Origin of the sequence: Microbacterium sp. CGR1, assembly GCF_051062835.1 — a bacterium.
Lineage (GTDB): Bacteria > Actinomycetota > Actinomycetes > Actinomycetales > Microbacteriaceae > Microbacterium.
This window is the reverse complement of the sequence record NZ_JAOTPG010000002.1, coordinates 285,977-342,650: the sequence shown is the minus strand read 5'-3', so window position 1 is coordinate 342,650 and position 56,674 is coordinate 285,977. Positions and strand designations below refer to the sequence as shown.

55 protein-coding genes and 3 tRNA genes (2 of these 58 cut by a window edge) are annotated in these 56,674 nt (G+C 67.6%); 44 read left to right on the top strand and 14 right to left on the bottom strand.

Features of this window, described 5'->3' with window-relative positions; all coding sequences use genetic code 11:
• Nucleotides 1-947, bottom strand: partial view of an MMPL family transporter gene (locus OD997_RS16575; RefSeq protein WP_434332665.1) — the 5' portion only. The gene continues 1,843 nt to the left of window position 1, outside the view; 947 of the gene's 2,790 nt are visible here — the first part of the coding sequence; its start codon is at nt 945-947; its stop codon lies off the left edge, out of view.
• A 121-nt stretch (nt 948-1,068) separates the two neighbouring features.
• Here OD997_RS16575 and OD997_RS16570 point away from each other — a divergent pair, with 121 nt between their 5' ends.
• Nucleotides 1,069-1,692 (top strand): TetR/AcrR family transcriptional regulator, encoded by a 624-nt coding sequence (locus OD997_RS16570; RefSeq protein ID WP_056515859.1) that lies wholly within the window; start codon nt 1,069-1,071, stop codon nt 1,690-1,692.
• Between the two features lie 7 nt (nt 1,693-1,699).
• On the opposite strand, the gene OD997_RS16565 is transcribed toward OD997_RS16570, so the two are convergent.
• Together OD997_RS16565 and OD997_RS16560 are read right to left on the bottom strand one after the other, a co-directional pair.
• Nucleotides 1,700-2,677 carry an o-succinylbenzoate synthase gene (locus OD997_RS16565; protein ID WP_434332664.1) on the bottom strand — a complete coding sequence of 326 codons (978 nt, stop codon included), beginning with the start codon at nt 2,675-2,677 and terminating at the stop codon, nt 1,700-1,702.
• A gap of 59 nt (nt 2,678-2,736) precedes the next feature.
• Nucleotides 2,737-3,756: a GNAT family N-acetyltransferase gene (locus OD997_RS16560; protein WP_434332663.1), complete on the bottom strand. Its 1,020-nt coding sequence runs from the start codon at nt 3,754-3,756 to the stop codon at nt 2,737-2,739.
• 89 nt (nt 3,757-3,845) lie between these two features.
• Here OD997_RS16560 and OD997_RS16555 point away from each other — a divergent pair, with 89 nt between their 5' ends.
• The 11 genes from OD997_RS16555 to OD997_RS16505 all read left to right on the top strand — a co-directional run bounded on the left by OD997_RS16555 (nt 3,846) and on the right by OD997_RS16505 (nt 13,684).
• Complete coding sequence (locus tag OD997_RS16555) at nt 3,846-4,178, top strand: PadR family transcriptional regulator (protein ID WP_056515870.1); 333 nt, start codon at nt 3,846-3,848, stop codon at nt 4,176-4,178.
• 1 nt (nt 4,179) lies between these two features.
• A complete protein-coding gene (locus tag OD997_RS16550) occupies nt 4,180-5,139 on the top strand; it encodes a permease prefix domain 1-containing protein (protein WP_434332662.1) in 960 nt (319 codons plus the stop codon).
• An 80-nt stretch (nt 5,140-5,219) separates the two neighbouring features.
• The gene (locus OD997_RS16545; RefSeq protein ID WP_056515875.1) at nt 5,220-6,131 is read left to right on the top strand and encodes a 1,4-dihydroxy-2-naphthoyl-CoA synthase; all 912 of its coding nucleotides are present in this window, start codon (nt 5,220-5,222) and stop codon (nt 6,129-6,131) included.
• A gap of 31 nt (nt 6,132-6,162) precedes the next feature.
• Nucleotides 6,163-7,323 carry an AMP-binding protein gene (locus OD997_RS16540; RefSeq protein ID WP_434332661.1) on the top strand — a complete coding sequence of 387 codons (1,161 nt, stop codon included), beginning with the start codon at nt 6,163-6,165 and terminating at the stop codon, nt 7,321-7,323.
• A 43-nt stretch (nt 7,324-7,366) separates the two neighbouring features.
• Nucleotides 7,367-8,158, top strand: coding sequence for a class I SAM-dependent methyltransferase (locus tag OD997_RS16535; RefSeq protein ID WP_434332660.1), 792 nt, complete (start codon nt 7,367-7,369; stop codon nt 8,156-8,158).
• 64 nt (nt 8,159-8,222) lie between these two features.
• Entirely contained in the window at nt 8,223-9,398 is a 1,176-nt protein-coding gene (locus tag OD997_RS16530) for a sensor histidine kinase (protein ID WP_434332659.1), read from the top strand.
• Nucleotides 9,395-10,030, top strand: a complete 636-nt coding sequence (locus OD997_RS16525; protein WP_434332658.1) for a response regulator — start codon at nt 9,395-9,397, stop codon at nt 10,028-10,030. The genes OD997_RS16530 and OD997_RS16525 overlap by 4 nt, the downstream gene beginning before the upstream one ends.
• 92 nt (nt 10,031-10,122) lie before the next feature.
• Nucleotides 10,123-10,884, top strand: coding sequence for an ABC transporter ATP-binding protein (locus tag OD997_RS16520; RefSeq protein WP_434332657.1), 762 nt, complete (start codon nt 10,123-10,125; stop codon nt 10,882-10,884).
• Nucleotides 10,881-12,353, top strand: coding sequence for an FtsX-like permease family protein (locus tag OD997_RS16515; protein ID WP_434332656.1), 1,473 nt, complete (start codon nt 10,881-10,883; stop codon nt 12,351-12,353). Before OD997_RS16520 ends, OD997_RS16515 begins: the two co-directional genes overlap by 4 nt.
• 96 nt (nt 12,354-12,449) lie before the next feature.
• On the top strand, nt 12,450-13,106 hold the full coding sequence (locus tag OD997_RS16510) for a 2-phosphosulfolactate phosphatase (RefSeq protein ID WP_434332655.1): 657 nt from the start codon (nt 12,450-12,452) through the stop codon (nt 13,104-13,106).
• Nucleotides 13,107-13,177: 71 nt separating this feature from the next.
• Nucleotides 13,178-13,684 carry a DUF3054 domain-containing protein gene (locus OD997_RS16505; RefSeq protein ID WP_434332654.1) on the top strand — a complete coding sequence of 169 codons (507 nt, stop codon included), beginning with the start codon at nt 13,178-13,180 and terminating at the stop codon, nt 13,682-13,684.
• A gap of 27 nt (nt 13,685-13,711) precedes the next feature.
• On the opposite strand, the gene OD997_RS16500 is transcribed toward OD997_RS16505, so the two are convergent.
• From OD997_RS16500 to OD997_RS16485, 4 genes are all read right to left on the bottom strand, one after another.
• Nucleotides 13,712-14,200, bottom strand: a complete 489-nt coding sequence (locus OD997_RS16500; RefSeq protein ID WP_434332653.1) for a SprT-like domain-containing protein — start codon at nt 14,198-14,200, stop codon at nt 13,712-13,714.
• Between the two features lie 46 nt (nt 14,201-14,246).
• Nucleotides 14,247-14,774 carry a hypothetical protein gene (locus OD997_RS16495; RefSeq protein WP_434332652.1) on the bottom strand — a complete coding sequence of 176 codons (528 nt, stop codon included), beginning with the start codon at nt 14,772-14,774 and terminating at the stop codon, nt 14,247-14,249.
• A gap of 102 nt (nt 14,775-14,876) precedes the next feature.
• Entirely contained in the window at nt 14,877-15,737 is an 861-nt protein-coding gene (locus OD997_RS16490; RefSeq protein WP_434332651.1) for a spermidine synthase, read from the bottom strand.
• A 17-nt stretch (nt 15,738-15,754) separates the two neighbouring features.
• Nucleotides 15,755-17,014 (bottom strand): LCP family protein, encoded by a 1,260-nt coding sequence (locus tag OD997_RS16485; RefSeq protein ID WP_434332650.1) that lies wholly within the window; start codon nt 17,012-17,014, stop codon nt 15,755-15,757.
• 144 nt (nt 17,015-17,158) lie between these two features.
• On the opposite strand from OD997_RS16485, the gene OD997_RS16480 reads away from it, so the two are divergent.
• The 5 genes from OD997_RS16480 to OD997_RS16460 are packed head-to-tail and all read left to right on the top strand — an operon-like array spanning nt 17,159 to nt 22,665.
• Nucleotides 17,159-18,451, top strand: a complete 1,293-nt coding sequence (locus tag OD997_RS16480; protein ID WP_434332649.1) for a sugar ABC transporter substrate-binding protein — start codon at nt 17,159-17,161, stop codon at nt 18,449-18,451.
• Nucleotides 18,452-18,465: 14 nt separating this feature from the next.
• Nucleotides 18,466-19,443 (top strand): carbohydrate ABC transporter permease, encoded by a 978-nt coding sequence (locus tag OD997_RS16475; RefSeq protein WP_056515921.1) that lies wholly within the window; start codon nt 18,466-18,468, stop codon nt 19,441-19,443.
• A complete protein-coding gene (locus OD997_RS16470) occupies nt 19,440-20,273 on the top strand; it encodes a carbohydrate ABC transporter permease (RefSeq protein WP_056515922.1) in 834 nt (277 codons plus the stop codon). The genes OD997_RS16475 and OD997_RS16470 overlap by 4 nt, the downstream gene beginning before the upstream one ends.
• Nucleotides 20,270-21,784: a glycoside hydrolase family 3 protein gene (locus tag OD997_RS16465; RefSeq protein WP_434332648.1), complete on the top strand. Its 1,515-nt coding sequence runs from the start codon at nt 20,270-20,272 to the stop codon at nt 21,782-21,784. The genes OD997_RS16470 and OD997_RS16465 overlap by 4 nt, the downstream gene beginning before the upstream one ends.
• A gap of 14 nt (nt 21,785-21,798) precedes the next feature.
• The gene (locus OD997_RS16460; RefSeq protein WP_434332647.1) at nt 21,799-22,665 is read left to right on the top strand and encodes a MurR/RpiR family transcriptional regulator; all 867 of its coding nucleotides are present in this window, start codon (nt 21,799-21,801) and stop codon (nt 22,663-22,665) included.
• Nucleotides 22,666-22,702: 37 nt separating this feature from the next.
• Here the strand turns inward: OD997_RS16460 and OD997_RS16455 are convergent, their stop codons facing one another.
• A complete protein-coding gene (locus OD997_RS16455) occupies nt 22,703-23,623 on the bottom strand; it encodes a sugar kinase (RefSeq protein ID WP_434332646.1) in 921 nt (306 codons plus the stop codon).
• A 169-nt stretch (nt 23,624-23,792) separates the two neighbouring features.
• Here OD997_RS16455 and OD997_RS16450 point away from each other — a divergent pair, with 169 nt between their 5' ends.
• From OD997_RS16450 to rpoC, 6 genes are all read left to right on the top strand, one after another.
• Complete coding sequence (locus OD997_RS16450) at nt 23,793-25,466, top strand: ABC transporter substrate-binding protein (RefSeq protein WP_434332645.1); 1,674 nt, start codon at nt 23,793-23,795, stop codon at nt 25,464-25,466.
• Between the two features lie 86 nt (nt 25,467-25,552).
• Nucleotides 25,553-26,557, top strand: a complete 1,005-nt coding sequence (locus OD997_RS16445) for an ABC transporter permease (RefSeq protein ID WP_434332644.1) — start codon at nt 25,553-25,555, stop codon at nt 26,555-26,557.
• Nucleotides 26,558-26,591: 34 nt separating this feature from the next.
• Entirely contained in the window at nt 26,592-27,557 is a 966-nt protein-coding gene (locus OD997_RS16440) for an ABC transporter permease (protein ID WP_434332643.1), read from the top strand.
• Nucleotides 27,554-29,263 carry an ABC transporter ATP-binding protein gene (locus OD997_RS16435; RefSeq protein ID WP_434332642.1) on the top strand — a complete coding sequence of 570 codons (1,710 nt, stop codon included), beginning with the start codon at nt 27,554-27,556 and terminating at the stop codon, nt 29,261-29,263. Before OD997_RS16440 ends, OD997_RS16435 begins: the two co-directional genes overlap by 4 nt.
• A gap of 231 nt (nt 29,264-29,494) precedes the next feature.
• On the top strand, nt 29,495-32,998 hold the full coding sequence (locus OD997_RS16430) for a DNA-directed RNA polymerase subunit beta (protein WP_056309351.1): 3,504 nt from the start codon (nt 29,495-29,497) through the stop codon (nt 32,996-32,998).
• Between the two features lie 85 nt (nt 32,999-33,083).
• Nucleotides 33,084-36,959: a DNA-directed RNA polymerase subunit beta' gene (gene rpoC / locus OD997_RS16425; RefSeq protein WP_056515946.1), complete on the top strand. Its 3,876-nt coding sequence runs from the start codon at nt 33,084-33,086 to the stop codon at nt 36,957-36,959.
• A 113-nt stretch (nt 36,960-37,072) separates the two neighbouring features.
• Here the strand turns inward: rpoC and OD997_RS16420 are convergent, their stop codons facing one another.
• Nucleotides 37,073-37,669, bottom strand: coding sequence for a hypothetical protein (locus OD997_RS16420; RefSeq protein WP_434332641.1), 597 nt, complete (start codon nt 37,667-37,669; stop codon nt 37,073-37,075).
• Nucleotides 37,670-37,755: 86 nt separating this feature from the next.
• Between OD997_RS16420 and OD997_RS16415 the strand changes: the two genes are divergently transcribed.
• From OD997_RS16415 to OD997_RS16390, 6 genes are all read left to right on the top strand, one after another.
• Complete coding sequence (locus tag OD997_RS16415) at nt 37,756-38,685, top strand: PfkB family carbohydrate kinase (protein ID WP_434332640.1); 930 nt, start codon at nt 37,756-37,758, stop codon at nt 38,683-38,685.
• A gap of 86 nt (nt 38,686-38,771) precedes the next feature.
• Nucleotides 38,772-38,856, top strand: a tRNA-Tyr gene (locus OD997_RS16410).
• Nucleotides 38,857-38,955: 99 nt separating this feature from the next.
• On the top strand, nt 38,956-39,339 hold the full coding sequence (locus OD997_RS16405) for a hypothetical protein (protein WP_434332639.1): 384 nt from the start codon (nt 38,956-38,958) through the stop codon (nt 39,337-39,339).
• Nucleotides 39,340-39,386: 47 nt separating this feature from the next.
• Nucleotides 39,387-39,863, top strand: coding sequence for a heme-binding protein (locus OD997_RS16400; protein WP_434332638.1), 477 nt, complete (start codon nt 39,387-39,389; stop codon nt 39,861-39,863).
• A gap of 158 nt (nt 39,864-40,021) precedes the next feature.
• Nucleotides 40,022-40,288 carry a hypothetical protein gene (locus OD997_RS16395; protein WP_434332637.1) on the top strand — a complete coding sequence of 89 codons (267 nt, stop codon included), beginning with the start codon at nt 40,022-40,024 and terminating at the stop codon, nt 40,286-40,288.
• Between the two features lie 15 nt (nt 40,289-40,303).
• The gene (locus tag OD997_RS16390; RefSeq protein WP_434332636.1) at nt 40,304-41,167 is read left to right on the top strand and encodes a hypothetical protein; all 864 of its coding nucleotides are present in this window, start codon (nt 40,304-40,306) and stop codon (nt 41,165-41,167) included.
• A 22-nt stretch (nt 41,168-41,189) separates the two neighbouring features.
• On the opposite strand, the gene OD997_RS16385 is transcribed toward OD997_RS16390, so the two are convergent.
• Together OD997_RS16385 and OD997_RS16380 are read right to left on the bottom strand one after the other, a co-directional pair.
• Nucleotides 41,190-41,708: a gluconokinase gene (locus OD997_RS16385; RefSeq protein WP_434332635.1), complete on the bottom strand. Its 519-nt coding sequence runs from the start codon at nt 41,706-41,708 to the stop codon at nt 41,190-41,192.
• A gap of 7 nt (nt 41,709-41,715) precedes the next feature.
• A complete protein-coding gene (locus OD997_RS16380) occupies nt 41,716-43,125 on the bottom strand; it encodes a GntP family permease (protein WP_434332634.1) in 1,410 nt (469 codons plus the stop codon).
• A 137-nt stretch (nt 43,126-43,262) separates the two neighbouring features.
• Here OD997_RS16380 and OD997_RS16375 point away from each other — a divergent pair, with 137 nt between their 5' ends.
• From OD997_RS16375 to OD997_RS16335, 9 genes are all read left to right on the top strand, one after another.
• Nucleotides 43,263-43,970: a FadR/GntR family transcriptional regulator gene (locus OD997_RS16375; RefSeq protein ID WP_434332633.1), complete on the top strand. Its 708-nt coding sequence runs from the start codon at nt 43,263-43,265 to the stop codon at nt 43,968-43,970.
• A 49-nt stretch (nt 43,971-44,019) separates the two neighbouring features.
• Complete coding sequence (locus OD997_RS16370; RefSeq protein WP_434332632.1) at nt 44,020-44,511, top strand: FBP domain-containing protein; 492 nt, start codon at nt 44,020-44,022, stop codon at nt 44,509-44,511.
• Nucleotides 44,512-44,557: 46 nt separating this feature from the next.
• Nucleotides 44,558-45,355 carry an enoyl-CoA hydratase/isomerase family protein gene (locus OD997_RS16365; protein WP_434332631.1) on the top strand — a complete coding sequence of 266 codons (798 nt, stop codon included), beginning with the start codon at nt 44,558-44,560 and terminating at the stop codon, nt 45,353-45,355.
• Nucleotides 45,356-45,440: 85 nt separating this feature from the next.
• Entirely contained in the window at nt 45,441-46,439 is a 999-nt protein-coding gene (locus tag OD997_RS16360) for a hypothetical protein (protein WP_434332630.1), read from the top strand.
• Nucleotides 46,436-47,230, top strand: a complete 795-nt coding sequence (locus OD997_RS16355) for an inositol monophosphatase family protein (RefSeq protein WP_434332629.1) — start codon at nt 46,436-46,438, stop codon at nt 47,228-47,230. The genes OD997_RS16360 and OD997_RS16355 overlap by 4 nt, the downstream gene beginning before the upstream one ends.
• Nucleotides 47,231-47,442: 212 nt before the next feature.
• Nucleotides 47,443-48,594 (top strand): M23 family metallopeptidase, encoded by a 1,152-nt coding sequence (locus OD997_RS16350; protein ID WP_434332628.1) that lies wholly within the window; start codon nt 47,443-47,445, stop codon nt 48,592-48,594.
• 69 nt (nt 48,595-48,663) lie between these two features.
• Nucleotides 48,664-48,735 (top strand) — tRNA-Thr (locus tag OD997_RS16345).
• Nucleotides 48,736-48,769: 34 nt separating this feature from the next.
• Nucleotides 48,770-48,843, top strand: a tRNA-Met gene (locus OD997_RS16340).
• A 178-nt stretch (nt 48,844-49,021) separates the two neighbouring features.
• Nucleotides 49,022-49,186: a hypothetical protein gene (locus OD997_RS16335; protein ID WP_434332627.1), complete on the top strand. Its 165-nt coding sequence runs from the start codon at nt 49,022-49,024 to the stop codon at nt 49,184-49,186.
• Nucleotides 49,187-49,267: 81 nt separating this feature from the next.
• Here OD997_RS16335 and OD997_RS16330 read toward each other — a convergent pair whose 3' ends face one another.
• Entirely contained in the window at nt 49,268-50,947 is a 1,680-nt protein-coding gene (locus OD997_RS16330) for an MDR family MFS transporter (protein ID WP_434332626.1), read from the bottom strand.
• Nucleotides 50,948-51,559 carry a TetR/AcrR family transcriptional regulator gene (locus tag OD997_RS16325; protein ID WP_434332625.1) on the bottom strand — a complete coding sequence of 204 codons (612 nt, stop codon included), beginning with the start codon at nt 51,557-51,559 and terminating at the stop codon, nt 50,948-50,950. It abuts the gene before it with no gap.
• Between the two features lie 154 nt (nt 51,560-51,713).
• On the opposite strand from OD997_RS16325, the gene OD997_RS16320 reads away from it, so the two are divergent.
• From OD997_RS16320 to OD997_RS16305, 4 genes are all read left to right on the top strand, one after another.
• Entirely contained in the window at nt 51,714-52,178 is a 465-nt protein-coding gene (locus OD997_RS16320) for an Asp23/Gls24 family envelope stress response protein (protein WP_434332624.1), read from the top strand.
• A gap of 123 nt (nt 52,179-52,301) precedes the next feature.
• Entirely contained in the window at nt 52,302-52,868 is a 567-nt protein-coding gene (locus tag OD997_RS16315) for an RNA polymerase sigma factor (RefSeq protein WP_434332623.1), read from the top strand.
• On the top strand, nt 52,865-53,488 hold the full coding sequence (locus OD997_RS16310; protein ID WP_434332622.1) for a hypothetical protein: 624 nt from the start codon (nt 52,865-52,867) through the stop codon (nt 53,486-53,488). Before OD997_RS16315 ends, OD997_RS16310 begins: the two co-directional genes overlap by 4 nt.
• On the top strand, nt 53,485-53,841 hold the full coding sequence (locus tag OD997_RS16305; RefSeq protein WP_434332621.1) for a hypothetical protein: 357 nt from the start codon (nt 53,485-53,487) through the stop codon (nt 53,839-53,841). The genes OD997_RS16310 and OD997_RS16305 overlap by 4 nt, the downstream gene beginning before the upstream one ends.
• A gap of 84 nt (nt 53,842-53,925) precedes the next feature.
• On the opposite strand, the gene OD997_RS16300 is transcribed toward OD997_RS16305, so the two are convergent.
• Nucleotides 53,926-54,771 (bottom strand): SDR family oxidoreductase, encoded by an 846-nt coding sequence (locus OD997_RS16300; protein WP_434332620.1) that lies wholly within the window; start codon nt 54,769-54,771, stop codon nt 53,926-53,928.
• A gap of 94 nt (nt 54,772-54,865) precedes the next feature.
• Between OD997_RS16300 and OD997_RS16295 the strand changes: the two genes are divergently transcribed.
• Both OD997_RS16295 and OD997_RS16290 read left to right on the top strand, forming a co-directional pair.
• A complete protein-coding gene (locus tag OD997_RS16295) occupies nt 54,866-55,231 on the top strand; it encodes a winged helix-turn-helix transcriptional regulator (RefSeq protein WP_434332619.1) in 366 nt (121 codons plus the stop codon).
• A gap of 99 nt (nt 55,232-55,330) precedes the next feature.
• Nucleotides 55,331-56,674: the 5' portion of an APC family permease gene (locus OD997_RS16290; RefSeq protein ID WP_434332618.1), read on the top strand. The gene runs 198 nt beyond the window's last position; only the first 1,344 of its 1,542 coding nucleotides appear in the window; its start codon is at nt 55,331-55,333; the stop codon falls past the right edge of the window.

Genomic DNA, 56,674 nt, shown 5'->3' with positions numbered 1-56,674 from the left:
GCGGCGGATGCGGCGATGCCCATCGTCGTGAGGAACGGGATGCCGGCGAAGCCGAGTCCGATCAGCGCGATCAGCACCGTGACTCCGGCGAACACCACGGCGGAGCCGGCGGTGCCCACCGCGCGGGCCGTCGACTCCTCGGGGTCGACGCCCTCGCGGACCTGGTCCTGGTGCCTTGCCATGATGAACAGCGCATAGTCGATGCCGACAGCGAGTCCGAGCATGAGGGCGAGCAGGGGAGTGGTCGATGAGACCGTGGCGAAGGCGGTGGCGGCGAAGATGCCCGCCATCGAGATGCCCACGCCGAGGATGGCCGTGAGGAGCGGCAGCCCCGCGACGACGAACGAGCGGAACGTGACGATCAGCACCAGCAGGGCGATCAGCAGCCCGACCGCCTCGGTGAGGGTCACGCCGGGGATGGACGTCGCGAAGAGGTCGCCGCCGAGCGCGGTCTGGGAGCCGGCCGGGAGCTCGCCTGCGAGGTCGGCGACGACGGCTCGGAGGTCGTCCTGCGTCGCGTCCGAGACGTCGCTCGCCTGGCCGTCGAACTGCAGGCGGATGATCCCGGCGGTCTCGTCGTCGTTGATCATGCCGCTGACCATCTCGTCGAACGGCGAGGTGGCCGAGAGCACGGAGTCGTCGAGATCGGCGAGTTCGGCGACGGCATCCTCGATGTCATCCCGATACGTGTCGTCGGTGATCGAGTCGCCGTCGGCCGCGACCACGATGATCTGCGCGCTGGTTCCGCTGACTGCCGGGAACGAGCGGTTGAGCTGCTCGAGACCCGCCTGCGACTCGGTTCCGGGGATCGAGAAGGAGTTGTCGGTGCCCGCTCCGAGAACGAGTGCTCCCGCACCGGCGATGCCGAGCGCGAGGAGCCAGGAGACGAGGACACGCCACGGGTGCCGGTAGGACCAGCGGCCGAGCGAGGACAGGAGTGTGGACACGAAGCACCTCAGAGGATCCGGGTTGGATACACAGGTGTATCCGATACATAGATGTATCGTAAGGTGATCCGAGCCCCGGAGTCTGTGTGCGGGGTGTGAGAATGAGAGGCAGGAGGATTCGATGACGACACCCGCCACCCGTAGTCGCGAGAACACGCGAGCCAGGCTTCTGGATGCCGCAGCGCAGGTCTTCGCCGAGGTCGGCCTCGATGGTGCATCCGTCGAGGCGGTCTGCGACCGTGCCGGATTCACGCGCGGCGCGTTCTACTCGAACTTCGAGTCGAAGGACGAGCTGTTCCTGATGCTCGCCGGAAGCGTCGCCGAGCAGCGCGTCAGCGCCGTGCGCGCCCGCGTCGAGGAGATCGCCGCAGAGGGCGGCCTCTCAGAGGGGTGCGATCCGGTCGAGCTCGTCCAGCGCATCATGGATGCGGGCGGCGACGACCGCCTCGGCGTGATGCTGATGAGCGAGATCCGCATCCGTGCACTGCGGGACGCGCAGTTCGGTGCCGCCTACCTCGTGCAGGAGCGCGAGATGGTCTCGAGCATCGCCGTCATCATCACCGACATCGTCTCGGTGAGTGCACTCGAACTGAAGATCCCGGCCGACGAAGCGGCGCGCATGCTCATGATCATCTGGGAGGGCATGACCGTTCGCGGCGCGATGGCCGGTCAGGACTCCGACCAGCTGCGCCACTCGGGCAGTGAGGAACTCGGAAGGCTCGTGCAGCTGCTCCTCGCCGAGTGAGCGTCGGTCAGCGGCCGTCGAGCACGGCGTAGCACCGCGCGAGGCGATCGAGCCACCAGTCGCGACGGTCGCCCGAGGCTGCGAGACGCGTGAGCGCCGCTGCATCCGGGGTGACGCGCGCGGCGGGGATCGAGCCGTCGACGGGGCGGAGGTCGGCGACGTCGTCGAGGAAGAGCGACGCGGTGCCGAGACCGCAGTCGTAGTCGAGGGTCGGGAGTGCCGCAGCGAGAGCCGCACCCTGAGAGAGACCGACTGCGGTGTCGAGTGCGCTGGAGACGACGACCGGCAAGCCGGCGGCCGTGATGATCTGCAGCGCGTGCGTGATGCCGCCGAGCGGCTGGGCCTTGATCACGAGCAGATCGGCGGCCTTCTCGCGAGCGACCGCGAGCGGGTCGGATGACTTGCGGATGCTCTCGTCGGCGGCGACCGGGATGCCCATGTACTTCACGCGGGTGCGCAGCTCGGCGAGCTCGGGCACAGTGGCGCACGGCTGCTCGACGTACTCCAGATCGAACTCGTTGAGGGCATGCACCGCGTGCTCGGCCTCGTCGACGTTCCACAGGCCGTTGGCGTCGACGCGGATGCGTCCCTCAGGGCCCATGGCCTCGCGTACGGCTCGCACGCGTGCGATGTCGTCGGCGAGAGTCTGGCCGGGCTCAGCGACCTTGACCTTGGCGGTGCGGCATCCGGCGAATCGCGCCAGCACCTCCGCCACCTGTGCGGCTTCGATCGCCGGGATCGTGGCGTTGACTCCGATCCGCTCGCGCAGCGGCTCTGGCTGCGTCCTCCAGGCGAAATCGATCGCGGCCGCGAGCCAGGTCGCAGCCTCTGCATCCTCGTACTCGAGGAACGGGGAGAACTCCGCCCATCCCTGCGGTCCTTCGAAGAGCAGCGCCTCCCTGGTGTCTACACCGCGGAATCGGGTGTGCATCGGCAGTGCGACGATCCGGGCCGAGCTGAGCAGGTCTGCGAGCGGTGGGAGCATGTGCTCATTCTGCTCTGTGCCCGCGCTCCGACGGCATCCGCCGTGCCGAAGGCGGTGGGTCAGGTCAGTCGCTTCTGCAGCTCGCCGAGTCGCTCGCTCGGCCGGAAGCCGAGCAGCGTGTTGACGGCGAGCATGTGCGCGTTGGACTCGGCGTTGTAGGTGTAGACCGCTGTCGTGCGGGGTGCCTCTCGGTGCAGCATCCGCAGATTGGCGACCTTCACGGCGATGCCGAGACGATGCCCGCGGTCGGCTGTGCGCACAAGGGTTCCCCACTGGTACGCGTTCCCGTCATCGGCGGAGACGACCAGCTGGGAGTATGCGGCCGCAGCGCCGTCCGGGGCGAGGGCGATGGTCCCGAACGAGAGGCGCCGTTGTCGGTCGATCAGATCCTCGCTCTCGCGGATGCTGTCGACGTCGGGCTTCTGCGGTTCGATGTCGAGGTCGCCGGTCGGTGCCTCGGTCTCGAGCGTGGCGTCGAGGATCGTCCAGCGTTCCACGACATCGTCAGGGATCCGGCCGACCCAGCTGCGGATCTCATAGCCGTCGGTGGAGCCGGCGATCTCGGCCTCGATACGGTCGAGCAGCGAGGGGGTGACGGGCAGGACGAGTCTGCTCTGCACGTCGCCGAGGGCGAGAGCGTATCCACGGGCTCGGGCGAACTCGCGCCCGGGCGACCCGGTCCCCTCCGAACCGCGCTCGTAGGGCCAGGAGGTCGAGCCGTGCGCGGTGGTGCGGCCGGATGCCACGGCTTCGCCCTCGAGGAACGCCAGCGCGGCGGACCCGATCCCGCGCCGTCGATGGCGCGGAGGAACGCTGACCGCGAGGTGGGCTGTGTGCGTGTTGTCCTTGAGTGGCAGCGCGAGGCTGGCGGAACCCACCACCTCGTCGCCGTCGCGCAGCAGGTACGCGCGCCGATCGACCACGGCGGATTCCTGCTGCAGTTCGCTGCGGCATTCGGAGAGCGACCAGACGACGGCATCCGTGCCGCGGTCGGCACGCTCGGCGGTCGCGTACGCATCCCACCATGCGTCGACGTCGACGGGATCGAACGGATCGATGCGCGAGATCTCGATGGTCATGCGCCCACGGTACTTCGTAGGCGTGGTCGACGGGCACTACATAAATGTGTGATTGACAATGGTGTGTAACGCACAGTAACGTGACGGACATGAACGAAACCCTCGACACGCACCTGCAGGAACTGCGCCGCGGCACCGTGGTGCTGGCCTGCCTGCAGCTGCTGCGCACCGCGGGGTACGGCTACGCGCTGCTCGAGGACCTCGAGCGCCGTGGCTTCGCCACCGATGCCAACACGCTGTATCCGCTGCTTCGCAGGCTCGAGAAGCAGGAGTACCTCACGAGCGAGTGGAACACCGACGAGGCACGGCCCCGTAAGTTCTACCGCACATCGGAGGCCGGCATCCGGCTCGCCGACACCCTGACCGAAGAATGGCGATCGCTCACGACGGCGATCGCGACCCTCACAGCTGAGGAGAACTGACATGAACACGACGGCCACGCTCACCGAGCGGTACATCAGCGCCACCATCCGGAGCCTCACCCCCGAGGTGCAGGGCGACGTGCGCGCCGAACTCGAAGGTTCCATCGCCGACGCGATCGACGCCAGGCTGGAACAGGGGGAGGCTCCCGAAGACGCCGAGCGTGCGGTGCTGACAGAGCTCGGCGACCCCGGCATCCTCGCCGCCGGGTATGCCGATCGCCCGCTGCATCTGATCGGCCCGAAGTACTACCTCGTATGGTGGCGCCTGCTCAAGCTGCTGCTCTGGATCGTCCCGGTCTGCGTCTTCGGAGGGGTGGTCCTCGGGCAGCTGCTCGACGGCGCTCCGACCGGAGAGATCATCGGCACCGCAGTCGTCGCGACTCTCGGCTCTGTCGTGCACATCGGATTCTGGGTGACGTTGGTCTTTGTCATCCTCGAGCGCGCCGGCACGGACACCGGCGTGAAGTGGAGCATCGAGCAGCTTCCGGAGCCGACGCAGAACGGCGCGGGGCGGGCCGATGCGATCGCGTCCCTCGTGTTCCTGGCTCTCGGGGTCGGCGCGGTGTTCTGGGACGCGCTCGTCGGCTTCTTCCCCACCGGCGGCGACCCGATCGCGATCCTCGACCCGGGACTGTGGCCGTGGGGCATCACGTTCTTCTTCGCACTGTTCGCCGCAGAAGCGTTGCTGGCCGTCGTGGTCTACGCCCAGCGGCGGTGGACCGTCGTCACCGCGGTGGTCAACACACTGCTCGCCGTGGTCTTCGCCGCCTGGTCGCTCACGCTGCTGCTGCAGGGAGCACTGATCAACCCCGAGTTCCTGGCCTTCGTCTTCACCGACAACGGCGTGACCGACGAGACGATGCGCATCCTCACGGTCATCACAGGCTTCTGTCTCGTCGCCTTCCCGATCTGGGACATCGTCGACGGCTGGATCAAGACCGCTCGCGCTCGCCGCATCTGAACACGGAGTGCAGACGGCGTCGCCTGCTCGCAGGCGGCGCCGTCTGCGTCTGCAACCTCCACAGGAATAGGCTGGATGCCGTGACCAGCGCATTCGTCTCAGACCTGTTCGACCCGGACGAATGGGTGCTCGCGCCCGGTGCCGAGGACTACACCGACATCACGGCCCATGTGAGCACCGATGGCGGAGTCGCGCGCATCGCGTTCAACCGCCCGGAGGTGCGCAACGCCTTCCGCCCGCACACGGTCGACGAGCTGTATCGCGCACTCGACGATGCACGGCAGAATCCGCGCATCGGCGCCGTGCTGCTCACCGGTAACGGCCCGAGTCCCAAGGACGGCGGCTGGGCGTTCTGCTCCGGCGGCGATCAGCGCATCCGGGGCCGCGACGGCTACAAGTACTCCGACGACGAGACGACCGTGCACGATCCGGCCCGCGCCGGCCGCCTGCACATCCTCGAGGTGCAGCGGCTCATCCGGTTCATGCCCAAGGTCGTCATCGCGGTCGTCCCCGGCTGGGCTGCCGGTGGAGGGCATTCGCTGCACGTCGTGTGCGACCTCACGATCGCGTCTGCCGAAGAAGCGCGGTTCAAGCAGACCGACGCCGACGTCGGGAGCTTCGATGCAGGCTACGGCTCGGCGTACATGGCGCGGCAGACAGGGCAGAAGTTCGCTCGAGAGGTGTTCTTCCTCGCCGAGGAGTACTCGGCGCAGCGCGCCTACGAGGCCGGTGCCGTGAACCGTGTCGTGCCGCATGCGGAACTCGAGCGCGAAGCGCTGAAGATGGCGCGCACCGTGCTCACCAAGTCGCCGACCGCGATCCGGATGCTGAAGTTCGCGTTCAACGCCGTCGATGACGGGCTCGTGGGCCAGCAGGTGTTCGCGGGGGAGGCCACGCGCCTCGCCTACGGCACCGACGAGGCCGTCGAGGGCCGGGACTCGTTCCTCGAGAAGCGGGATCCGGACTGGACCTCGTTCCCCTGGCACTACTGATCCTGGATCGACGGAGCGGAGCGAGGATCACATGGTCGCGTTGAGATCGACGGATGCCGAGGATCCGGCCGAGCTCCGTGATGCTCTCGCCCGTGCTCTCGACGGAGGTCCGGCGCTCGGATTCGGCATGCTCGGAGACGCACCGAGTTGGGTGTCCGAGGGCACCGCGGTCGTGATCGCGACATCGGGGTCGAGTGGCATCCCCAAGCGGGTCGCCCTGAGCGGTGAGGCGCTGCGCGCGAGCGCGGATGCCACGGCGGCGCGGATCGGTGCGGGACGCTGGCTGCTCGCCCTCCCCGCGGGCTACGTCGCGGGGCTCCAGGTCGTCGTGCGGTCGCTCGTCGCCGGCACGCATCCGGTCGCTCTGAGCGGACGCTTCTCGCCGGCATCCTTCGCCGAGTCGACGCTGTCGATGCTCCGACCGTCGTCGGGAGCATCCGGCTCCCTCCCCGACCTCTACACGTCGCTCGTTCCCGCACAGCTCTCGACGCTGCTCGACGCGGCGGACGATGCGCCCGTCCGGGCGGCGCTGCAGGCGTACCGCGCGATCCTCATCGGCGGCCAGGCGCTGCCCGAGCCGCTGCGCGACCGCGCGGCCGATCTCGGAGTCCGGCTGGTGCGCACCTACGGCTCCACGGAGACGAGTGGAGGATGCGTGTACGACGGCGTCCCGCTCGACACCGTCGGCGTGCGGACGGTCGACGGCGAACTGCGCATCGCCGGTCCGATGCTCGCCGACGGGTATCTCGGAGACGGTGAGCTGACCGCGAAGAACTTCTCGCGCGACGAGCACGGCATCCGCTGGTACCACACGGGTGATCTCGGACTCCTGGACGACGGCGTGGTGCGGGTGCACGGCCGAGCCGACAACGTGATCGTCTCCGGTGGCATCAACGTCTCCCTCGATCGCGTCGAGAGGCTCGTGCGTCGCGTCCCCGGGCTCACCGGAGCGGTCGTGGTGGGCGTCGAGGATGAGCGCTGGGGTGAGGCCTCGGTGATCGTGGCTCCTCGTGGCGAGGCGCTGCGGCGCAGCGAGTCCGAGCAGCTCGCGCATGCGCGGGACGTGGTCGCAGAGGAGCTCGGCAAGCACGCGAGGCCCGCGCGGCTGATCCTCGTCGACGAGCTCGACGTGCTCTCGTCGGGCAAGCCCGACCGCGAGGCGATCAGGCGAGCCGTCGCCGAGCTGCACTGACGGTCGATTCGCCCGGCTGGGAACTCTCCTGCAAGAGTGGGGCATGGCCACCTACACGCACGGACATCACGAGACCGTCCTCCGCTCGCACAGCAGTCGCACCATCGCGAACTCGGCGGAGTACCTGCGCCCGCACCTCGCTGCCGGCACGAGACTTCTCGACGTCGGAGCGGGCCCAGGCAGCATCACGGTCGACTTCGCGGGTGCGGTCGGCCACGTCACGGCGACCGAGATCGATGAGAAAGCGCTGTCGCTGTCGCGCGACCTCGCGGCGAGCAGAGGGCTCACGAACCTCGACTTCTCCGTCGAGGACGTGCACTCCCTGAGCTTCGCCGACGACAGCTTCGACGTCGTCCACGCGCACCAGGTGCTGCAGCACGTCGGGGATCCCGTGCAGGCGCTCCGTGAGATGCGTCGGGTCACGGTGCCCGGCGGAGTCGTCGCCGTGCGTGACGCCGACTATGCCGGCTTCATCTGGTTCCCGGTGCTCCCCGAACTCGACCGCTGGCTCGACCTCTATCGGCGAGCCGCACGGGCGAACGGCGGCGAACCCGACGCGGGCCGCCGCCTGCTCGCCTGGGCGCGGGCCGCCGGGTTCGACGACGTCACGGCGACCAGCTCCACCTGGACCTATGCGACTCCCGAAGACCGCGCCTGGTGGGGCGGAATGTGGGCCGACCGCATCCTCGAGTCCGCGCTCGCCCGGCAGCTTGTCGACAGCGACATGGCGACCTCCGCAGACCTGCAGGCGATCAGCGACGCCTGGAAGCGCTGGGCCGACGACGGCGACGGCTGGTACCTCGTGCCGCACGGAGAGATCATCGCGCGCGTCTGACGCGACCGGCGGATACATCTGCAGGCGGATGCGGGGCGGATGCCGTGCCCCGTAGCGTGGAGGAGTGATCCGCCCGCTCTCCCGCACGGCGCTCGTTCTCGACATCGTCGGGGCGGCGCTGCTCTTCGTCATCCTCACCCCGTTCTCCGTCGCCTTCTACGGGCCGGGGGCGAGTGGGGTGGGTGTCGACGGTGCTGGCGCCGCCGCAGTCATCGTCGCGGGTCTGCTGATGTGGGGCGGCGTCGCGGTCGGCAGACTCGCCCCGGCGCTCGCTCTCGTCGCCGCCTGGGCGGGTGCGATCGTGCAGATGTCGGCGAGCCTCGGCCCGCTCCCCATCGACCTGGGGATCCTGATGGTGCTCTATGCGACCGCCGCCTGGGGCTCACGCGTGGTGCTGTGGTGGGGCTTCGGCTCGGCGCTGTTCGGCGCATTCGTGGCATCGGTGTACCTGGTCGTGGTCACCGGGATATCCTCCGGCGCGAGCGGGTGGGATCAGCTGACCACCGGCACGCTGCTGCTCGTGGTCTCGGTGCTCGCGCTCGGATTCGCGTGGGTGTGCGGTCTGCTCTGGCGCGTCGTCCTGCGCGCACGGCGCACCAGGTCGGCACAGCTGCAGGCGGAGTCGCTCGCGGCAGAGGAGCAGGAGCGCGTGCGCATCGCCCGCGACATGCATGACATCGTGGCGCACTCCCTCGCCGTCGTGATCGCGCAGGCCGACGGAGCTCGATACGCGGCGGCAGCCAAGCCCGAGATGGCCACCGAGGCGCTGGGCACCATCGCCCAGACGGCACGAGGGGCGCTGAGCGACGTGCGGCTGCTGCTCACGCAACTGCGCCACCGTCAGGGGGATGGCCCTCAGCCGACTCTCGCCGACCTCGAAGCGCTGTTCGCACAGGTGCGGCAGGCGGGGATCGAACCGCGCATCACGGTCGATCCCACACCTCCCGGTGAACCGCCGGGAGCGATCCAGCTCGCCGTGTACCGGATCCTGCAGGAGGCACTCACCAACGCCATCCGGCACGGCGACGGCGCGGTCGACGTGCACCTCGCCTGGCTTGCTGACCGGGTCGACATCCAGGTGCGCAACACCGTCGGTCGGGAGCAGACGCAGGGGAGCGGCGGGCACGGTGTGATCGGCATGCGCGAACGCGCCCAGCTGGTCGGCGGTAGCCTTCAGGCGGAGCGCCAGGGCGCGCAGTTCGTCGTCCGCGCGTCGCTCCCGATCGGAGAAGCCGCATGATCAGAGTCGTCCTCGTCGACGATCAGTCGCTCTTCCGCGCCGGCATCCGCATGCTGCTCGCATCCCAGTCCGACATCGACGTGGTCGGTGAAGCCGGAGACGGACGGGAGGCGATCGAGTTGGTCCGCGTGACCCGACCTGACGTCGTGCTGATGGACATCAGGATGCCCGTGATGGACGGTCTCACCGCGACAGCTGAGATCCTCGGCCAACCGGACCCGCCGAGGATCGTGATGCTGACGACCTTCGACCTCGATGAGGCGGCTGCCCGCGCGATCCGTCAGGGAGCCAGCGGCTTCCTCTTGAAGGACGCGGATCCCGAGTTCCTGCTCGCCGCGATCCGCACCGTCCACTCCGGTTCGAGTGTGATCGCGGCATCCGCGACCCGCGAGCTGTTCGAGCACTTCGCCGAAGCCCCGAAGCCGGTGCCCCCGCAGTTCGCGTCGCTGACCGATCGCGAACGCGAGATCTTCGCGCTCGCCGCGAGGGGGCTGTCGAACTCCGAGATCGCCGCGCGCGAATACCTCAGCGAGGCCACGGTGAAGACGCACATCAGTCGCATCCTGACGAAGCTGAGCCTGCGCGACCGTGTGCAGCTCGTCGTGTTCGCGTTCGAGCACGGACTCGCCTGACTCGAGGCCGATCAGGAGATCATCCTTGCGATGTACGCGGATGCGTCGCCAGAGCGACGCGGCGGCGGGGGAGTGCTCCGTAGCGTCGAAGCATGGAGATCACGACCACCGACCTCGGGCTCGCGGCCCGCGTCCAGCACCTCGACAAGACCTACGGCGCCGGCGAGGGAACCGTCCGCGCGCTCGACGACGTCAGCGTCGGCATCCGCCGCGGTCAGTTCACCGCGATCATGGGCCCATCCGGCTCGGGCAAGTCCACGCTCATGCACATCATGGCGGGCCTCGACACCCCCACGCAGGGACGCGCCTGGATCGGAGACACCGAGATCACCGGTCTCGGGGACCTCGATCTGACGATCCTGCGCCGCCGCCGCGTCGGCTTCATCTTCCAGGCCTTCAACCTGGTGCCCACCCTCACGGCGCTCGGAAACGTCATGCTGCCGTTCGAACTCGACGGTCGGCGCCCCAGCGCGATCGAGAGGGCCCGCATCGACGGACTGATCGAGACACTCGGACTCGGCTCCCGGTTGCAGCACCGTCCACATCAGCTGTCGGGCGGGCAGCAGCAGCGGGTGGCGATCGCCCGGGCGTTGGCCACGGCGCCCGACCTCGTCTTCGCGGACGAGCCGACGGGGAACCTCGACTCCAAGACCGGCCGCGAGGTGCTGCAGCTGCTCGCCACGGCGAGCCGCGAACACGGGCAGTCCATCGCGATGGTGACCCACGACGCGATCGCGGCCAGCCACGCGGACCGCGTGCTCTTCCTCGGCGATGGACGCATCGTCGCCGACCACCCCCGCCAGAGCGCCGAGGAGATCTCGGCGTACATGCTCGCCGCCGAGGTGGCGGCATGAGCGCCGTCATCGATTCCCCGACCCGCACCGTCGTACCGCAGACCGCGGCGACCGGTCCGCGCCTGGGGTGGTTGCGGGATCGCGGCATGGGTGCCAGCATCCTCGTCGCCGCTCTCTCCGCCGCGTTCGGCGTGGTGCTGGTCGAGACCACCGCCTACCTGGGTGCCGTGCTGCAGGCCGACCCGTTCATCGGTGACAGCGAGACCCTCGCCTTCATCGTCGGTCTGCTCTCGATCCTGCTCACGGGCGTCGCGATGTACGTCGCGGCGATCGTCACCGCCAACACGTTCTCGACGATCATCGCTGGTCGCACGCGTCAGATCGCGCTCATGCGTCTGATCGGCGCGACCGCTCGGTCGCAGCGGGCCGAGGTGGGGAAGCAGGGATTCGTCGTCGGTGTCATCGGCGCAGCCCTCGGCCTGCTCGTGGGCCTGGGGATCGCCGCGATCGGCGTCCAGATCGGCAGCGGCCTCATCGCGAACGTGCCGGAGGGCTTCTCGCTCGCGCAGCCGTTCATCGCTCTGCCGGCCGTGGGCGTCGCGCTGACCACGTGGGCTGCCGCCTGGGCCGGATCCCGCAGGGTCCTGGCGGTCACGCCGCTGCAGGCGATCGGTGGCTCGGTCGAGCGCACCCACGACGAGGTCTCGCGCGCCGGTCGCCACATCGGTGCCTGGGTGCTGCTGGTCTCCGGCGCGATCCTTCTCGCCGCAGGTGTCGTGGTCGGGCTCGTGCATCCGCTCGGAGTCGTCGTCGCCTTCTTCGGAGGACTGCTGTCGTTCACAGGACTCGCACTCGGATCGGTGCTGTTCATGCCGCCCGTGCTGCGCCTGGTGGGGCGGATGTTCGGATCGAGCGCCACCGCGCGACTCGCCGCCGAGAACGTGCTGCGCTACCCCGAGCGGTCGTCCCGCATGGCGATCGGCGTGGTCATGGGCGTCACGCTCGTCACGATGTTCGCCGTCGCGCTCGAGTCGGTCAAGCAGATGCTGATCGGCCAGGTCGAGGGCGAGATCCCCGCCGAGTTCTTCACGCCGTTCGACGCGTTCGCCGCCGTGATGATGGTGCTCGTGGCCGTGTCCGCGGTGATCGCCGCCGTCGGACTCGTCAACCTGCTCACGATCGGGGTCGTACAGCGCCGCCGTGAGCTGGGCCTGCTGCGATCGATCGGCCTGTCGAACGGTCAGGTGCGACGCATGGTGCTGCTCGAGGCCACGCACATCACGGTCGCAGCGACTCTGACCGGTCTCGTCCTCGGCATCGTCTATGGATGGATCGCGGCGCAGTCGCTGCTCGGCTCGACGCCCACCCTTCCGGACTTCGAACCGGCAGGGCTGGTCGCACCGCACGTGCCCTGGCTGCCGATCGTCATCATCGTCGCGGCGACCGCCATGCTCACCCTGGTCGCCGCCGCCGCTCCGACCAGGCTCGCGACCCGTGTGGCTCCGGTCGAGGCGCTCGCCGCGGACTGACCCGATTCAGCCGGGGGAGCTGCAGCCGCCCGGGCCCTGATGACTCGATCCGTCATCGGGGCCGGGGTCGGTTCATGCTCGTCCTAGGCTGGACGGATGCCGTCTCCGTTCGATCAGTCCACGTATCAGGTGCGCCTCGAGTGGGGCGCCGAGGGACTCCACCGTCTCGCGCCCGCCGACGTGGTCGTGGTCGTCGATGTCCTGCGCTTCTCGTCGACGGTGGCGGATGCCGTCGCATCCGGGTCCTCGGTCTCTCTCGATGACGCCCGCGGCTGGTCTCGCAACGGTGCCGCGGTCGCCGCGGGCGCAGGGGACTCCGTGGTGCTCGTCGGCAGCCTCCGCAACGCCTCGTCAGTGGCGCGCGCCGTCGCGACGCTGCAGGAGCGCAGGCAGGCCCGGACGTCGGTCGCCGTGATCGCCGCCGGAGAGGCGGATGCCGCGGGAGCGGTGCGCTTCGCGGTGGAGGACCACCTCGGCGCGGGTGCCGTCATCGCGGCACTGACCGATCTCGGCATCGACCACACTGCTCCGGACGCGGCTGTCGCGGCCGAAGGGTTCCGGGCCCTCAAGAGAGCGCTGCGGCACATGATCAGCGCCAGTGGATCTGCGCGCGAGATCGCCGAGGGCGTGGCCGCGACCGAGCGGATCACCTCCGCGGGCCTGGTTCCCACGTCGACCGTCGCTGCTGCCGAGATCGACGCCCACGACGTCGTTCCGGTGCTCCGCGACGGGCTGTTCGTCGCCTTCGACTGACACGTCGACTCACTCCGCAACAGGCCGCGCATTCGGCGCCTGTTTCGGCACCCTCGACGTAGGGTCGTGGCATGAGGTTCGTCCCTGCTCTCGTCCTCGACGCCGTCCTGGTGCTCGTCTTCGCCGTGATCGGTCGTGCATCGCACGACGAGGACCCCGGTGGATTCCTGCTGACCGCCTGGCCCTTCATCGTCGCGCTGCTCGTCGGCCACCTGGTCGCCGCGCTGCTTCCGGGGCGGCCGCGCCAGCCGTGGTCGCTCGCCTGGGGCGCAGTCGTCTGGGCCGTCACCGTCGTCGGAGGGCTGCTCCTGCGCGTCGCCTCGGGCGACACCGCGCAGGTGGCCTTCATCATTGTCACGGCGCTCGTGCTCGGCGTCTTCCTGATCGGGTGGCGCGCTGCGGCAGCACTGCTCCGACGGCGCGCAGCGCGTGCTCGCGACGCCGAGAAGGCCGACGTCGCAATCGACGAATCGAAGGATGACGTGCTCCCGGTCGACGAAAGCGCCGTCGATGCGGAGCAGTCGACGAATGAGCCGACGCCCGAGGTCGATCCGAAGAACGACCGCGAATCGCGCTGACCTCGGGCGGCGTCGCGGGCGGCGCGCTCAGCGCGACATCTGCGCGGCGAGCCGGGTGTCGGCCGTGATCTCGCGGCGCGTCCACTCGAACAGGTAGCGCGCGTCGTACGACCGCGAGCACCGCGCGCATGACGTCGCCCGCGAGGGACGCCGGTGGCGGTAGGTGACGTGGCCCGAGGGGCATGCACCCACCCACGGCGCGAGTTCGACCGCTGTCTCGCCGTGGTGCGTCGTTCCGCCGACGTAGCCGAGGTCGTGGGCCACCCGCTTCCAGGCAGGGCCATGAGCCGCCTCATGTCCGGCCAGCGCGTGCGCGACCTCATGGAGCAGCACCTGATGGATCTCGTCGTCCTCGAAACGCGCCGCCAGATAGCGCGACACGGTGATGCGCTTCTTCGTGTAATCGCACTGCCCCGCACGACGCTTCGCGTTGTCGAATCCGAACGACCAGCTCTCGTCGAGATGCAGCGTGATCAGTGCCTCGCCCCAGACGCGCACCCGGTCAAGTTCCGCCATGCGATCAGGCTAAGCCATGCCGCCGACATCCCGATGCAGGAACGCGTCAGCCCGAGACGAGCTGTGACGTACGGCGTCGTTCGGCGGCCTCGATCGCGAGCAGAACGGTCTCAAGCTCGCTGTCCTGTGCGCCCGCTTCACGGCGGAGGAACAGGGACTGCTTGAAGCTCTCACGGGCCGTCTCGTAGTCGCCGGCCTCGTAGGCGTTCTTGCCGTGATGGTGGTGCGCGAAGGCGGCGATCGACACCCAGCGCTGGCCTTCGGCTTCGGCCGCGCAGGTCGCGAGCTCCTGCTCGGCCGCGGCGTAGGCACCGCGGTGCTGCAGGATCGTGGCATGCAGCACTCGTGCGCGCAGGACGTCCTTGCGGGTGCCGGCCATGCGCGACTGGCGGACGGCCTCATCGGCGAGTGGGAGGGCTTCGTCGAGACGGTCGAGGACCTTCAGCAGCCAGACGCGCTCCAGCAGTGCGGGAAGACTGCGCTGGCCCTCGATCTCCTCGAGCCGTGCCGAACATTCACCGAGGTCGACCAGCTCGCGAAGGCTCTCCTGGTCGTAACCCTGGATGAAACTCATTGCTCTCCTTCCGCAGTGTCCCCCGACAAGTGTGCCTCGCTACCGCGCGCTCATCGGGGCGGCACGCCCCACGGGCACGCATCCGGATCGAGATCGATGCTCTCAGCGCAGGAAGAGCGAGGCGTCCGGACGGGGGGAGGCGACGGCATCCGCGTCTGTCACGACTCGCGCGCCCTGTACGAAGGCGGTCACCTCGGCGCCCTGGGCGATCTTCGCCGGATGGGGGCCCGCGGCGAGCATCCGTGGGAGCCACTCGGTGGGCAGTGGTGCGGCCGAGGCGGCGATCACGAGGTTGCCGAAGCGTCGTCCCTTCAGCACCTGGGTGTCGGCGAGGACGCCGATCTCGGGAAGCACCTCGGCGATCGTCGCGACCTGTCGGCGGGCGAACGCGAGGCCGGGGCCGTCGGCCACGTTCACGAGCAGAACACCACCGGGGGAGAGGAGCTCCGCGAGCTCGCGGTAGAACTCGAGGCTCGTCAGGTGGGCGGGCGTCTGCGCGCCCGAGTAGACGTCCGAGACGACCAGATCGCAGCTGCCGACGATCGCCGACGGCAGCCGCTTGACGCCCTCGCGGGCATCACCGATCCGCAGTCGGATCGCGGCGCCCTTGGGCAGCGGCAGGTGCTCGCGTACGAGAGTCGCCAGCGGTGCCTCGAGCTCGATGACCTGCTGGCGGGAGCCTGGCCTCGTGGCATCGATGTAGCGGGGGATGGTCAGCGCGCCGGCGCCGAGGTGCACGGCGGTGAGAGGGCCGGACGGCAGCTGGTCGATCACGGCGCCCATGCGCACGATGTATTCGAAGTGCAGATGCGTGGGGTCATCCAGGTCGACGTGCGACTGCGGGGTGTCGTCGACGATGAGCTCGAACCCGCTCGTGAACTCCGACGGCACGATGCGTGCGATGCCGCCGTGGTCGAGTCGGGCCTGAGGATGCTCGGTGTCTCGTGCTCGCGTCCTGCCCATGCTCCGAGACTACGCGTTCACTTCGCCTGGTTGCCGACCGAGCAGGTGTCCTGATCGACGCTCTGCCCCGAGATCTCCGGGGGCAGCGTCGCGCGGGTCTCGGGCACCTCGGTCGGAGCGGCAGTCTCGGGGGTCTCTCCGGTGGCGGGCGGGGTCGCGAGTTCGACGCTGCGGTTCGTCGCGACGTCGCCCGTGAGGGTGATCGGCTCGCCGGCGATCAGCGCCGCCCAGAGAGGCTCGGCGGCGTCGTAGTCGGGGACGACCTTGATCCCCGGGTTGTCGGGATCGTCGAGGTTCGGGTACTGCACGAAGACGAAGTCCGAGAACCGCACGTCCTTCAGTGCCAGCGCGAGCTGGGTCAGGGTGAGTGCGTTGCTGAGCGACTCGCTCGGCACGATGTTGTCGGCGACCGTGTTCATCAGCCGCAGCACCTTCGACGGATCGGTGAGAGTCTCGGCGCTGAGGATCTTCTTCGCGAGACGCGACATGTACTGCTGCTGGTTCGAGATGCGGGCGAGGTCGCTCTCGTCGCCCACACCGTGTCTGGTGCGGATGAAGGCGAGGGCGTTCGCTCCCGAGACGGTGTGGGTCCCCACGGGCAGGTCGATGCCCGCCTGCGAATCGCGGATCCCCTCGCCGGCGACGCACACCTCGACCCCGCCGATCGCATCGGTGATCGCGATCACGCCGTCGAAGCTGATCTTGGCCGCGAACTCGATGGGGATGCCGCTGAGGTCGCTGACCGTCTTCGCGATGCACGAGATGCCCGCGTGGTCGAACAGGGAGTTGAGCGGCGCCTTCGTCATCGACGACGCGGTCGAACCGTCGTCCCGCGTGCACTCGGGAACCTCGACCATCAGGTCACGGGGGAACGACACGACGGTGACGTTGCGAGGAGCCGCCGACACATGCACGAGCAGGTTCACATCGTTGCGCGAGCCCTCGTCGCTCTTCTCGCAGCGCTCGCCGAGCAACTGCGTCGAGACCTCGCCGCATTCATCCGTGCCGACGATCATGATGCTGAAGGCCTTGTCGCTCGGGTAGGCGCCGAGCGACGGAGGGGCCACCTCCGCGTCATCCTCCAGTGCGACCGCGCCCTCGCCGACTCTGTTCAGGACGTCGACGAAGACGAAGCCGGCCACGGCGATGGAGGAGACGAGCAGCACGCTCAGGGCGACGCCGAGGAGCTTGAGGAAGGTGGACAGCGCACTCGGTGTCGGCAGGTCGGCATGGCGCGCGACCGTGGTGCGCTTCGCGTCGTCGAGAGCCCCTGACATGCCGCAGAGCCTACCCGCGGAGCACGATGTTACGGCCGCATGACGTTTCTGAGAATAACTTGCAGGGAATTAGTTAGTGATGAATACTTTTTCCTACGTGGTAGGCACCCGATGCCGCCAGGACGTTCAAAGAGGAGAACCCTGATGCACAAGCGCATTCTTCCGGCCGTGGCGCTCGGCGCCGTGGCCACCCTGGGCCTGGCGGCCTGTGCCGGCGGTGGCGCCGACAACGGTGGAGCCGTCGACGGAGAGGGCCAGGAGCTCACCGTCTGGATCATGAAGGGGACCAACCCCGACGCGAGCGCGTTCTACGACGAGGTCTCGGACGCCTTCGAGGACGAGACCGGAGCCACGGTCAAGATCGAGGAGATCCAGTGGGCCGACGCCCACGACCGCTTCGTCACGTCGATCGCCGGTGGCACCACGCCCGACATCGCCGAGACCGGCACGACCTGGACCGCCGAGTTCGCCGACGCGGGCGCGCTCGAGCCGCTCGACGAGTACGTCGACGCCGAGAAGGGCCTGCGCGACGACCTCGTCGAGGGTCTCGCGGTCGCCGGGACGTACGAGGACGAGCTCTACGGCATGCCGTGGTACGCCGGTGTCCGTTCGATCGTCTACCGCACCGACGTGTTCGAGGAGCTCGGTCTCGAGGCCCCGAAGACGTGGGATGACATCGTCACCGCCGGTGAGGCCATCAAGGCAGCCAAGCCCGACATGCTGCCCTTCCCCGTCGCCGGAGACGCCGAGTTCCAGGTCTACCCCTGGGTCTGGGGCGCCGGTGGAGAGGTCGCGACCCTCGACGGCAAGACCTGGACGAGCGAGCTCGACAGCAAGGAGTCGCAGGCCGGCATCGAGTTCTACACCGGGCTCGCGACCGAGCACGGCTTCTCGTCGGCCGGAGCCACCACGTGGAAGGAGACGGACCTCCGTGACTCGTTCACGCAGGGCAACGTCGCCATGATGCTCTCGGGCTCGTGGACCCCGAAGGCTCTGATCGAGGCGAACCCCGAGCTCGACGGCAAGATCGGCGCAGCCGTGATCCCCGGTGAGGGCGGCGGCATCGCTCCGTCCGTGCTCGGCGGCTCGCACCTGTCGGTCTTCAACACGACCGAGAACGCCGACCTGGCATGGCAGTTCGTCAAGCTCATGACCACGGGCGAGTTCGCCGAGAAGTGGGCGGACGAGACGGGCTACTTCCCCGGAGTCCAGTCGGCGATGGAAGAGGCCCTGGCCTCGACCGATCCGCTCGTCGCTCCGTTCGCACAGCAGATGGTCGAGGGCGGCGCCTCCGTGCCGGTGACCCCGAACTTCGGTGCCGTCCAGGCCAAGAAGACCACCAACTCGATGATCCAGGCCATCCTCAGCGGGCAGAAGGACGTCGCCACGGCGACGAAGGATGCCGCTGCTGAGATGACCGATCTGCTCAACCAGTAAGGCTGTATCCCTTCATGTCGATGGTGCAAGCGCCACTGCCGGCCACGAAGGCGGAGTCCTCCTCCGCCTCCGTGGCCGGCGGCCGGCCGCGCAAGCGAGGACTCTCGCTGCTCACGGCCCGCCCCTGGCTCCTCCTCGCCCCGGGCCTGGTCATCCTCGCGGTGCTCATGCTCTGGCCGCTCATCCAGGTCTTCATCTTCTCGCTGCAGGATTACGGCCTGCGCGAGATCAACACCGGAGAGAACAACTGGATCGGCGTCGACAACTATGTCGAGGCGCTCACCAATCCGACACTCTGGACTGTCGTGCTCCCGAACACGGTCGGCTTCGCCGCCGTCGCCGTGTTCGTCACCGTCGCAGTGGGCACGCTCGTCGCCCTGCTGCTCGCGAAGCTCGGCACCGTCTGGCGCACGATCGTCTCGAGCTGCATCATGGTGGCCTGGGCGATGCCCGCCGTCACCGGCACCTACGTCTGGACGTTCATCTTCGATGCCGACCGCGGCATCTTCAACACGGTCCTGCAGGACCTCGGTCTGATGGACGACCCGGTGAACTGGTTCACCAACCAGTGGTCGTTCTACGCGATCGTCCTGCTGAACGTGGTGCACCACGGTTTCCCGTTCGTCGCCATCACGGTTCTCGCAGGGCTCCTGGGCGTCTCGAAGGAGATGCTGGAGGCTGCGGCCCTCGACGGCGCCAACGCCTGGATGCGATTCTGGAAGATCATCTTCCCGACGCTCAAGCCCGTCTTCTCTGTCGTGATCATCCTGTCGACGATCTGGGACTTCAAGGTCTTCGCGCAGGTCTATCTGATGCCCGGCGGAGGCGGCGGCAACCGGTCGGTGCTCAACCTCGGTGTCTGGTCGTACGTCGAGTCCTTCGGCCAGAACCGCTACGGGTTCGGTGCGGCTCTCGCCGTGCTCCTCACCCTCGTGCTGATCGGCATCACGATCGTCTACATCCGTTCGCTCATGAAGGAGGACGAGCTGTGAACCCCCGCCCCTCTGTCATGTCGCGCGTCGGCACCGGCATCGCGATCGCCGCCGTCCTGATCTTCACGCTGTTCCCCGTGTACTGGATGGTCTCCAGTGCGCTCGACGCCAAGGCGTCCAGCGGTGGACAGTCCCTCCTGCCGCAGGAGTTCACGTTCGACAACTTCGCGTTCGTGCTCACCGACGGCGGCTTCGGCACGTATCTCCGCAACTCCGCGATCGTGGCGCTCGTCACCGTCCTCGTCAGCGCCCTGGTGTGCCTGCTCGCGGCGGTCGCCGTCGCGCGCTTCCGCTTCAAGTTCCGCACCACGATCCTCATGATGATCCTCGTCGTGCAGATGGTGCCGCTCGAGGCCCTCGTGATCCCGCTGTTCCTGCAGGTGAAGAGCCTGGGTCTGCTCAACAGCATCCTCGGCCTGATGGTCGTCTACGTGGCGCTCTCGCTGGCGTTCGGCATCTGGATGCTGCGCGGATTCGTCGCCGCGGTGCCGGTGGAGCTCGAAGAGGCCGCGTACATCGACGGTGCCAGCTGGTGGCGGATGTTCCGCTCGATCCTGCTGCCGCTCGTGATGCCCGGTCTCGTCGCGACCAGCATCTTCAGCTTCATCACCGCGTGGAACGAGTTCATCTTCGCGATGACGATCCTCGGCAGCGCGACCGACCAGTACACGGTGTCGATCGGTCTGAAGTCGTTCTTCGGCCTGCACTCCAACGACTGGGGCAGCATCATGGCGGCATCGACGATCATCACGATCCCTGTCATGATCTTCTTCGTGATCGTGCAGCGCCGGCTCTCCGCCGGCATGGTGGCAGGAGCGGTGAAGGGATGACGGACGAGCTCGAACGACTCGCCAACGCGGTGCTCTGGCCCGGCTTCCTCGGGACCGAGGCTCCGCAGTGGCTGGTCGCCGAGCTCGAGGACGGTCTCGCCGGCGTGGTCTACTTCGGACAGAACATCGGTGAGGGACTGCCTGCACTGAGCGCGCAGGTCCTCCGTGCGAATCCCGACGCCCTGATCGGCATCGACGAGGAGGGCGGCAACGTCACCCGCCTCGAGTCCGCGACAGGATCGACCCTTCCGGGGGCCGGGCAGCTCGGCCTCCTCGACGACGTCGAGGCGACGAGGGCGTCGGGTGCAGAGCTCGCCAGGCGGGTCACCGCGATCGGCGGAAACGTGGTCCTCGGGCCGGTCGCCGACGTGAACACCGATCCGCGCAACCCGGTGATCGGTGTTCGCTCGTTCGGCGATGACGAGAAACTCGTCTCGCGACACGTGCTGGCAGCCGTCGACGGGATCCAGAGCGGCGCGGCCGCGGCGTGCGTCAAGCACTTCCCCGGGCACGGCGACACGCACCTGGACTCGCATCACGCGTCGCCCGTGATCTCGCTCGACATCGACGAGTTCGAGCGGGTGCACCTCGAGCCGTTCCGGGCCGCGGTGGCCGCAGGCGTCGACTCGATCATGACGGCGCACATCGTGGTCCCTGCGTGGGGAGCCGAGCCGGCGACTCTGAACCCCCGGATTCTCGGCATCCTCCGCGGCTGGGGCTTCGACGGTGTGATCATCTCCGACGCCCTCGACATGGCGGCGATCCGCGAGACCGTCGGCATCGGTGTCGGCGCGGCACGGGCGCTCGCGGCGGGCGTCGACCTGCTGTGCATCGGCAACCCCACCAACAGGGGAGGAGCCACCCTTCCCGACCAGGACCGACGTGACTTCATCGCTGCGCGCGACGGCATCGTGGCTGCGCTCCGAGACGGATCGCTGCCGCGGACGCGGATCGAAGAGGCTGCCGCTCGGGTCGCCACTCTCGCCGGAGCCCTGCGGGAGCGTGCCGATGCGGCATCCGCTCCGGTCGACTTCGATCCGCGCGAGATCGTCGGGCGGGCGATCACGGGTGCGACGGCGGATGCCGAGGTCCTCGCGGTCGTCGACGCGCGCCGCCGCTCGACCCTCGCCGTCGACAGCGCCTCGGCCTACGTCGCCGAAGCGCTCGCCGCCGGCGGCCACCGCGCCAGGGTCGACGTGGCCCGCATCTCGGTCGAAGAGCAGGACGAGGCCCTCGATGCCGCCGTCGCGGCCGACGGCCTCACGGTCATCCTGCTGGATCGACCGGACGCGGACGACGCGCAGCGATCTCTGGTCGAGCGCGCCGCGGTCCGCGACCCCGACGCCGTCGTGGTCAACGTCGGACTCGCACCGCAGCGTCCGCTCCCTCTGCCGATCGTCGAAGTCGGAGCAGCGTCCCTGGTCGGCGCCCAGGCAGCCAGGGAACGGCTGATCGGCGCAGGCTCGACCGGAGACGGTTCGTCACGCGGCGACGCGGGTTCGGCCGACTGAGGCAGGATGACACCGTGGACTCAGACGTTCTCGCGCTGGTGCGCCGATCGATCGCCCGTCTGAGTGCTGCCGAGGCTCGGGTGGCGGAGATCATTCTCGGCGACCCCACGCTGGTCGTGGATCTCGCCATCAACGACCTGGCACGACTGTGCAACACGTCGTTGTCGACCGTGGCGCGATTCGCGCAGTCGCTCGGGTTCAGCGGGTACCGCGAGCTGAGAGTGGCGGTCGCACGGACGGTGACGCTCGCTCAGGCGCAGCAGGCCCGGTTCGGTCTCGACACCACGGCGATCGATCCGGATGACGAGCCGTCGGCGATCGCCGCCAAGCTCGCGTCCCAGGAGATCGACGCGATCGAGAAGACGGCGCTGGGGCTCGACGCGGCCGCCCTCGACCGGGTCGCGCTGGCCGTGGTCGCCGCGCGACACGTCGACCTGTTCGGGCAGGCCGCGTCGTCGCTCACGGCTCAGGACCTGCAGCAGAAGCTCGCCCGCATCGGATGCTCGGTCGCCCACTCCGCCGACCCCCATCTCGCCCTCACGGCCGCATCCCTGCGCTCGCCGGATGACGTCGTGATCGCCTTCTCGCACGGGGGCGAGACCCAGGAGGTCGTGCGGGCGGTGGAGGTCGCCAGAGACGCCGGCGCCCTCTCCGTCGCCGTGACGAGCGCCCCGGACTCGACCCTCGCGCTCGCCGCAGACGTGGTGCTGCTCACCTATGCCCAGGAGTCGCCGTTCCGCATGGCGGCGATGTCGAGTCGCATCGCGCAGCTCGCCCTCGTCGACATCCTCTTCGTGCGGGTCGTCCAGCACCGTGGCGAACCCGTCGTGATCCCCCTCCAGCTGACGCACGACGCGGCGGCGTCGCGTCGTCGGCGCTGACTCCGGACCGCCGCGGGGCCATTCGAGGGAGAGGCGCTCAGTCGACGTGGTCGCGCGTGCTCGCGAGAGCGCGGGTCGCGATGCGGTGCGCGCGGGCGAGGCTGCCCGTGAGCGAGAGCCCCGTGAGCACCCCCGCGAGGAATCCGGCGGCGAACGCGTCTCCGGCGCCGATCGATTCGACGACCGGCACATCCAGCGCCGCGCTGTCGGTGCGCTCCGACCCGTCGAACGCGACTGCTCCGCGCGGGCTCGTGGCGAGCAGGTACCGGGGTTCGGGGAACAGCTCGCGCAACCTGTCGGGGTCTGAGGTCCCGAACACCGCCTCGGCGTCCGGCTGCGTGCAGAAGACGACGTCGGCGCGGCGGACGTAGTTCGAGATCGCCGCCCGCCCCTCGTCCTCGCGTCCTCTCCACAGAGCAGGGCGCCAGTTCACGTCGAAGCTCAGCAGACGTCCTTCGCGCTCGGCGTCGAACAGGGAATCCTGAGCTGCCCGCGCCGCGACGGAGAGGGCGGGGGTGATGCCCGACGTGTGCACCAGTGATGCTTCCGAGAGCAGGTCGGATGCGGGCGAGGCGGAGAGAGTCGCGGGTGACATCGCCGCCGCCGCAGAACCGGATCGGTAGTAGTGCATGGTCCCGTCGACCGACCCGTCGGGCCGAGGTGACAGCTCCTTCACGTAGAGGCCGGTGGGAGCATCCGGATCCACCTCGACGGCGGTGTCGTCGACCTCGTGCCTGCGCAGCTCGGCGGTGAGGAAGCGGCCGAATCCGTCGTCGCCCACCCGGGAGACGACGGCGGTGCGGACGCCCGCCGATGCGAGGGCGATCGCGGCATTCCACTCCGCTCCGGCGAGGGAGCGGTGGAAGGTCCGGACGTCCTCGAGAGGGGCGGCGGTGGCGGGGACGAGGGCCACCAGGCCCTCGCCGACGCAGACGGCGAGGGGAGACGTGTCGGGCACGTTCTGGAGATTACCCGATCGGCCGTGCCCCGAACATCCGTAACAGGAATGCAACCTGGAGGTGTTTTGCAACGGTGTACCCACTGGGTAGCGTCGAGGGCATCACCGTTTCCGGAGTCGAAGACGCCTCCGGAACGCGCACTGCAGCGCTCGACAGGAAGGTCACACAATGCACCATAAAGTCATGCGTCGGCGAGGACTCATCGCCGTCACCGGAGCAGCGCTCGCCGCGCTGGTCCTCTCGGGATGCGTCGCCAGCGAGCGCGGCGACGACGGCTCCGAGGGCTCGGGAGATGTGGACGGCACGTTCGTGTTCGCCGCGTCGTCGGACCCCGCGAGCCTCGACCCGGCATTCGCCCAGGACGGTGAGAGCTTCCGCGTCTCCCGTCAGATCTTCGAGGGTCTCGTCGGCACCGAACCCGGCACCGCCGACCCCGCCCCGCTCCTCGCCGAGTCGTGGGAGTCGTCCGAAGACGGCATGAGTCACACGTTCACCCTGAAGGAAGACGTCACCTTCCACGACGGCACGCCGTTCAACGCCGAAGCGGTGTGCGCGAACTTCGACCGTTGGTTCAACTGGACCGGTCTCGCCGCGTCCGAGGCCTTCGGCTACTACTACAACAAGCTCTTCAAGGGCTACGCCGAGAACCCCGCCGACGCCGTGTACAAGTCGTGCACGCCCGACGGCGACTACTCCGTCACGATCGACCTGAACAAGCCGTTCGCCGGCTTCGTCGCATCGCTGTCGCTGCCGTCGTTCGCGATGCAGAGCCCGTCGGCGCTGCAGGAGTTCGGCGCCGACGACGTCAGCGGCTCCGCCGAGGCGCCGGTGCTCTCCGAGTACGCGATGGGACACCCCGTCGGTACGGGCCCCTACCAGTTCGACGAGTGGGCACCGGGCGAGCAGGTCTCGCTCAAGGCATACGGCGACTACTGGGGCGACGCGGGTCAGATCGACGAGATCATCTTCCGCACGATCGACGACCCGACCGCGCGTCGTCAGGCGCTCGAGTCCGGCTCGATCGACGGCTACGACCTGGTCGGCCCCGCCGACACCCAGGCGCTCGAGGACGACGGCTTCACCATGGTGTCGCGCCCTCCGTTCACGATCCTGTACCTCGCCTTCAACCAGGCGATCCCCGAGCTGCAGGACCCCAAGGTCCGCGAGGCGCTCTCGTACGCGGTCGACAAGGACGCGCTGATCAGCCAGGTCCTGCCTGAGGGCACCGAGAAGGCGATCGAGTTCGTGCCCGACACCGTCAACGGCTACAACCCCGATGTCACGACGTACGACTACGACCCCGAGAAGGCGAAGTCCCTGCTGGCCGAGGCCGGCTACGACGAGGCCAACCCGCTGAAGCTCACCTTCAACTACCCGGTCAACGTCTCGCGTCCGTACATGCCGGACCCCGAGCAGATCTTCACGGTGCTGTCGTCGCAGCTCTCCGAGGTCGGCGTCGAGACCACCCCGGTCTCGGAGGAGTGGGTCGAGTACCTCGACCGCACCACCGGTACGTCCGACCACGGCATCCACCTGCTGGGCTGGACCGGCGACTACAACGACACCGACAACTTCGTCGGCGTCTTCTTCGGCCAGCAGAGCTCCGAGTGGGGCTTCGACAACCCGGAGCTCTTCCAGAAGCTGAACGAGGCTCGCGGCGTCTCCAACCTCGAGGACCAGACGGCCCTCTACGAGGAGATCAACGAGATGGTCGCTCAGTTCATCCCCGGAGTTCCTCTCGCGCACCCGGCGCCCACGCTGGCGTTCGACCCGCGCGTCGAGAGCTACCCTGCCAGCCCGGTGAACGACGAGGTCTTCACGGACATCGTCCTCACCAAGTAGGTCTGACCGACTGAGTTGCCCACCCGGGTCTCCGCGCTCGCCGCGGAGGCCCGGGACCGGCGTACCTTCTGATCAACGGAGACCTTTTGCTGCGCACCATCGGCAGGCGACTGCTTTTCCTCATTCCCACTCTGATCGGCCTCAGCATCCTGCTGTTCGCCTGGGTCAGGGCCCTCCCCGGCGGCCCGGCCGTCGCTCTTCTCGGCGAGAAGGCGACTCCGGATGCCATCGCGAGGGTCAACGAGCTCTACGGCTTCAACAAGCCGATCATCGAGCAGTACTTCATCTGGGTCGGACGCCTTCTGCAGGGCGACTTCGGCACCTCGATCCAGACCAACCGGCCCGTGACGGAGGAGTTCTTCCGTCGCTTCCCCGCGACGATCGAGCTGAGCGTCGTGGCGCTCATCTTCGCGATCGGCGTCGGCATCCCTCTCGGATACTGGGCCGCCCGCCGTCACGGCAAGTTCACCGACCACGCGTCGGTGGTCCTGAGCCTCGTCGGCATCACCATCCCGGTGTTCTTCCTCGCGTTCATCCTGAAATACGTCTTCGCGGTGCAGCTGGGCTGGCTGCCCTCGGACGGCAGGCAGAACCCCCGAATAGATGCCACCCATCCCACGGGCTTCTACGTGTGGGACGGCCTGATCACCGGCGAGTTCGACGCCTCGTGGGACGCGCTGATGCACCTCGTGCTCCCGGCGCTCGCACTCGGCACCATCCCGCTCGCGATCATCGTCCGCATCACGAGGGCGAGTGTCCTCGAAGTGCAGAACGCGGACTACGTGCGCACCGGCCGGGCGAAGGGCGTCGGCGCCTCGACATTGCGCAGCCGTTTCATCCTGCGCAACGCCATGCTGCCGGTGATCACCACGATCGGCCTCCAGACCGGTCTGCTGATCTCGGGAGCCGTGCTCACGGAGACCGTGTTCGCGTTCCCCGGCATCGGCTCGTTCCTCGCGAGGGCGATCTTCACGAGGGACTTCCCGGTGCTCCAGGGGTTCATCATCTTCATCGCGATCGCCTACGCGCTGATCAACCTGGCGGTCGACGTGTCGTACAGCTTCATCGATCCGAGAGTGCGGGTGCAGTGATGTCCCGCCTCGTTCTCCGAAAGGGGGTGGCGTCATGACCATCTCGCTCCCACCCGCACAGGGCCCGTCGGCGGCGAGCGGCTCGGTCGTCGACACCGTCGCCGTCAATCAGGCAGGCCTCAAGGAGGGGCCGGGCGGATTCTGGCGCGACGTGTTCCGCCGTCTACGCCGCAACCCCACCGCCTGGATCGGCGCAGGCATCGTCCTGCTGTTCGTGCTCGTGTCGGTGCTCGCACCGATTCTCGCGCCGTACCCCGAGACCGCGCTCCCCGGCGCGAAGTACATCACTCCGACGAACATCCCGGGCCCGGGGGAGATCCCCGAGTTCCCGCTCGGCCTCGACCGATTCGGTGGAGACGTTCTCTCCAAGCTCATCTGGGGTGCGCAGGCGTCACTGCTGATCGGCGTCATCTCGACCGCGCTGGGCCTGGTCGGCGGAATGATCCTCGGACTTCTCGCCGGCACCTTCGGCGGCTGGGTCGACACGATCATCATGCGTGTCGTGGACATCATCCTGTCGGTCCCGAACCTGCTGCTGGCGGTCTCTATCGCGGCGATCCTCGGTCAGACGCCGTTCGCGGTGATGATCGCGATCGGTGCATCGCAGGTGCCCATCTTCGCGCGTCTGCTGCGTGCGTCGATGCTGCAGCAGCGCTCCAGCGACTACGTGCTCTCGGCACAGACCCTGGGTCTGGGCCGCGGGCAGATCACGATGTCGCACGTGCTGCCGAACGCCATCGGCCCGGTCATCGTGCAGGGCACTCTGACGCTCGCCACCGCCGTCATTGACGCGGCCGCGCTGTCGTTCCTCGGTCTCGGCGGCGGTCGCCCCGAGACGGCCGAGTGGGGGCGCATGCTCACCTACGCGCAGGCGGAGCTCGCCATCGCGCCGTGGCTGGCATTCCTGCCCGGTATCTGCATCGCGGTCACCGCGCTCGGCTTCACCCTGTTCGGTGAAGCGCTGCGCGAGGCCATGGACCCGAGGACGAGAGCACGATGAACACCGCGAAAGACACCCAGATGCCGAATGCACCTCTTCTGTCTGTCGAGGGGCTCGCCGTCGACTTCGCCACTATGGACGGCGTCGTGCACGCGGTCGAGGGCGTCGATCTCGAGATCGGGCCGGGGCAGACCGTCGCGATCGTGGGGGAGTCGGGGTCGGGCAAGTCGACGACCGCGATGGCGATCATCGGCCTGCTCGCCGGAGGCGGCCGTGTGTCCGCCGGCAGCATCCGCCTCGACGGGAGGGATATCACCCGAGCTCCCGAGAACGAGCTGCGAACCATCCGCGGGCGCGACATCGGACTCGTGCCGCAGGACCCGATGTCCAACCTGAACCCGGTCGCCAAGATCGGCACCCAGGTCGCAGAGACGCTCCTCGCGCACGGGCTGGCCACCAGGCAGAACGTGCAGGAGAAGGTGGTCGAGGCGCTCACCGCCGCAGGTCTGCCGGACCCCGAGAAGCGTGCGAAGCAGTATCCGCACGAGTTCTCCGGCGGCATGCGTCAGCGCGCGCTGATCGCGATCGGTCTGGCATGCAAGCCGCGTCTGCTGATCGCGGATGAGCCGACGAGCGCGCTCGACGTCACGGTGCAGCAGACGATCCTCGATCAGATCGGGGAGATGACACGGGAACTCGGCACCGCCGTGCTGCTCATCACGCACGATCTGGGACTCGCGGCAGAGCGAGCGGAGCGCGTCATCGTGATGCACCGCGGCAAGGTCGTCGAGCAGGGCCCGGCGAAGCAGATCCTCGAGGATCCGCAGCATCCGTACACGCAGTCGCTCGTGAAGGCGGCGCCGTCGGTGGCCGCAGCGCGTCTGCGCCCCGAGGCCTTCCAGGTGGAGGATCGTCCTGCGGAGCCCGCGGGCGTCGGGACGTCGGAGGATGCCGAGACGGTCGAGGCTCCGTCGACCGCCGACAACATCGTCGAGATCGAGAACCTCACCAAGGTCTATCCGGTGCGCGGGCAGAAGGAGGACTTCGTCGCGGTGAACGACGTGTCCCTCGCTATCCCGCGAGGCGAGACGGTCGCGATCGTGGGCGAGTCCGGTTCGGGCAAGACGACCACGGCACGGATGCTGTTGAAGATCATCGAGCCGACCAGTGGACTGATCCGCTACGAGGGCAAGGACATCGCCTCGCTCAGTCGGGCCGAGACGCGGGACTTCCGTCAGAAGGTGCAGCCGATCTTCCAGGATCCGTACTCGAGCCTGAACCCGATGTTCACGATCGAGCGGCTGATCGCCGAGCCGCTGGACTTCTACAAGCGGGGGAGCGGCGCCGACCGGCGAAAGCGCGTCCGTCAGCTGCTCGACGATGTGGCCCTGCCGCAGTCGATGCTGCGGCGCTACCCGTCGGAGCTGTCCGGAGGTCAGCGTCAGCGTGTGGCGATCGCGCGAGCTCTCGCTCTCTCACCCGAGCTGATCGTGTGCGATGAGCCGGTCTCGGCGCTCGACGTGCTGGTGCAGGATCAGATCCTGAAGCTGCTCGGCGACCTGCAGACCGAGTACGGGCTCAGCTATCTGTTCATCTCGCACGACCTCGCGGTGGTGCGACTGATCAGCGACTACGTGTGCGTGATGAAGGACGGATCGCTCGTGGAGGCGGCGTCGTCGGAGGAGATCTTCACGAATCCGCGGGATCCGTACACCCGACGGCTGCTGGCATCGATCCCCGGGAACGAACTCAACATCGCCTCCTGAGGCCCTTCGGCCCCGTTCCCCTCGACCTTCTTCGGATGCCATTACCGCAGCATCCGAAGAAGGTCAAGGATCGAGCTTGCCATGTCGCGAGATCGAGCGTATAGTTGGTAGTTGCGCTCGCTTCTCCCTGCCCTCATATGGTGGTCGGCAGCTCGTTGAGCATTCGGGCGCACACTCCACCTGACGACAAAGGAATCGAGAAGCCCTGCGGGGCTCACGGAGGTTATTCCCTTGGCTGCTGCTCGCAACGCATCCACATCCACCACCACCAAGAACGGACGCGGAGCTTCCCGTCTTTCGTTCGCCAAGATCTCCGACACGCTGACGGTCCCTGACCTTCTCGCTCTGCAGACCGAATCCTTCGGATGGCTCGTCGGCAACGACGCCTGGAAGGCTCGTGTCGCAGAGGCCAAGAAGGCCGGCCGCACCGACGTGAACGAGAACAGCGGTCTCGGCGAGATCTTCGAGGAGATCTCTCCGATCGAGGACCTCGGCGAGACGATGCAGCTGTCGTTCACGAACCCGTACCTCGAGCCGGAGAAGTACTCCATCGAGGAGTGCAAGGAGCGTGGCAAGACCTACGCCGCTCCGCTGTACGTCGAGGCCGAGTTCATGAACCACCTCACGGGTGAGATCAAGACCCAGACGGTCTTCATGGGCGACTTCCCGCTGCAGACCGACAAGGGAACGTTCATCATCAACGGCTCCGAGCGCGTCGTCGTCTCGCAGCTCGTGCGTTCGCCTGGTGTCTACTTCGACAAGACCCCCGACAAGACGTCCGACAAGGACATCGTGTCGGCTCGCGTCATCCCGAGCCGTGGTGCATGGCTCGAGTTCGAGATCGACAAGCGCGACCAGGTCGGCGTGCGCGTCGACCGCAAGCGCAAGCAGTCGGTGACCGTGTTCCTCAAGGCGCTGGGCATGACCAGCGAGGAGATCCTCACGGAGTTCGCCGGCTACACCTCGATCGAGGAGACGCTCGCGAAGGACACCATCGTCACGAAGGAAGATGCGCTCCGCGACATCTACCGCAAGCTGCGTCCGGGCGAGCAGGTCGCCGCCGAGGCCGCCCGCGCGCTTCTCGACAACTTCTACTTCAACCCGAAGCGCTACGACCTGGCGAAGGTGGGTCGTTACAAGATCAACCACAAGCTGGGCCTCGACGCTCCGCTCACCGACTCGGTCCTCACGGTTCAGGACATCGTCGCGACGATCAAGTACCTCGTGCGTCTGCACGCAGGCACCGAAGAGACCTTCCCCGGCATCCGCTCGGGCAAGAAGGCCGAGATCCGCATCGCGACCGATGACATCGACAACTTCGGCAACCGTCGCATCCGCGCGGTCGGCGAGCTGATCCAGAACCAGGTCCGCACCGGTCTCTCCCGCATGGAGCGCGTCGTCCGCGAGCGCATGACCACGCAGGACATCGAGGCGATCACGCCGCAGACCCTGATCAACGTGCGCCCCGTCGTCGCCGCGATCAAGGAGTTCTTCGGAACGTCGCAGCTGTCGCAGTTCATGGATCAGAACAACCCGCTCGCGGGTCTGACCAACAAGCGCCGCCTCTCGGCCCTCGGACCCGGTGGTCTGAGCCGTGACCGCGCAGGTGTCGAGGTCCGTGACGTCCACCCGTCGCACTACGGCCGCATGTGCCCCATCGAGACGCCTGAAGGCCCGAACATCGGTCTGATCGGTGCTCTCGCGACCTTCGCGCGCATCAACTCGTTCGGCTTCATCGAGACCCCGTACCGCAAGGTCACGGGCGGCGTCGTCACCGAGGACATCGACTACCTGACGGCTTCCGAAGAGGTCGACTTCAACATCGCGCAGGCCAACGCCCCGCTCGACAAGAACGGTCGCTTCATCGAGAGCCACGTCCTGGCCCGCCCCAAGGGCGGCAGCGGCGAGGTCGACATGTTCCTCCCGGAGGACATCGGCTACATCGACGTCTCGCCGCGCCAGATGGTGTCGGTCGCGACCTCGCTCGTGCCCTTCCTCGAGCACGACGATGCACAGCGCGCCCTCATGGGTGCCAACATGCAGCGTCAGGCTGTGCCGCTGCTGCGCAGCGACTCGCCGCTCGTCGGAACCGGTATGGAGGGCTACACGGCCATCGACGCCGGCGACGTGCTCACGGCTGAGAAGCCGGGTGTCGTCTCTGAGGTCTCCGCAGACCGCGTCACCGTCATGCTCGACGAGGGTGGAACGCAGGACTACCACCTGCGCAAGTTCGACCGCTCGAACCAGGGCACGTCCTACAACCAGAAGGTCGTCGTCAACGAGGGCGACCGAGTCGAGGTCGGAGAGGTCATCGCCGATGGCCCCGCCACCGAGAACGGCGAGCTGGCACTCGGAAAGAACCTCCTCGTCGCGTTCATGACGTGGGAAGGCTACAACTTCGAGGACGCGATCATCCTCAGCCAGGACCTGGTGAAGGACGACACCCTCTCCTCGATCCACATCGAGGAGTACGAGGTCGACGCCCGCGACACGAAGCTGGGCAAGGAGGAGATCACTCGTGACCTCCCCAACGTCAGCCCCGAGCTGCTCAAGGACCTCGACGAGCGCGGCATCATCCGCATCGGTGCCGAGGTCCGCCCCGGCGACATCCTCGTCGGCAAGGTCACGCCGAAGGGCGAGACCGAGCTGTCGGCGGAAGAGCGTCTGCTCCGCGCGATCTTCAACGAGAAGAGCCGCGAGGTCCGTGACACCTCCCTGAAGGTGCCCCACGGTGAGCAGGGCACGATCATCGCCGTCAAGGAGTTCAACGCCGAAGACGGCGACGACGAGCTCGGCTCCGGCGTCAACCGCCGCGTCGTGGTCTACATCGCCCAGAAGCGCAAGATCACCGAGGGTGACAAGCTCGCCGGTCGTCACGGCAACAAGGGTGTCATCGCGAAGATCCTCCCGATCGAGGACATGCCGTTCCTCGCGGACGGAACTCCGGTCGACATCGTCCTGAACCCGCTGGGTATCCCGGGTCGAATGAACTTCGGCCAGGTGCTCGAGACCCACCTCGGGTGGATCGCGAAGCAGGGCTGGAAGGTCGAGGGAACCCCCGAGTGGGCTACCAAGCTCCCGAAGGACGCCTTCGAGGCCGCCCCCGGCACCAAGGTCGCCACCCCGGTGTTCGACGGTGCGAGCGAGGAGGAGATCGCAGGTCTTCTCGACGCGACCATCCCGACCCGCGACGGCATCCGCCTGATCGACTCCACCGGAAAGGCCCAGATGTTCGACGGCCGCTCCGGCGAGCCGTTCCCGGCGCCGATCTCGGTGGGCTACATGTACATCCTGAAGCTCCACCACCTGGTCGACGACAAGATCCACGCGCGTTCGACCGGTCCGTACTCGATGATCACCCAGCAGCCGCTCGGTGGTAAGGCGCAGTTCGGTGGCCAGCGATTCGGTGAGATGGAGGTGTGGGCCCTCGAGGCCTACGGTGCCGCTTACGCGCTCCAGGAGCTCCTCACGATCAAGTCCGATGACATCCTCGGCCGCGTCAAGGTGTACGAGGCCATCGTCAAGGGCGAGAACATCCAGGAGCCCGGCATCCCCGAGTCCTTCAAGGTGCTCATGAAGGAGATGCAGTCGCTCTGCCTGAACGTCGAGGTCCTCTCGGCCGACGGCACGCTGGTCAACCTGCGTGACACGGACGACGAGGCCTTCCGCGCAGCGGAGGAGCTCGGCATCAACATCTCCAGCCGCTTCGAGGCCGCCTCGATCGACGAGATCTAAGGTCCAGGCCGCCGACCGAGCATCACGCCCGGTCGGCGGCCCACCTCCCCGATTTCTTCAGAAGAATTCCTACACAGGAGAATTTGTGCTCGAGTCAAACACTTTCGATGAGCTTCGCATCGGCCTGGCCACCGCGGACCACATCCGCGCCTGGTCCTACGGCGAGGTCAAGAAGCCTGAAACCATCAACTACCGCACCCTGAAGCCGGAGAAGGACGGTCTCTTCGGAGAGCAGATCTTCGGCCCGTCCCGCGACTGGGAGTGCGCCTGCGGAAAGTACAAGCGTGTCCGCTTCAAGGGCATCGTCTGCGAGCGCTGCGGCGTCGAGGTCACCAAGTCCTCGGTCCGTCGTGAGCGCATGGGTCACATCGAGCTCGCCGCTCCCGTCACCCACATCTGGTACTTCAAGGGTGTTCCCTCGCGTCTCGGCTACCTGCTCGACATGGCGCCGAAGGACCTCGAGAAGGTCATCTACTTCGCTGCCTACATGGTCATCTCGGTCGACGAGGATGCTCGTCACCGCGACCTCGGCACGCAGGAGAACAACATCCGCCTCGAGCTGAAGACGCTCGGAGACCGTCGCGACGCGAAGATCGCCGAGCGCCTGGCTCGCCTGGAGGAGGAGCTCGCTTCCCTCGAGGCAGAGGGCGCCAAGGCCGACGCCAAGAAGAAGGTCAAGGACGCCGGCGAGAAGGAGATGTCGCTCATCCGCAAGGGTGCCGACGAGGCGATCGCCAAGCTCGAGCGCGTGTGGGAAGACTTCCGCACCCTCGAGGTCGGTGCGCTGCGCCCCGAGGACGACGTCTTCCACGAGCTGCAGGACCGCTTCGGTCAGTACTTCGAGGCATACATGGGCGCCGAGTCGATCCAGCGTCGCCTCGCGGCGTTCGACCTGGCTGCCGAGGCGGAGAGCCTGCACCTGCAGATCTCCGAGGGCAAGGGCCAGCGCAAGATCCGTGCGATCAAGCGTCTGAAGGTCGTCAACTCGTTCCTGGAGACCGGCATGAGCCCGGCCGCCATGGTCCTCGACGTCGTTCCGGTGATCCCGCCGGAGCTGCGCCCGATGGTGCAGCTCGACGGTGGCCGCTTCGCGACCTCCGACCTCAACGACCTCTACCGTCGTGTGATCAACCGCAACAACCGTCTTCGTCGTCTGATCGACCTCGGTGCCCCCGAGATCATCGTCAACAACGAGAAGCGGATGCTGCAGGAGGCCGTCGACGCACTGTTCGACAACGGTCGCCGTGGTCGCCCCGTCACCGGTACCGGCAACCGCGCCCTGAAGTCCCTCAGCGACATGCTGAAGGGTAAGCAGGGTCGTTTCCGCCAGAACCTGCTCGGCAAGCGCGTCGACTACTCGGGCCGTTCGGTCATCATCGTCGGACCGCAGCTGAAGCTGCACCAGTGCGGTCTGCCCAAGCAGATGGCTCTGGAGCTCTTCAAGCCGTTCGTGATCAAGCGCCTGATCGACCTCGGTCACTCGCAGAACATCAAGGCGGCCAAGCGCGCCGTCGAGCGCACCCGTCCCGAGGTCTGGGACGTGCTCGAGGAGATCATCCGCGAGCGTCCGGTGCTGCTCAACCGTGCACCCACCCTGCACCGTCTGGGCATCCAGGCGTTCGAGCCTCAGCTCGTCGAGGGCAAGGCCATCCAGCTGCACCCGCTCGTCTGCGCGGCGTTCAACGCCGACTTCGACGGTGACCAGATGGCTGTCCACCTGCCGCTGTCGGTCGAGGCTCAGGCCGAGGCCCGCGTGCTGATGCTCGCGTCGAACAACATCCTGAAGCCGTCCGACGGACGCCCGGTCACCCTGCCTTCGCAGGACATGATCATCGGTCTGCACCACCTGACCACGGTCAAGTCGGGCGCAGCCGGTGAGGGCCGTGCATTCGGTTCGGTGGGCGAGGCGATCCTGGCCAAGGACGAGGGCACCCTCGACCTGCAGGCCAAGGTCCGCATCCGCATCCCGGGTCTGACGTTCCTCGAGGGCGAAGCTCCCGAGGGCTACGAGCGTCACGGTCTCGTCGACGCATCGCTCGGACAGGCGATCTTCAACGACACGCTTCCCAAGGGATACCCGTTCGTCCGCGAGCAGGCTGACAAGAACAAGCTGTCGCAGATCGTCAACAAGCTGGCCGAGGAGTACCCCAAGGTCGAGACGGCTGCGTCGCTGGACCGCATCAAGGACGCCGGTTTCTACTGGGCCACGCGCTCGGGTGTGACCGTCGCTCTGAGTGACATCCTCACGCCGCCGAACAAGGCGGAGATCGTCGCGGGCTACGAGAAGCAGGCCGCGAAGGTCCAGTCCCAGTACGAGAAGGGCCTCACGACCGACGTCGAGCGTCGTCAGGAGCTCATCAAGATCTGGACCGAGGCGACCGACGAGGTCCAGGCCGCGATGAAGGCGAACTTCCCTGAGGACAACACCATCAACCGCATGGTGTCCTCGGGCGCCCGTGGTAACTGGCTGCAGATCCGGAACATCGCCGGTATGCGTGGTCTGGTGAACAACCCCAAGGGTGAGATCATCCCGCGTCCGATCATCTCCTCGTACCGCGAGGGTCTGTCGGTGGCGGAGTACTTCATCGCGACGCACGGTACCCGTAAGGGTCTGGCCGACACCGCTCTGCGTACCGCCGACTCGGGTTACCTGACCCGTCGTCTGGTGGACGTCTCGCAGGACGTCATCATCCGCGAAGAGGACTGCGGCACGTCGAAGGGCCTCGAGCTCCCGATCGCCGCTCCGAACTCGCAGGGTGAGCTCGTGCGCGACGCGAACGTCGAGAACTCGGTGTTCGCTCGTACGCTGGCCTCCGATGTGGTCGACAGCAAGGGCGAGGTCCTCGCTTCTGCCGGAGACGACGTGGGTGACGTGCTCATCGACAAGCTGGTCGCGCTGGGCGTCGAGAGCATCAAGGTGCGCTCGGTTCTCACGTGTGACTCCGCCGTCGGTGTCTGCGCGCAGTGCTACGGCCGTTCGCTCGCCACGGGTAAGACCGTCGACATCGGAGAGGCCGTCGGCATCATCGCGGCCCAGTCGATCGGTGAGCCCGGTACCCAGCTGACGATGCGTACCTTCCACACCGGTGGTTCCGCGTCTGCAGATGACATCACGCAGGGTCTTCCCCGTGTGCAGGAGCTCTTCGAGGCTCGCACCCCGAAGGCCGCGTCGCCGATCGCCGAGGCCGATGGCCGCATCACGATCGACGAGACGGACAAGGCCAAGAGGCTCATCCTCACGCCCGACAACGGTGACGAGGAAGTGATCTACCCGGTCCTGAAGCGTGCGACGCTTCTGGTCGAGGACGGTCAGCACGTCAGCGTCGGTCAGCCGCTCCTGGTCGGCACGCTCGACCCCAAGGAGGTCATGCGTGTCATGGGTGCCCGCGAGGTGCAGCGTTACCTCGTCGGTGGCGTCCAGGGCGTGTACCGCTCGCAGGGTGTGCCGATCCACGACAAGCACATCGAGGTCATCGTCCGTCAGATGCTCCGCAAGGTCACCGTCGTCGATCACGCCGACACGACCCTGCTCCCGGGCGAGATGGTCGACCTCAAGCGCTACCAGGCGATCAACCGCGAGGCTGTGGCAGAGGGCAAGCGCCCCGCGTCCGGCCGTTCGGAGCTGATGGGTATCACGAAGGCGTCGCTCGCGACGGAGTCGTGGCTGTCGGCCGCCTCCTTCCAAGAGACGACCCGCGTGCTCACCGAGGCTGCGATGCAGGGCAAGCGCGACCCGCTGGTCGGTCTCAAGGAGAACGTCATCATCGGAAAGCTCATCCCCGCCGGAACCGGTCTCTCGAAGTACCGCGACGTCACGGTCGAGGCGACGGAAGAAGCCAAGAGCGAGCGCTACCCGAACCGGATCTTCGCATCCGACGGTGCGTACGCAGACGGCGACTTCGGTTACGTCGACTTCGACGCGTTCTCGACGGACGACATCACGCCGGGTACGTACAACTGATCGATTCAGCTCTGACGTACTGAGTGAATAGGAGAAGGCCCCGGGCGATTCGCCCGGGGCCTTCTTCGTGCCCGGAGGGCGGGTGGATGCCGGGGCGCGGCGTCTGGGTCGGGTCAGTCGAACAGATGCGCGACGATGCTCGATGTGTAGCCCGAGGGTGCGAGGTTCGAATAGCTCGAGTCGATCAGCACGTCGTCGCGCCAGAACAGGGTGCGCCCGTCGGTGACCGGGTACTGGGTGTTCTGCCAGGTCTTCTCGCAGCGGGTGCCTCCGTCCGGGGTGAAGCAGGTGAAGCCCTCGTTCGTGACGAGGGCGTTCAGCATGTCGAGGGCGGGCCCGCGGTTCATGAGCGAGATCGTGGTGACGAGCCGGGTGGTGTCGGCGCGAGGATCGGCCCAGATGCACGTGAGAGTGCCGTCGTCGGCGACGCCCGATGGGCCGAAAGCCGCGTCGTTCAGGGGGATCCCGTCGAGCTGCGCGAGCACGTCCTCCGAGAGGATCGCGCGGCAGTCTGTCGGCAGAGTGACCGGTGCGGTCGTGGGAGTGGGGGAGGCCGAGGGTGAGGGGCTCGCGGTGTCGTCCGGAGTCGAGCTCGACGACGGCTCAGGGGCGGCGCTCTGCTCGGCGCCGCCGGAACCGGCAGAACCGCAGCCGGTCAGCGCGGTGACCAGCAGAAGAGCCGCAGCACCGGCGGCGAGTCGCGCGTTCATGCGCTCACCGTAGCGCCGGAAGGTTCGGAGGAGCGGCAGGCAGACCGCGCCGCCGCGGATGCCTTTCGCGCGGTAGTGTCGGCGGAATGAGCGTTGAATCCTCCCGTGTATCCGGTGCCGTCGTCGTCGGAGACGCGCTGATCGATGAGATCCGTGATGATGCCGGTGTCCGCGAGCTCGTCGGCGGAGCGGCATTGAATGTGGCCGTCGGCCTTCGGCGCCTCGGGGTGCCGACCACCTTGATCGCGATGGTCGGCGACGACGAGGCGGGCGCGCACATCCGCGAGTACCTCGAGGATCACGACGTCAGCCTGATCGCGAGCGAGGCTCCGCTCGGCTCCTCGAGGGCGATCGTCGAACGAGGGTCGGACGGCGAGCCCGTGTACGTCTTCAACGAGGCGGCGCAGCGGCGCAGCATCCGCTACTCCGACGAGGCTGTGCGGGTCATGGCCGATGCCGGTCTCGTGGCCGTCAGCTGCTTCCCCTTCGATGTTCCCGCTGAGGTCGATGCTCTCGTCGCCGCCGCGGGTGGCGCTCGTCTCGCGATCGATCCCAACCCGCGATCGGGCATGCTGAGCGACCGTGAGGAGTTCGTGCGGGGCTTCGAGCGTGCGGCCGCAGGAGCTGCGATCGTCAAGGTCGGCGCGGATGACGCGGCACTTCTCTACGACGGTGATCTCGACGGGCTCCGCGCGCGGCTGCGCGGCCTCGGCGTGCGTGCCGTGCTCGCGACGGCGGGTGCCGACGGCGCCGCACTCGAGTCGGATGCCGGAGTGGTCACCGCTCCCATCTCGACTCTTCCGGGGCGCGTGGTCGACACGGTCGGCGCCGGCGATGCGACGCTCGCGGCGGTGGCCGCAGGGCTCGCCGCTGGCACGCCGGAGCATACGGAGGGGTGGCAGGAGCTGCTCGATCGGGCGATGGATGTGGCTGCGGCGACGTGTCGCGCAGAGGGCGGTCTGCTCCGCACCCCGGAGTCTCTGGCGGACGCCGATCGAGGCGTCTTCGGCAGCTGACGTCTCGATTTCTCGCGCCTGCCGTTCGCAGGTATGATTATCTATCGTGCCCCCGGTTGGCTGTCGAAGTTGGACGGGTGCGCTCTGGCGAGTTACCCAAGCGGCCAAAGGGATCTGACTGTAAATCAGACTGCATCGCATTCGGGGGTTCGAATCCCTCACTCGCCACCATCGAAAAGCCCCGAACAGCCTCAGGCGTCCGGGGCTTTCGTCGTCTCCGGGGCGAAGAGGGCAGTATGGGTCGGGCGACAGATCATCCGGGGGACCGCTGTGGACGAAGAGGACCGGCGAGCGCTGCGCCGATGGGCGAGAGGCGCCCTGCAGTACTTCCTGTGCCTGTTGCCTCTCGGCGCGGCCGCCGCCGTGTTCTTCCTCCTGGCGGGCAGTGTGAGAGTGGCCACGCACGGTGAGCTTCAGCACGCGGTGTTCGGGTGGCCGTTCGGGTGGGTGACGCAGGATCTCTCGCGCTACGAGCCCGTGCGATACCCCGCGACGATCGAGTTCGAGTATCAGCGCGCATGGCATGATCCGATCGAGACCTCGTACGACTGGTGGTTGTTCGCTGCGAACAGCGCGATTCTGAGCGCCATCCTGACAGCGGTCCTGCTGCTCATCCTCGGCGTGCTCAGAGTCCGGCGGGCACTCCGCGAGTAGCCCGGCTACAGTCTGAGGCGAGTCGTCCACGAGAGAGAGGCATGCCGATGAGTGATCACGCGAGGCTCGCGCAGCTGGAGGCGGAGCACATCGAGCTCGTACTCCGCCGGTTCGACCGCAGGGATGCCTGGGATCTGGGGCGCTCCATCGTGGAGAGGGCATTGGCCGAGGGCTTCCCCGTGACTGTGGATGTGCGCACGTCGTCCGGCATCCTGTTCCATGCATCTTTGCCCGGCGCGACCGGAGACAACGACGTGTGGGCGGCGAAGAAGGCCGCGACCGCCCTGCGGTTCGAGACCAGCACCGCGCTGCTCGAGATGCGTGTCGAGAACGGCGGACGCGACATGTACGAACCCGGATGGCTCGACCCCGTCGTGTACGCGGTCGCGGGGGGTGCCGTTCCGATCCGCGTCGACGGCGTGGGTGTCGTCGCGGTCGCCACGGTATCGGGCCTCCCGTCCGCAGACGACCACGATCTGGTGGTGGCCGGAATCCGCGACCTGGGACTCCTCGTCGCCCGATGATGACGCCCTGGTCTGTCGGGACACGCGGGCCCGTGAACGCTCCCGAGCCCGCGCCCTCACAGTCATTTCTGGACAGAGTGCAGATATCCCTGGACAGGGAGGTTTCCCGAGCGCATAATCAACACACACAGGACGTGGCCGTTGCGAAGGAGCATCCCATGAGTGACACGAACGAACCCTCGGAGCTGTTCTCGTCGGCATCGGGCCCCAGCGGTGCGTCGATCACCGACTGGACCGATCTCGGGCGGGAGATGTGGGCATATTTGACCGGTCGAGGCGCAGCCGTGAACTACACCTTCGATGACATGACCGTCGAGGTGCCGAGGGATATCGGACCCGACGCCCCTCGTGCCACGTGGAAGTTCAACGGCACCCTGCGTGTCACGACCAGTGACAGCGCAACGGGCGACTCCCGCGCGGTCTGAGCGACACCCACGCCGATGATCCGTCTCGACATCGATCTGCGCGTCGAGCAGATCGGCCCGGATGACGACACGTCCACGCCGTTCACCGTTCAGGCGGCCGGTCAAGAGGTCGTGATCACGTTCGAGGACACCCGTCGCCTCGGCGGCGTGAGCCGTCACGACCTCGTGAACCTCGTGCCTCTCGCCGACGCCCTCGCGCGCCGCGGCATCAGTGTGCGGGTGGAGGGGCCGAAGGGCACCCTCGTGCAGCTCGGCGACGTCAAGTCGGGCCCGGTCGGCCGGGCGATCGCCGGTTCCCCCCACATCAAGCTCGGCCGGCTCGGCACCATCCTCTCCGAGGTGCAGCATCGCGAACACGGCAAGGCGTCGCTGCTTCACGTCCCGCCGCCGACGCTCTTCCCGCTCCTGCCGACGCTTGCCAGGGGAGTGCGCCGACGCGTCACGACGACCCACTACATCCCGGGGTCGGGGCGTCCTCGGCTGATCTTCGCCGTCGGAACCGGCGACTGGAACGACAGCAGGCCGCGGGAGTTCGACCTCTTGCCCGGACGGACGACGATCGGCTCGGGGCCAGACGCCGATCTGCGACTGGACGGGCTGGAGAAACTGCATGCGGAGATCCGACACAACGAGGATGACGAGTACGTGCTCTACTCGTTCGCCGCGACCGGGGGCGGGCGTCCCAATCTGCCGCACAGCAAGGAGGACGCCAGGATCCTGCGAACAGGTTCGCGCATCGAGATCGGCACCTGGCGGCTCGCCTACTACCGTGAGGAGTTCGCCGACCACGGCCGCCCCTTCGGAGGACGACAGGGCGGGGAGTACGCGTTCCAGCGACAGCAGCCGATCCGGCCCTACGGGTCGGGGGAACTCGGCTGACGCGCCGTCACACGGGGTTCCGTCAGTAGTCGGGATGCAGGCGCAGCCGTGAGGCGATCTGCGCCGCCTGCTCGGCGGGCGTCAGAGCGATGTCGATCTCGATCGACCTCTCGTCGTCCTCGAGCGCTTCCAATGTCGCGAACTGGGAGTCGAGCAACGTCGTCGGCATGAAGTGCCCTTCACGTCGCAGCATCCGGTCGAGGATGAGTTGACGCTCGCCCGCGAAGTGCACGAACGTGACCGCATCTCGGCGCAGCACGTCGCGGTAGCTGCGCTTCAGCGCAGAGCAGGTGACGATGCCGGGCTCGCCCGCTTCGATGCGATCGTCGATCCAGTCGGCGATGCGGTCGAGCCACGGCCATCGATCGTCGTCGTCGAGCGGATGTCCCGCCGCCATCTTGGCGACGTTCGCCTCGGGGTGCAGGTCGTCGCCCTCTTCGAAGGCCCAGCCGAGGCGGCCGGCGAGCATCGCGGCGACCGTGGACTTGCCGGTGCTGGCGACGCCCATGAAGACGAGGACGGGAGCGTTGACGGACATCATGGCGCGCTCAGACGAAGATGCTCAGGACGAGGACCCCGGCGAGGCCCGTGACGGAGATCAGGCACTCGAGCACCGTCCACGATTTCAGCGTCTGCGGGATGCTGAGGCCGAAGTACTCCTTGATGAGCCAGAACCCCGCGTCGTTGACGTGCGAGAGGAACACGGATCCCGAGCCGATCGCCAGCACGAGCAGCGCGACCATGGGGGAGTCGAGCGTCTCGGTGAGCGGCTGCAGGATGCCGGCGGCGGTGATCGTGGCCACGGTCGCGGATCCGGTGGCGACACGGATGACGACCGCGACGAGCCAGGCGAGGATCAGGACAGAGACCGAGGAGCCGGAGACGAACTCGGCGATCACGTCGCCGATGCCGGTGTCGACCAGCACCTGCTTGAAACCGCCACCGGCGCCGACGATCAGGAGGATGCCGGCGATCGGACCGAGCGACGAACCCACGATGTCGTTGATCTTGGTGCGGTCGAACCCGGCGCCGCGGCCGAGGATGAAGAATCCGGCGAGCACGGCGATGAGCAGCGCGATGACCGGCGTGCCGAGGAAGTCGAGCGCGACCTTCCAGGGGGCGTCGGACCCTGCGGCCGAGATATCGGCGACGGCCTTGGCGAGCATGAGGAAGACGGGGAGCAGGATGCTGAACAGCGTGGCGCCGAACGACGGGCGGCGACGCTGCTCGACGCCCTCGTCCTCTTCGGTCACGAAGAGTTCGGGCACAGGCACGTCGACCCAGCGCGCGGCGAAGCGGGCGAACAGGGGCCCGGAGATGATCACGGCGGGGATCGCGACGATGACGCCGAAGGCCAGCGTGAGACCGAGGTTGGCGCCGAGCGCATCGATCGCGGCGAGCGGGCCCGGGTGCGGCGGGACGAGCCCGTGCATGGCCGAGAGGCCGGCGAGGGTCGGGATAGCGATCCGCATCAGGGGAGCACCGGAGCGACGGGCGACGAGGATGATCACCGGCACGAGCAGCACGAGGCCGACCTCGAAGAACATCGGCAGGCCGATGACGGCGCCGATGAGGCCCATCACCCAGGGGAGGGAGCGTGCGCTGGCTCGGCTGACGAGAGTGTCGACGATGCGGTCGGCGCCGCCGGAGTCGGCGAGCAGCTTGCCGTAGATCGCCCCGAGTGCGATCAGGATGCCGACGCCGCCCATGGTCGTGCCGAATCCGGTCGAGAAGCTCGTGACGGAGGAGGCGATGTCCATGCCGGCGATCGCGCCGGTGGCGAGCGCGCCGATCGTGAGCGAGAGGAACGGATGCAGCTTCACCCAGGTGATCAGGACGATGATCACCGCGATGCCGATCACGGCGGCGGTGATGAGCTGCCCTGCGGGGCGGTCGGGGGCTGCGGCGTCGGTGACGGCCGTCATGAGCGCGTCAGCGGCGGGGGTGAAGAGTGCCATGAGCTTCCTTGATCCGGGCGTGGTTTACGACCTTATGCCGTACATAATAAGCACGCATAGCACGTCATGCGCAACATAATCGAAACAAAGATGTGAGACGTACCGCGTGACGAGGTCGTCGCGGGCATACTCGACATATGACCGTCTCCAGCGCCGGAAGCCCCGTTCACGACTCCCTCGTCGCGGAGCTCGGTCGAGCGATCGTCGACGGGGTGCATGCTCCCGGCTCGAGGATGCTGACGGTCGATGTCGCACAGGAGCGAGGGGTGTCCCGCTCCGCCGCGCGCGAAGCCGTTCGCGTTCTCGAGTCGTTCGGCCTGGTCTGGGTGCGTCGGAAGTCGGGTGTCGAGGTGCGGCCTCGCGCGGACTGGAACGTCTACGCCCCCGAGGTCATCGCCTGGAGACTGGCGGGGCCGGGGCGAGACGAGCAGCTCCGCGAGCTGAGTCAACTGCGTTCTGTCATCGAACCTCTGGCTGCGCAGCTCGCTGCGGGCACGGCGACCTCCGACCAGAAGGTCGACCTCGTCTCGCTCGTCGTGGCGATGGGACAGGAGGATCACGAGGCGGATCGTGAGCGCTACCTCACCGCCGACGTCCGCTTTCACCGCCTGCTGCTCGAATCCTCGGGCAACGGCATGCTCGCCGCTCTCGGTGGCACGGTCGAGGCTGTGCTGCGAGGCCGGACCGTGCACGACCTGATGCCGCATGTCGCGAACCAGAGCGCGGTGCAGTGGCATCGGGATGTGGCATTCGCGGTGGCGAGCGGCGACGCGGATGCCGCGGCCGCCGCCATGCGGAACATCGTCTCGGAGGCTGATGAGGCGATGCAGCGGGCCGCCGAGTAGATCGCGGACCGCCGACGCCGGCGACTCGTGGTGTTCATAGACTGGACGGATGCGAGCGCTCACCGAAGCAGAGATCCGCGCGTCCTTCGTCAACGCGGACGATGACGAGCTGCGGGTCATGGAGATGCCGCACGATCTCCTGCTGATCGACTGGGACTACCTGGACTTCTTCGCATGGCGTGACCCGGGTGCCGGTCGCCGGGGCTACGTCCTCACCCAGCACGAGGGGCGGATCTCGGGTGTCGTGCTCAGAGCATCCGACCCCGGTCATCACCGTTCGGGGATGTGCAACATCTGCCACACCCTGCAACCGGGCAATCAGGTCGCCCTGTTCTCCGCGCGACGCGTCGGCGAGGCCGGAGCCCGCGGCGACTCGGTGGGCACCTACATGTGCGCTGACCTGTCGTGCCATGAGAACGTGCGGCTCGCGCACCCCCTCGCACCCAATGAGGTGCTGGCGCCGGGTCAGGTGGACTTCCGCCTCGACGGCACCAGAAGGCGTATGGAGGGTTTCGCCAAACGCGTGCAGGAAGAGCACTGATCGCGGTTAGCCTGGGGGCATCCGTCCTGTGCTCGAAGGAGAAGCCATGAGCGAAGCCATCCTGTTCTCGGTCGATGAGGGGTTGGCTCGGCTCACGCTGAACCGTCCTGCGCGATTGAACGCCTTCAACGCCGACCTCGCGCACGCCTGGCGGGACGCGACTGCCGAGGCGACATCGCGGGCGGACGTGAAGGCGATCCTGGTCGATGCCGCGGGTCCCGCGTTCTGCGCGGGCGGCGACGTCATCGAGATGGCGACGACGATGGGCTCCGGCGACGAGATCACCGCACTCGCCGAGGTGATCAACAGTGGCATCCGCTCGCTGACCGAGTCTGCGCTGCCAGTGGTCGCGGCGGCCCACGGCACGACGGCGGGCGGCGGGCTCGGCATCCTGCTCAGCAGCGACTACGCCGTCGTCGGCTCGCGCTCTCGTCTGGGCAGTCTGTACGCGAACATCGGGCTCACCCCTGACCTCTCGGTGTCGGCGCAGCTCGCGCATGCGATCGGCCAGCGCCGGGCTCTTCAGCTCGTGCTGCAGGATCGCCTCCTCTCCGCCGCCGAGGCTGTGGAATGGGGACTGGTCGCCGAGGCCATCGAGGGTGCCGACTCGGCGGACGAGGTCGAGAAGGTGCGGGCACGCGCCGAGGAGGTCGCCCGGTTCTGGCTCGCGGGCGCCGCAGAGGCGTACGGCCATGCCAAGCGTCTGGTGCGTTCTCAACCCGAGCGCACGTTCGCGGAACAGCTGAGCGAGGAGGCCCGTTCGATCGGCGCGTCCATGGCGACAGCCGATGCGCAGGCCAGGATCACCGCGTTCGCGGCCTCGTCGGCCCGCAAGGGCGGCTGACCGCCGGAGTGCGTCGAGCGCGACGTCATCCCCGGATCTCGGTGGCGACCCTGATCGGGCGGCGACGCATGCAAGGATGAACGCAATGCCGCTCAACGAGAGGAACGCGATGTCGCAACCGGAGATCGCCCCGCAGGCCCCTGCGCTGGTCGAGAAGAAGAACATGTCCCTCCTCATCCGAGGGGCGATCTGGATCGCCATCGGTGCGCTCATCGCGGCCGCGTTGGTCTGCGTCGTGTGGGTGCTGATCGGGGATCAGGACGGTCTCATCGGTCGTGCGTTCCTGACCATCCTCCTGCTCGCCGCGTTCGCGGGGATCGCGATCCTCGAAGCGGGGCTCGCCCCGAACCGTCCGGATTGGCTCGCTCTGTCGAGCATGGTCACCTGGATCGTCGCTCTGCTGGTCGGAGCCGTCAAGATCTGGCTGCCCGAGGATGACCAGTACTTCACCGGTGCGGAGCGGTTCTTCCAGCTTCTCCTGGTCGTCGGCATCCTCCAGCTCGCGCTGCTGCATGTGCGTCTGTTCACCCCGGCGGCGCAGCGCCACGTGACGACGTTCACTCGAATCATCTACTTCGCGACGATCGCCTTCCTCGCAGGTCTCGTCGGCATGCTCATCTTCTTCCTGACGTTCCCGCATACCTTCGAGTACGGCGAGCTGTACTGGCGCATCGTCGTCGCCCTCACGATCCTCGCCGCGGTCGGCACGACGCTGATCCCGCTGCTGAACGCGCTGTTCGCACCGCGCAAGCCCGCGGCGGCTGCCGTCGCGGGGCACGGCATCGCGGCCGCGCCGTCATGGCCCTCCTACGCCGACGGTGTCACACCGCTTCCCGTCCTGCCCGACGGATCGCCCGACTGGAACGCGTACTACACGGGGTACCCGTCGGTGCAGCCTCAGCAGTCCCAACAGCCTCAGCAGCAGGCGGCGTTGCCGGTTGCGCCGGCTCCGCAGCCGTTCCCGACGGCTCCGTTCCCGGCCGCCCCCGAGCCGTATGCGCAGGGCCGCGCGGTGCCTCCCGTGCCGCCGGCGCCTGACGCGCCTGCTGCCTACCCCCCGGCTCCGCCGTACCCGCCGCAGTGAGCCTTGAACTCGAACTGACCGCCCTCGCCGCGAGCATCGCGGCCGAGGCCGGGGCGCTCGCGCGAACGCGCCGCGCGGAGGGCGTGCACCTCGCCGCGACCAAGTCGAGCGTCGCCGACATCGTGACCGACGCCGACCGTGAGGTCGAGGCGCTGATCCGTGAACGTCTCCGGGTCGCCCGGCCGGGAGACGGTTTCCTCGGTGAGGAGTCCGAGGCCGAGCGCGGAGAGACCGGCATCACCTGGGTCGTCGATCCGATCGACGGCACGGTGAACTACGCCTACGGCATCCCCTCCTATGCGGTGAGCATCGCTGCGGTGCGGGGCAGCACGATACCGGGGGAGTGGGAGGCGCTCGCGGCGGCCGTCCACGCGCCGGCATCAGGAGAGATGTTCACGGCCGCGCGTGGTGAGGGAGCATTCCTCGGAGACACCCGACTCTCCGTCACCACCGAGACCCCGGCGGGCGCACTGCTGGCGACCGGTTTCGGGTACGACCCGACCACGCACGACGGCGACCTCGCCACCGTGCGCAAGGTCATGACGATCGCCCGAGATCTCCGTCGCGCCGGATCCGCTGCCCTTGACCTTGCTTTCGTCGCGGCCGGCCGGCTCGACGGATACTTCGAGCGTGGGCTCAAGCCCTGGGATCACGCGGCTGGAGCGCTGCTGGTGGCTGAAGCCGGCGGTCGCGTCTCGTTGACCGACACGACGTCGCTGAGACCGATGCTCGTCGCCGGTGGAACCCAGGTCCACGATCGTCTCGTCGAGATTCTTCGAGATGAAACGTGACGAATTCATGGCATTCCCAGGTGGAGCAGGCTAGGGTTTATCCGATCGTTACTTTCATCGGCCCGAATCGATGAAGGTCGTAAGCGCCCCCGAGCTTGACGTTTGACCCGAGAGATTTTGATTTGCCCTTCGAGAATTCACAGGCTGCCTCTGCGCCCACGCGCCGCTCCAGCCGTCCCCGCACTGCGGCCTTCGAGGCCTCTGCGGCAGGAGTGACGGAAGCCGTCTCCGAAGCCGCCCCCCTCGCCTCGGACGCCCCCGTTTCCCGTCGCGCCGCTCGTGAGCGGCTGAACACCGCCGAGGTCTTCCTCGCCGCAACGGCCGTCGCCGCCGCATCTGCAGGCGCCGACTCGACCGAGATCGCCGAGTCAGAAGCTGAAGCCCCCGAGATCGTCGTCGAGCCGCTCGCCGAGGCCGCTCAGGCTGAGCCGGTGGGCTCCGCATCAGCGGATGCCGACGACGAGGCTCCCGCGCCGATCGGTGAGTCCCACGAAGACGCCTTCGAGTCCGCATCCCGTGCTTTCCGCTCCGTCGCCCCGGAGACCGCGCAGGCTTCCGCCGAGGAGCGGCCTGAGGCTGCTGCAGCCGAAGAGGCGCCCGCTGAGCACGTCGCTCGTCGCCGTCCGCCGGTGCGCAAGTTCCTCGCCGTCGGTGCGACCGTCGGCGTGATGAGCCTCGCCGGGCTGCTCGCGGTGGGCATGACCCTCCCCGCCGAGGCCGTGGCTGCGGTCCAGGGCTCGCAGTCGCTCAGCGCCACCTCGCTCGTCGCCGCCTCCGGTTCGTCGACCGCAGGCGCAGCGGACGATGAGATCCAGGCTTTCGTCACCTCCTCAGACGTGCAGAACGAGTCGCTCGCGCGCTCCGACAGCTTCTCGACCGTGTCCCTGATCCAGGTGGCGTCGGAAGAGGGCATCAACTACTCCAACGAGGTCTTCACCAACGACCCCGAGGCTGCGATCCAGTGGCCCTTCAAGGTCGGCGTGGGAATGAGCTCCGGCTACGGCATGCGCTGGGGCCGGCTGCACGAGGGCATCGACTTCGTGCCCGGTGAGGGCGCGCCGATCCAGGCCGTCGCCGACGGCGTCGTGCGCATCGCCACCGAGCAGGGCGGCGCCTACGGCGTGACCGTCTACATCGATCACGTGATCGACGGACAGGTCATCACGAGCCACTACTCGCACATGCAGTACGGCTCGCTCCAGGTCAAGGCAGGGCAGACCGTGAAGGTCGGCGACATCGTCGGACACACGGGCAACACCGGTCGTTCGTACGGTGCTCACCTGCATTTCGAGATCATCATCAACGGCAGCACGATCGATCCGCTGCCGTGGTTGCGTGAGAACGCGGGCCGGTACACGTACTGACCCGCCTCGATTTCATGAGGACGCCACAGTGATGGTATTCTCGTGTGGTTGCCCCGCGAGGGGCAGCACGCCCCGATAGCTCAGTGGCAGAGCACTTCCATGGTAAGGAAGGGGTCGTCAGTTCAATCCTGACTCGGGGCTCACAGCGTTCGTATCTGCGATGCGGATGCGGTGTGGCAGGGTAGCTCAGCTGGTCAGAGCGCACGACTCATAATCGTGAGGTCGCGGGTTCAAGCCCCGCTCCTGCTACAGATGAAAACCCCCGGGATTCCCGGGGGTTTTTGCGTATCCGGGGTCTGGTCAGCGACGGCTCGAGGCCCGAGAACCCGGATCACCGGCCGGATGCCTCCGCTGTCAAGGGGATGCCTGCTGCCTTGCGCGGCGGCGAGACTGATCGTCCTTCCCGCAACAGACGACAGGAGCGAACATGTCAGACCCCCAGGCAACGCCGGAACCCGGCTCCGGGATCGACGCGGTCGGCGTGGATGCCGATTTCGTGACGAACGACCCGGATCCCGAGGTCGACCCCGCGACTCCGGGCGAGGACCAGAAGGCAGAAGGCGACAACGCCGATCACCCCGACGAGCTCTAGGTCGGCGACCTCCCCTGACCTCGCGCAGACCACGGGCCCGCTCCTCATCCGAGGAGCGGGCCCGTGGCGTCCGTGAGAGGGTCAGTGAGCAGCGGGCGGGGTGTCGCTCCTGCTGGCCGCCATGCGGTCCTCGTCGTCAGGGATGGCGTCGCTTCGCCCGGAGCCGCCGCGCTGTTCGGCCTCCAGACGCTCGGCCTCCTCACCGCTGATCGCCTCGCCGCGGGCGACGAGTCCGGCCTGATCCGAGAGGGGGATCTGCTTGAGGAAGAGCGACAGCACGAGCGCGAGCACGATGAACGGCACGAGGTACCAGAACACCGGCGCGAGAGCATCCGCGTATGCCGTCACGATGCCGTCGCGCACCTCGTCCGGCAATGTGTTCAGCGTTGCCGGGTCGATCGTGGACGCCGCTTGCGACGCGTCGCCCGGCGATGCCCCGGCATCGGCGAAGACCCCGAGCAGGTTCTCGGTCAGTCGCGTCGTGAAGATCGTGCCGAACACCGCGGTGCCGAGCGATGCGCCCACCTCGCGGAAATAGTTGTTCGTGCTGGTCGCCGTGCCGATCTCGCCGGCGGGCACCGCGTTCTGCACGACCAGGACGACCACCTGCATGATCAGACCGAGCCCGGCGCCGAACACGAAGAGGAACGTGCAGATCAGCCAGATCGGCGTCTCGGCCGACAGCGTGGTCATCGAGACCATCGCGATGCCGGTGAGGATCGTGCCGACGATCGGATAGACCTTGTACTTTCCGGTCTTCGAGATCGCGATGCCCGAGAAGATCGAGGTTCCGATCAGTCCCACCATCATCGGGATCATCAGCAGCCCGGATGCCGCGGCCGACGTGCCGGACGACATCTGCAGGAACGTGGGCACGAAGCCGATCGCCGCGAACATGCCGATTCCGAGCACGAGGCCGATCGCTGTCGCGTTCACGAAGATCGGGTTGCGGAACAGGCTCAGCGGGATGATCGGATCCTGCACCTTGGCCTCGGTGATCACGAAAGCGGTGGCCGCCACGATGAGCCCCGCACCCCAGGCCCAGGTCGCCAGCGAATCCCAGCCGAACTCCTTGTCGCCACCGAAGTCGGTGAAGAAGATCAGGCACGTGGTGGCGATCGAGAGGAAGATCACGCCGAAGATGTCGATCGGCTTCTGAGCCTTCTTGCTGGGAAGCTTCAGCGCCACGAGCGCGATGACGAACGCCGCGATTCCGACCGGGATGTTGATGTAGAACGCCCACTGCCACGTCATGTGGTCGACGAAGAAGCCGCCGAGGAGCGGGCCGGCGACGGCGGACAGGCCGAAGACGGCGCCGAGCGGGCCCATGTACTTGCCGCGCTCGTTCGCGGGGACGATGTCGGCGATGATCGCCTGAGACAGGATCATCAACCCGCCGCCGCCGAGCCCCTGCAGGGCGCGGAACGTGACGAACATCCAGAAGTCGGTCGCGAAGGCGCAGCCGACCGAGGCGAGGGTGAACAGGGCGATCGCGACCAGGAAGAGGTTGCGGCGGCCGAGGACGTCACCGAATTTGCCGTAGATGGGCATGACGATGGTGGTGGCCAGGAGGTACGCGGTGGTGATCCAGACCTGGTGGTCGACGCCGCCGAGCTGTCCGACGATGGTCGGCATCGCGGTCGAGACGATCGTCTGGTCGAGGCTCGAGAGCAGCATCCCCGCGATCAGGGCGCTGAAGATGATCCAGATGCGCCGCTTCGTGAGCAGGAAGGGCGCGTCCTTGGTGGCAGTGGCGGACATTCAGTCGGCTTTCTGTGATGGTGCGAACACGGTGCGAGCGATCTCGAGCCGGCGGCTGACGAGGTCGCTGAAGGAATCGGTGGAGTGGTGGTGCAGCAGCTGGTCCATGCACAGGCGCACCAGCGCGCCGACGGTATGGACCATGACCTCGGCGCGCAGCTCGGCGGCATCGCCTGCGCCCGTCCGCCGCACGATGAGGCCCATGTCGCGGCGCTCGTTCTTGGCGATCTGCTCGAACGCGGCCTTGATGAGTCGGGGCTCCTGCTCGATCACGGCGAAGAGAGCGGGCGCGTCGTCGAGCGGATTGAAGAGGTCGAACCGGGCGATCGTCAGTTCGATGAACTCGTCGAGCAGGTCACCGGTACGCGCCACGAAGTCCTCTTCGAGAGCCTCCTGCCGGGGGTCGATCGCGGCGAAGCCGAAGACCGCGTTCTCTTTGCTCTCGAAGTAGTTGAAGAACGTCCGCCGCGATACGCCGACCTCGGTGCACAGCTCTTCGACCGTGAAGCCTGCGAACCCCTGCTCGGCGGTCAGACGTCGTGCGGTGTCGGTCAGCAACCGCAACGTCTCCCGCTTGCGCTGCTCTCGCAGCGAATCTGCACTATCGCTCATGGAGTGCAATCTTGCACTCTCAACCTAAGAGTGCACTGTGAGGATTTCTCGGAGCAGTTTGTGACGAATCGTTCGTAGCATCCGTCTTAGTGGTGTCGCGGCACTGCGACCCGCACCCCTCGAGGAGGCGGACACTCAGACGAAGGAGCGCACCATGGCGAACGTGACGAACAGCACCGGGTCGAGGGCCCAGGTCGCACAGACCGAGACGGGCGCGCCGTCGACAGGCCAGACGGTCATCGAGAACGGTGTCGTCGCGAAGATCGCCGGCATCGCTGCTCGCGAGGTGCCGGGCGTCCACGCTCTCGGCGGGGGAGCGGCCCGTGCGGTCGGTGCCATCCGTGATGCGCTCAACTCCACCGACCTCTCCCAGGGCGTCAGCGTCGAGGTCGGAGAGACTCAGGTCGCCGTCGACGTCACGATCGTCGCCGAGTACCCGGCCGCGCTGCACAAAGTGGCTGACGAGGTGCGAGCAGCCATCTCCCTCGCGATGGCCGAGTACGTCGGCAAGCAGGCCGTCGAGGTCAACGTGACCATCAACGACGTGCACATCCCGGCTGACGACGAGCCCGCTGATGACGCGGCGGTCGACGGCGGTGCGGAGGCTCGTGTCCTGTGACCCCTCGAGGGCTGGACGAGTGATCGGATCAGCGCCTCATGAACCCACGATCGGAGCGGGCATCCCATCCGATCGCGGGTTCGCTCCGAATCTATTCGGGGACATGGAAAAAGGAGTCGACGCATGGCTGGGGAACGATTTCGCTCTGCTCTCGAGCAGGCTGACGATCGGATCGTCGCCGGACGCGCGATGGACGGCGACGTCGCCGCATTCGCGGTGCTCGTCCGCAGGTACACGCCGATGATGCGCGCGTACACGCACAGGATGCTGAACGCCTCCGCCGATGTCGACGACATCGTGCAGGAGACGTTCGTGACCGCGTGGCAGCGGTTCTCGGAGCTCGACGACCCGGCGAAGGTCAAGAGCTGGCTGATGAGGATCGTGAGCCGCAAGGCGGTGGACCGCATCCGTGCGCTGCGCCCGACACTCGACGTGGATGACATGGAGCAGGCTGCCCCCTCGAAGGACTCGCCTGCGCGGGTCGTCGAGGCGCGCGAGGGGGTGGCGGCGCTGGGAGCAGCGCTGCAGGAGCTGCCTGCCGCGCAGCGCGAGTGCTGGGTGCTTCGCGAGATGGGCGGATACTCCTACGACGAGATCGCCGCCGAGCTCGGGATCTCGGTCTCGACCGCCCGCGGCCTTCTCGCCAGAGCCCGAAAGTTCATGATCGTGCGGATGGAGGCGTGGCGATGACTGAAGAGCAGGAGACTCCCGACGTGCGTCAGCTCGGTCTCGAACCCAGCGATCTCGACGGACACACGCTCGAAGAGCTGACCGACTACCTCGAAGCGGGGCGGCTGCCGGCCGACCCCGACATCGAGGGCTCGCCCGGATGTCAGCTCGCGCTCGACGCGCTCGAGCGTCTGCGCGGGTTGGGCGGGCAGCTGATGGAGGCGGATACCGCGGCGATGCCGGAGGTCGACGACAGCTGGGTCGACCGCATCCTCAGCGGGATCGCTCTGGATGCCCGTGCCGGCCGCCGCATCCCGTTCGACGAGCCGGACGCGGGTGTCGACTTCGGGATCACCGAAGGAGCCGTCCGCGGCCTGATCCGCTCTGCGGAGAACGCGGTCCCCGGAATTCTCGTCGGTCACTCGACCCTCGATGGCGATGTCACGACCGTGGGCGCGCCGATTCGGATCGCGATCGAGGTGAATGCGCTGTACGGCGAATCGATCCCCACGGCTGTCGAACGGCTGCGCCAGGAGGTGGGCGAGCGAGTGCACCGGCACACCGATCTCGTGCTGACCGGAATCGACATCACGGTGCGTGATGTCCAGAGGGTCAGCGACCCGACGGAGGAGAAGTCATGACGACCACAGCGCGGCACGAGGATCTCGCGGAGCGGGTGGAGGCAGCGGTGCTCGCCACTCCGGGCGTCCGCACTCTCTACCGCGCCGGTTCGCTGATCTCGAATCTCGTCGGCACGAGCGCGGTCGCGCTCGGAATCAACCGCTCCGACGAACCTCTCGTCGCGGTGCGGATCTCGGACGACGCCGCGCAGGTCGAGGCGTCGCTCGGGATCGAATACTCGGCGGGCGCCGTCGACACGCTCCGCGAGGTGCGTGCAGTGGTCGAGCGGACCCTCACCGCTGAAGGCCTGGTGCTCGCCGACATCGTGCTCACGATCGCGTATGTCCATCCTCGGGAGGCATCGTCGGACTGAGTCCGCGTGAGCACACGGAGGCGCCGATCTTGGGTGAAGATCGGCGCCTCTCGGCGTGCGGAGGCTCTGCACGAGCCCCCGAGGTCAGGCGATCGCGCGCAGGCCGTCGACGAGCGGTGTGGTGGGCCGACCGATGAGGCGGGCGAGAGTGCCGTCGGTGTCGGCGAGTGCGCCGGAGCCGATGCCGGCGTCCAGGGCGACAACGAAGCCGGCGGTGCCCTCATCGAGGCCCGCTGCCAGGAGACCGGCGCGCTGGTCATCCGCCGTCAGAGGCTGATAGGTCACCTCGCGCCCGGAGATCTCCGCGATCGCCGCGGCGAGGTCGTCGTAGTTCCAGGAGACGTCGCCGCCGAGCTCGTACACCCGGCCGATGTGGCCGTCCTCGAGCAGGACGACGGCTGCGGCATCTGCGAAGTCCTTGCGGCTCGCGGAGGCGACTCGTCCGTCGCCGACGCCCGCGGCGAGGACGCCCGTCTCGGAGGCGCGAGCCAGGTCTGCAGCGTAGTTCTCGGTGTACCAGTTGTTGCGCAGGATCACGGCGGGGAGGCCCGAGGCCTGGATGAGCTCCTCGGTCGCCTTGTGCTCGGGGGCGAGGACGAGGTCGCTCGTCGTGGCCTTCGGAGCGCTGGTGTAGACGAACTTCGTGACCCCGGCATCCTGGGCGGCGTCGATGACGGCCTGGTGCTGCGCGACGCGCTGTCCGACCTCGGAGCCCGAGATCAGCAGGACGGAGTCGACACCGTCGAGTGCCGCCGTGATCGACGAGGGATCGGTGTAATCGAGACGGGCGACTCGCACGCCCAGCCCCTCGGCCTTGGCGACGTCACGAGCACCCGCGACGATCGACTGCGGGTCCGCACCGCGCTCGAGGAGGCTGGCGATGACGAGGCGTCCGAGGTTGCCGGTCGCGCCGGTGACGAGGATGGTCATGGGGTGTCCTTTCGTAGGTGACATGACTCACAACCGCGGGGCAGGAGTGGAACATTCCGCGCCGGTGGTACCCACTTTGAAGTAAGGTACGTACATGACGGTTAGTTATGCGCAGATCCGGGAGTCCACCCCGCAGATCTTCGAGCCCGGATGCAGCACCCGCGTGATCCTCGACCACGTCATGAGCAAGTGGGGTGTGCTCGTGCTCTCGTCTCTCTCCGACGGGACGCGCCGCTGGGGCGAGCTGCGACGCGAGGTCGGCGGCATCAGCGAGAAGATGCTGGCCTCGACTCTCCGCATCCTCGCTGATGACGGACTCGTGCACCGCGAATCGTTCCCGACCGTGCCCCCGCACGTGGAGTACAGTCTGACGCCGCTCGGCCGCGATCTGATGGAGCGGATGCTCCCGCTCGTCGAGTGGGTGGCCGATCATGCCGACGGAATGATCGATCGAGGATAGTTCGACGGATTCCGTCGGTCCGACGTAGCTGTTTCCACGAAATCCATCGGTCTGAGAAAACGATTGACGCGATAACCGCAGTAGCCGTATGTTCTGAACATGTCAGCTACGACGCCGATCCATCTCGAACGCCCCGACGGCAAGGGGCTCGCCACCGGTTCGCTGGGGCTGTGGGGGTCCACGGTCATCGGTCTCGCGTCCACCGCGCCGGTGTACTCGCTCGTCGCCACGCTCGGGTTCGTGGTGCTCGCCGTCGGAGCGCAGGCGCCGATCGCGTTCATCATCGCGTTCGTGCCGATGCTGCTGATCGCCTTCGCCTACCGTGAGCTGAACAATGCCGTGCCCGACTGCGGCACCACGTTCACGTGGGGAACCAAGGCGTTCGGCCCCTGGGTCGGCTGGATGGGCGGCTGGGGCGTGGCCGTCGCCGGCATGGTCGTGCTCGCCAACCTCGCGCAGATCGCGTCGGTGTACTTCTGGTCGCTGATCGGGTTCGACCTCGAGAACAACGACTGGCGGATCATCCTGGTCGCCGTGCTCTTCATCGCTTCGATGACGTGGGTGAGCTGGCGCGGGGTCGAGATCGGCGAGCGCATCCAGAACATCCTGCTCGGCATCCAGTACCTCGCTCTCGCGATCTTCGTGGTGGCGGCGCTCTGGCAGTTCTTCGCCGGCACGGCGCCGAACCCGACTCCGTTCGATCTCGAGTGGCTGAACCCGTTCGGCTTCACCGACTGGTCGGGCTTCACCGAGGCGATCCTCCTCGCGCTCTTCATCTACTGGGGCTGGGACACCTGCCTGGCGTTGAACGAGGAGACGAAGGACCCCAAGCGCATCCCGGGCCGTGCCGCGCTGCTGACCACCGTCATCCTCCTGTTCACCTACGTCGGCGTCACGATCGCGGCGATGATGTACGCGGGGCTGGGTGACACCGGCACGGGGCTCGGCAACGAGGCCAACGCCGACGACTTCTTCCTCGCGATCAAGGATGGATTGCTCGGACCCTTCGGCTGGATGCTGGTCGTCGCCGTGATCATCTCGGCGGTCTCCTCGACGCAGACCACGATCCTCCCGACGGCGCGAGGCACCCTCGCGATGGGCGTCTACCGCGCGCTGCCGGCCAAGTTCAAGGACGTGCACCCGACCTACAAGACGCCGTCGTTCTCGACCATCGTCATGGGCGTCGTCGCCACGGCGTACTACGTCGGGATGACGCTGATCAGCGACAACATCCTGCAGGACTCGATCCTCTCGCTCGGCCTCGCGATCGCGTTCTACTACGCCATCACCGGCTTCGCCTGCGTCTGGTACTTCCGCAAGGACCTCACGAGCTCGGCGAGGGACTTCTTCTTCAAGGGACTCTTCCCGCTGATCGGCGGGCTCATGCTCACCGGCGCCTTCGTGCAGTCGGCGATCGACATGTGGGACGTCGACTACGGGTAC

Coding starts and splice junctions, on each gene's coding strand:
- OD997_RS16300 (WP_434332620.1), bottom strand. CDS start 54,771: ATGACCATCCTCGTCACCGGCGCGACCGGCAACCTCGGACGCCTCGTC.
- OD997_RS16510 (WP_434332655.1), top strand. CDS start 12,450: ATGCCGTCTCCGTTCGATCAGTCCACGTATCAGGTGCGCCTCGAGTGG.
- OD997_RS16570 (WP_056515859.1), top strand. CDS start 1,069: ATGACGACACCCGCCACCCGTAGTCGCGAGAACACGCGAGCCAGGCTT.
- OD997_RS16365 (WP_434332631.1), top strand. CDS start 44,558: ATGAGCGAAGCCATCCTGTTCTCGGTCGATGAGGGGTTGGCTCGGCTC.
- OD997_RS16505 (WP_434332654.1), top strand. CDS start 13,178: ATGAGGTTCGTCCCTGCTCTCGTCCTCGACGCCGTCCTGGTGCTCGTC.
- OD997_RS16480 (WP_434332649.1), top strand. CDS start 17,159: ATGCACAAGCGCATTCTTCCGGCCGTGGCGCTCGGCGCCGTGGCCACC.
- OD997_RS16375 (WP_434332633.1), top strand. CDS start 43,263: ATGACCGTCTCCAGCGCCGGAAGCCCCGTTCACGACTCCCTCGTCGCG.
- OD997_RS16560 (WP_434332663.1), bottom strand. CDS start 3,756: ATGACCATCGAGATCTCGCGCATCGATCCGTTCGATCCCGTCGACGTC.
- OD997_RS16485 (WP_434332650.1), bottom strand. CDS start 17,014: ATGTCAGGGGCTCTCGACGACGCGAAGCGCACCACGGTCGCGCGCCAT.
- OD997_RS16400 (WP_434332638.1), top strand. CDS start 39,387: ATGAGTGATCACGCGAGGCTCGCGCAGCTGGAGGCGGAGCACATCGAG.
- OD997_RS16380 (WP_434332634.1), bottom strand. CDS start 43,125: ATGGCACTCTTCACCCCCGCCGCTGACGCGCTCATGACGGCCGTCACC.
- OD997_RS16450 (WP_434332645.1), top strand. CDS start 23,793: ATGCACCATAAAGTCATGCGTCGGCGAGGACTCATCGCCGTCACCGGA.
- OD997_RS16540 (WP_434332661.1), top strand. CDS start 6,163: ATGGTCGCGTTGAGATCGACGGATGCCGAGGATCCGGCCGAGCTCCGT.
- OD997_RS16415 (WP_434332640.1), top strand. CDS start 37,756: ATGAGCGTTGAATCCTCCCGTGTATCCGGTGCCGTCGTCGTCGGAGAC.
- OD997_RS16395 (WP_434332637.1), top strand. CDS start 40,022: ATGAGTGACACGAACGAACCCTCGGAGCTGTTCTCGTCGGCATCGGGC.
- OD997_RS16465 (WP_434332648.1), top strand. CDS start 20,270: ATGACGGACGAGCTCGAACGACTCGCCAACGCGGTGCTCTGGCCCGGC.
- OD997_RS16555 (WP_056515870.1), top strand. CDS start 3,846: ATGAACGAAACCCTCGACACGCACCTGCAGGAACTGCGCCGCGGCACC.
- OD997_RS16535 (WP_434332660.1), top strand. CDS start 7,367: ATGGCCACCTACACGCACGGACATCACGAGACCGTCCTCCGCTCGCAC.
- OD997_RS16440 (WP_434332643.1), top strand. CDS start 26,592: ATGACCATCTCGCTCCCACCCGCACAGGGCCCGTCGGCGGCGAGCGGC.
- OD997_RS16305 (WP_434332621.1), top strand. CDS start 53,485: ATGACGACCACAGCGCGGCACGAGGATCTCGCGGAGCGGGTGGAGGCA.
- OD997_RS16500 (WP_434332653.1), bottom strand. CDS start 14,200: ATGGCGGAACTTGACCGGGTGCGCGTCTGGGGCGAGGCACTGATCACG.
- OD997_RS16390 (WP_434332636.1), top strand. CDS start 40,304: ATGATCCGTCTCGACATCGATCTGCGCGTCGAGCAGATCGGCCCGGAT.
- OD997_RS16490 (WP_434332651.1), bottom strand. CDS start 15,737: ATGGGCAGGACGCGAGCACGAGACACCGAGCATCCTCAGGCCCGACTC.
- OD997_RS16420 (WP_434332641.1), bottom strand. CDS start 37,669: ATGAACGCGCGACTCGCCGCCGGTGCTGCGGCTCTTCTGCTGGTCACC.
- OD997_RS16320 (WP_434332624.1), top strand. CDS start 51,714: ATGGCGAACGTGACGAACAGCACCGGGTCGAGGGCCCAGGTCGCACAG.
- OD997_RS16525 (WP_434332658.1), top strand. CDS start 9,395: ATGATCAGAGTCGTCCTCGTCGACGATCAGTCGCTCTTCCGCGCCGGC.
- OD997_RS16385 (WP_434332635.1), bottom strand. CDS start 41,708: ATGATGTCCGTCAACGCTCCCGTCCTCGTCTTCATGGGCGTCGCCAGC.
- OD997_RS16475 (WP_056515921.1), top strand. CDS start 18,466: ATGTCGATGGTGCAAGCGCCACTGCCGGCCACGAAGGCGGAGTCCTCC.
- OD997_RS16550 (WP_434332662.1), top strand. CDS start 4,180: ATGAACACGACGGCCACGCTCACCGAGCGGTACATCAGCGCCACCATC.
- OD997_RS16310 (WP_434332622.1), top strand. CDS start 52,865: ATGACTGAAGAGCAGGAGACTCCCGACGTGCGTCAGCTCGGTCTCGAA.
- OD997_RS16565 (WP_434332664.1), bottom strand. CDS start 2,677: ATGCTCCCACCGCTCGCAGACCTGCTCAGCTCGGCCCGGATCGTCGCA.
- OD997_RS16315 (WP_434332623.1), top strand. CDS start 52,302: ATGGCTGGGGAACGATTTCGCTCTGCTCTCGAGCAGGCTGACGATCGG.
- OD997_RS16435 (WP_434332642.1), top strand. CDS start 27,554: ATGAACACCGCGAAAGACACCCAGATGCCGAATGCACCTCTTCTGTCT.
- OD997_RS16370 (WP_434332632.1), top strand. CDS start 44,020: ATGCGAGCGCTCACCGAAGCAGAGATCCGCGCGTCCTTCGTCAACGCG.
- OD997_RS16335 (WP_434332627.1), top strand. CDS start 49,022: ATGTCAGACCCCCAGGCAACGCCGGAACCCGGCTCCGGGATCGACGCG.
- OD997_RS16325 (WP_434332625.1), bottom strand. CDS start 51,559: ATGAGCGATAGTGCAGATTCGCTGCGAGAGCAGCGCAAGCGGGAGACG.
- OD997_RS16495 (WP_434332652.1), bottom strand. CDS start 14,774: ATGAGTTTCATCCAGGGTTACGACCAGGAGAGCCTTCGCGAGCTGGTC.
- OD997_RS16515 (WP_434332656.1), top strand. CDS start 10,881: ATGAGCGCCGTCATCGATTCCCCGACCCGCACCGTCGTACCGCAGACC.
- OD997_RS16330 (WP_434332626.1), bottom strand. CDS start 50,947: ATGTCCGCCACTGCCACCAAGGACGCGCCCTTCCTGCTCACGAAGCGG.
- OD997_RS16520 (WP_434332657.1), top strand. CDS start 10,123: ATGGAGATCACGACCACCGACCTCGGGCTCGCGGCCCGCGTCCAGCAC.
- OD997_RS16360 (WP_434332630.1), top strand. CDS start 45,441: ATGCCGCTCAACGAGAGGAACGCGATGTCGCAACCGGAGATCGCCCCG.
- OD997_RS16295 (WP_434332619.1), top strand. CDS start 54,866: ATGACGGTTAGTTATGCGCAGATCCGGGAGTCCACCCCGCAGATCTTC.